The following is a 55595-nucleotide window of genomic DNA, read 5'->3' as shown; positions in this document are numbered from 1 at the left end:
ATGATCGTGGTGGAGGAAATGGGCCACAAGGCGGTGGTGGCGGCGCTGGACGATCCAGAAGCTTTCACCGACGACGATGCAGGTCAAAAAGACGCCGAGCTGCTGCCACGCGCTCCGGTGGTTACCGTCATGGGCCACGTGGACCACGGCAAGACCTCGCTGCTGGACTACATCCGCCGCGCCAAGGTGGCTGCAGGTGAAGCCGGCGGCATCACGCAGCACATTGGTGCCTACCACGTGGAAACGCCACGCGGCATGGTGTCGTTCCTCGATACCCCTGGTCACGAGGCCTTCACGGCCATGCGTGCCCGTGGTGCCCAGGCTACCGACATCGTGATTCTGGTGGTGGCTGCCGACGACGGTGTCATGCCCCAGACCAAGGAAGCCATCAAGCACGCCAAGGCTGCCAAGGTGCCAATCGTGGTGGCCATCACCAAGGCGGACAAGCCCGATGCCAACCCCGACCGTGTCAAGCAAGAGCTGGTGGTGGAAGAGGTGGTGCCTGAAGAGTACGGCGGCGATTCGCCCTTTGTGGCCGTGTCGTCCAAGACCGGCATGGGCATCGACGACCTGCTGGAGCAGGTCCTGCTGCAGGCCGAAGTGCTGGAACTGAAGGCGCCGGTCGAAGCCATGGCCAAGGGCCTGGTGATCGAAGCCCAGCTGGACAAGGGCCGCGGCCCGGTGGCCACGGTCCTGGTGCAGTCCGGTACGCTGAAGGTGGGCGATGTGGTGCTGGCTGGCCAGACCTCCGGCCGCGTGCGTGCCATGCTGGACGAAAACGGCAAGCCCGCCAAGACGGCTGGTCCGTCGATCCCGGTGGAAATCCAGGGTCTGTCGGATGTCCCGCAGGCCGGTGACGAGTTCATGGTGCTGTCCGACGAGCGCCGTGCGCGCGAAATCGCGACCTATCGTGCTGGCAAGTTCCGCAACACCAAGCTGGCCAAGCAACAGGCCGCCAAGCTGGAGAACGTGTTCAACGAGATGACTGCGGGCGAGGTTCAGACCCTGCCCATCATCATCAAGGCGGACGTGCAGGGCTCGCAGGAAGCGCTGGCAGCCTCGCTGCTCAAGCTGTCCACCGACGAGATCCGCGTACAGCTGGTCTACGCCGGCGTGGGCGGTATCAGCGAGTCCGACGTGAACCTGGCGATTGCTTCCAAGGCCATCGTGATCGGCTTCAACGTGCGTGCCGATGCCGGCGCGCGCAAGCTGGCCGAGTCGAGCGATGTGAACCTGCACTACTACAACATCATTTACGACGCCGTGGATGAGTTGAAGGCAGCCATGTCCGGCATGCTGGCCCCCGAGCAGCGCGAAGAAGCCCTGGGTACCGCCGAGATCCGTACGGTGTTCGTGGCTTCCAAGATCGGTACGGTGGCGGGTTCGTACGTCACCTCCGGCCAGGTCACGCGCAATTGCAAGTTTCGCCTGCTGCGCGACAACGTGGTTATTTACACCGGCGAAGTCGAGTCTGTGCGCCGCCTCAAGGACGATGTCAAGGAAGTCAAGGAAGGCTTCGAGTGCGGTATCAAGCTGCGCAACTACAACGACATCAAAGAGGGCGACCAGCTGGAGTTCTTCGAGATCAAGGAAATCGCGCGGACGCTGTAAGGCGAACGGGATACCAGCGACAACATGGCTGCGAAGAAATCATCCGCCCCCAACCGCGCCTTCAAGGTGGCCGATCAGATCCAGCGCGATCTGACGGAGCTGATCGCGCGCGAGTTGAAAGACCCGCGCGTGGGCATGGTGACGCTACAGGGCGTGGAAGTCACTCCCGACTACGCCCACGCCAAGGTGTTCTTCAGCCTGTTGACGGGTGACCCGGTGGAAACCCAGGCAGCCCTCAACCAGGCTGCCGGGTTCCTGCGCAACGGCTTGTTCAAGCGTTTGCACATCCACACCGTGCCTACGCTGCATTTTGTGTTCGACCGCACCTCCGAGCGTGCGGCCGACATGAATGCCTTGATTGCCAAGGCGGTGTCTTCGCGCGCGAAAGAGGACTAGTCCATGCACGCGCCACGCACCAGGGTGCAGCGGCGCCCTGTGCATGGGGTGTTGCTGCTCGACAAACCGCTCGGCCTTTCGAGCAATGACGCCTTGCAAAAGGCGAAATGGCTGCTGCGCGCCGAGAAAGCGGGCCATACCGGCACGCTCGATCCCCTCGCGACGGGCGTATTGCCGCTGTGCTTTGGCGCGGCCACCAAGTTCAGCCAGCTGCAGCTCGATGCTCCCAAGACCTATGAAGCGATTGCGCTGCTGGGGGCCACCACGACCACCGGCGATGCCGAGGGCGATGTGGTCGAGCGGCGTGAAGTTCTGCCCGAGCAGGTGACGCCAGAGCGCCTGGCTGCCGTCCAGCAGCAGTTCACCGGCCCCATTCGCCAGGTGCCGCCGATGCACAGCGCGCTCAAGAAAGACGGCAAGGCGCTGTACGAATACGCACGCGCCGGTGTCACGGTGGAGCGTGAAGCGCGCGATGTGGTGATCCACGCACTCAAGCTCACGCTGGTGCAGACAGATCAAGCGCAGCCAGCTATCAAAATAATAGTGACCTGCAGCAAGGGCACCTACATCCGCACGCTGGGTGAAGACATCGGCGCCGCACTGGGTTGCGGTGCGCACCTCACCTTTCTGCGCCGCATCGACACCGGCGGGCTGGGGGTGGAGCGCTGCGTCACGCTGGCGCAGCTGGAGGCCATGCCCGAGGCTGAGCGCCTGGCCGCCCTGGAGGCGCCCGAGTCGTTGCTGGCACAACACATGCGTGTCACGCTGGACGGTGAGAATGCAGCCCGATTCCTGTCGGGTGTGCGTCGCCGTGGCAACTGGCCCGATGCCAGTGCCGTGGCGGTGTTTGGCGAGAATCCTCCGGCGCTGCTGGGGGTGGGCCACATCGTGGGCGGGGAGCTGGTGCCGGACAGGCTCCTGAGTCCGCTGGAAATTCAACAAATTTTGGAAGGCATGCCGCACCCTCAAGCCAGCGGCGCATTGGAAAAACTATGACGACGAAACAAATCCGCAACATCGCGATCATCGCCCACGTTGACCACGGCAAAACCACCATGGTCGACCAGCTGCTGCGCCAGTCCGGCACCTTCGCCGACCACGAAAAGGTCGTCGACACCGTGATGGACAACAACGCGATCGAAAAAGAGCGCGGCATCACCATCCTGGCCAAGAACTGCGCCGTGAGCTGGAAGGGTACGCACATCAACATCGTGGACACTCCCGGCCACGCGGACTTCGGCGGCGAAGTGGAACGTGCCCTGTCCATGGTCGACAGCGTGGTGCTGCTGATCGACGCGCAAGAAGGCCCCATGCCCCAGACGCGTTTCGTGACCAAGAAGGCCCTGGCCCTGGGCCTGCGCCCCATCCTGGTGGTGAACAAGGTGGACAAGCCCGGTGCCAACCCCGACAAGGTCGTGAACGCTGCGTTTGACCTGTTCGACAAGCTGGGTGCTACCGACGAGCAGCTCGACTTCCCTGTCGTGTACGCCTCGGGCATCAATGGCTGGTCGTCGCTGGAAGAAGGCGCCCCGGGCGAGCAGTGGGGCCCCGACATGTCGGCCCTGTTCGACACCATCCTCAAGCACGTGCCACCGAACTCCGGCAACCCTGACGCCCCCCTGCAGCTGCAGATCTCGGCACTGGACTTCTCCAGCTTCGTGGGCCGCATCGGTGTGGGCCGCATCAGCCAAGGCACGCTCAAGCCCGCACAGGACGTGCTGGTCATGGAAGGCCCCGATGGCAAGACCACGAAGGGCCGCGTGAACCAGGTGCTGACCTTCCAGGGTCTGGACCGCATGCAGACTCCCCTGGCAGGCCCGGGCGACATCGTGCTGATCAACGGCATTGAAGACATCGGCATCGGCGTGACCGTGACCGACCCTGCCAACCCCGCGCCGCTGCCCATGCTGAAGGTGGACGAGCCTACGTTGACCATGAACTTCTGCGTGAACACCTCGCCCCTGGCCGGCCGTGAAGGCAAGTTCGTGACCAGCCGCCAGATCTGGGACCGCCTGCAAAAGGAACTGCAGCACAACGTGGCACTGCGCGTGAAGGAAACCGACGAAGAAGGCGTGTTCGAAGTGATGGGCCGCGGCGAACTGCACCTGACCATCCTGCTGGAAAACATGCGCCGTGAAGGCTACGAACTGGCCGTGTCCAAGCCCCGCGTGGTGTTCAAGGACATCGACGGCGTCAAGCACGAGCCCATCGAGCTGGTAACGGCCGACATCGAAGAAGGCCACCAGGGCGGTGTGATGCAAGCCCTGGGCGAGCGCAAGGGCGAGCTGGTGAACATGGAGTCCGACGGCCGTGGCCGCGTGCGCCTGGAATACCGCATCCCGGCCCGTGGCCTGATCGGTTTCACCAACGAATTCCTGAACCTGACGCGCGGTTCGGGCCTCATCAGCAACATCTTCGACAGCTACGAGCCGCACAAGGGCGACATCGGCGGCCGCAAGAACGGCGTGCTGATCTCCATGGACGACGGTGAAATCTTCACCTACGCCCTGGGCAAGCTGGACGACCGTGGCCGCATGTTCGTGAAGGCCAACGACCCCGTGTACGAAGGCATGATCGTCGGTATCCACAGCCGTGACAACGACCTGGTGGTGAACGCCACGCGCACCAAGCAGCTGACCAACTTCCGCGTGTCCGGCAAGGAAGACGCGATCAAGATCACGCCCCCGATTGACCTGACGCTGGAATACGGTGTGGAGTTCATCGAGGACGACGAACTGGTCGAGATCACGCCCAAGTCCGTGCGCCTGCGCAAGCGCCACCTGACGGAAAACGAGCGCAAGCGCGCTGCCCGTTCCTGATGGATCGGCGGGGCGGTCCATCGATGGATCGATAGACTGACCGTTTCCGACAAGGGCCACTGCAGCGCAGTGGCCTTTTTTCCGTCTGCAAGTTGGAACCCATGTTGAAACTCACACATTCCCGTGCCGTGGTGCTGATGGTGGCCGTGACCCTGATGTGGTCCATCGCCGGTGTGGTCACACGCCACCTGGAGCATGCAGCGAGCTTTGAGGTGACCTTCTGGCGCAGCTTCTTCACGCTGTTGGCACTTCTGGTCATCCTGCCCGTGCTGCAGGGCAGGGCGGTGTTTGCCTCGATGCGCCATGGCGGGCGGGCGTTGTGGATCTCCGGCGTGTGCTGGAGCGTGATGTTCACGGCCTTCATGGTGGCGCTGGTGCTGATGCCGGTAGCCAATGTGCTGGTGACCATGTCGGTGGGCCCCTTGCTCACGGCGCTGTTTGCACGGGTGTTCATTGGCCACCACATCGCTCTCCGCACCTGGGCAGCCATTGCGGTGGCAGGGCTGGGCATTGGCTGGATGTACGGTTCGCAAATGGCGGGCCTGCCGCTGCTGGGCACCCTGGTGGCCTTGTGTGTACCGGTGGCGGCGGCGGTGAATTGGACGGTGGTGCAGCACTCGCAGCGCCATGGCCATGCGGTGGACCTGGTGCCCGCAGTGCTGGTGGGAGCAGTGATCTCGGTGGTGGCGACCCTGCCGCTGGCGTTGCCGTTTCAGGCATCTTTTTACGACCTGGGGCTGCTGGCCCTGCTGGGCGTGGTGCAATTGGCGATTCCCTGCGTGCTGGCGGTGCGCTGCGGCAGGGTGCTCAAGGCGCCTGAAATGGCGCTGCTGGGTTTGCTGGAGGTGATTTTCGGCATCCTGCTGGCATGGCTGGGTGCGGGCGAGAAGCCTGCGCCTGCCGTGCTGACCGGAGGCGCACTGGTCATCGGTGCGCTGGTTTTCAATGAACTGTTGGGTTGGAAGGAACAAAAATGACCGAGACGGTTGTGTCTGAAGTGTTGAGCGAAGTGCGTGGCCAGGTGGGCTTCATCACTCTGAATCGCCCACGGGCGCTCAATGCCCTGTCGCTGGGCATGGTGCGTGACCTGATGGGCATCCTGCTGGCATGGCAGAACGATGCGCGGGTGCTGGCGGTGGCCATTCGTGGCAGCAACAAGGAAGGCCCGTTTGGGGCTTTCTGCGCGGGCGGCGATATCCGCTTTCTGCACCAGGCAGGCAGCCAGGGCAACCCGCTGATCGAGGATTTTTTCACCGAGGAATACGCGCTCAACCACCTGATCCACAACTACGCCAAGCCCTACATCGCGTTCATGGACGGCATCGTGATGGGGGGTGGCATGGGCATCAGCCAGGGCGCTGCGCTGCGTGTGGTGACCGAACGCACCAAGATGGCCATGCCCGAAACCGCGATTGGCCTGTTCCCGGACGTGGGTGGTGGGTACTTTCTGAGCCGCTGCCCCGGCCGGGTGGGCGAGTGGCTGGCCCTGACGGGCGACACCATCGGCGCAGGCGATGCCATTGCCTACCAGCTGGCCGATGGCTGCATGCCGTCAGACCGGCAGGCGGCGGTGTGGGACGCCCTGGCCACACAAAGCTTTGCAGATGGTGCGGCTATCAAGGCCTATGTTGCTTCTCAATTTGTAGCGGCTCAGGCAAGTGGTTCTAGCGCTCAGGCCGATATTGACCAATATTTTTCGCTGCCAACCGTTGGCGAGATCGTGCGGGGTCTTGAAGCGGCTGACAGCGACTGGGCACGTGCCACGGCCGCCACGCTGCGCAAGCGTTCGCCACTGATGCTGCATGTGGTGCTGGAACAAATCCGCCGCGCCCGCACTATGGGCCTGGCCGACGACCTGCGCATGGAGCGCGACATGGTGCGCCACTGCTTCTTCCTGCGCCCGGGGCAAAGCGAGACCGTCGAAGGCATCCGCGCGTTGGCTGTGGACAAGGACCATGCGCCCCGCTGGAATCCAGGCCGCATTGAAGACGTGACGCCGGACACGGTCAGTCCGTTCTTTGCCAGCCCCTGGCCTGCACACGCCCATCCGCTGGCCCATCTGGCCTGACCGGCGAAGGCTGTCGCCCGTGGGGCGAAGGCGCCTCAGGAGCCTGTTCGGGCTCTCGGGGCCCACGCATCGGTGATCGCGGGCCGGGAGGCATGCGATCTGTCTGCCATGACGGCTGCGATGTTCCCGCTTTTATGGGTTCAATTGCTGGTACACGGCAGTGGCCAGGGCCAGCAGATCGGGCCGCGAGAGCTGCCCGCTCAGCGCATAGCCAAAGCCCCCATCTGTCCAGTAAAAGCCGGGTACAGGGCCTTCCTGCGTGAACTGGAACGCGGTAGCGGGGGCCGCCGCCAGCGTCGATTCCCTGCTTTGTGTTGCGCCGGCTTTGTTTTCGCCCGCAGGGCGGGGCGAGGACGGCGCCAGTGCGCCCAGGTACAGCGTGATGCGCTGGCCGGCGCCATTCTGGTACATGAACTGCGCGCGCACACCTGTGTCGCCCGGCAGCAAGCGGCCACCCACCAGTTCATAGCCTTGCGCACTGAGCGCAGGGACTTTGAGGGGGCGGTCCAGACGCTTGGACAGCCATTGCACCAGGTGGTCTTGCTGGGCGGCAGTGACCTCTACCGGGTGGCGCACCTCGGGCTGGTACACCGCGTGGGCCACCGAGGCCTGGTGCGCAAAGCGCTGTGCCGGTTCGGCGGCCACCAGCGTGGTGCCCTGGCCCGCAGCGATGGTTTGACCGGGCATCCCGGCGGGCCAATGGCTGCGTCCCGTCCAGCCCAGCACAAAGGCCAGCACCACGGATGCCGCCATTCCACCCCAGCGCCACCATTGCGCGTATTGCTCGCGTCGGTCAGTGGCACGCTGCGCCGCGGCCTGCAGGGCGTCGGGCACGGGGGCGTGGAGCAGGTCCTGGTGGAGGGCCTGCAGCCGCTGCCGCTGCGTCTGCCAGTGGGCCAGCGTGGCCTGGGCCTCCTCATCGTCCCGCAGTTGCTCGCGCAGCGCCTGGGCCTGCGCAGGAGTCAACTGGCCGTCCACAAGGGCGTGCCAGGCGCTGGTTTCTTCAGCGCGCGGTGGAGGGGCAGGGTGCTTGGGGGCCATGGCGGGGAATCGGGTCTGGGGGCTATTTGAGGCGACGCAGCACCGGCGCGGTACTGCCTGCGGCCGTCACGGTGCCAGACTGGGTGGCAGCTGTAGGGCCTGACGCGGGTTCGCGGTCCATGAGCGCCCGCAGGCGCGTGCGGGCCCGCGACAGGCGTGACATGACGGTGCCTACCGGAATGCCCAGGATGCGTGCCGTGTCTTCGTAGCCCATGTCCTCCATCGCCACCAGCAGCAGCACGGCCCGCTGGTCGGCGGGCAGGCGCTGGAGACAGCGCTCCAGGTCCAGCGCCTCGTCTGACCGGGACGGGGTGCCGGGCAGCTGGTCTTGAACTTCGTCGATGTCCAGGGCTTGCACCGTGGGCAATGCGCGGCGCTGGTTGAGGTACAGGTTGTGCATCAGGGTGAACAACCATGCGCGCAGGTCGCTTCCGGTGCGCCACAGCAGCCATTTGCTGCAGGCCCTCTCCAGCGTGTCCTGCACCAGGTCATCGGCCGCCCAGGCATCGCCTGTTAGCACCCGCGCGTAGCGGCGCAGGGCGGGCAGCTGTTCGATGACCTGGGAGCGGTTCATTCCGCGCGAAGCCTGTGGTGCGCTGACCGGTTTGTTACGGCCGCGCAGTGCGCCAGACCTGGTTCACGCCGTCGCCCGTCTTGTCCCCGGGCTTGGCGTCCTTGGCCCAGTAATACAGCGGTTTGCCCTTGTAGGCCAGCTGGGTCTTGCCATCGTCGCGGGTGATCACGCTGTAATCACCGCCCGGGGCCTTGCTGGCCATCAGTGGCGGCCAGTTGATGGCGCAGGGGCCGTTGCACACCGATTTGCCGCTGCCGGCCACATCGCGGTCAAACGTGTAAAGGGTCATGCCGTTTGCGCCGACCAGCACGTCGTCCATGGTCTTCACGGGCGAGTTGTCCATGGTGGCGCAGCCAGCCAGAGCAACGGCTGCGACGAGGGTGGTCATCGAGATCAGTTTCTTCATGGGTTTCTCCAGAGGGTGGTGCAGGCAAAGGCGAATGCTGCCTTGCACCGGGACAAACACATGGACGCAGCGGTTTATTCCACGGCGTCGCAAAAAAAATCTCAAGGTCCGGTCTGGGGACGCACAGACCCCATCGTGCAGCAGACTCAGCGGCTGCGGCTCTTCATGGCGCGTTCCACTTCGCGCTTGCCTTCACGGTCCTTGATGGTGTCGCGCTTGTCGTGCTCGGCCTTGCCCTTGGCCAGTGCGATTTCGCACTTCACGAAGCCGTTCTTCCAGTGCAGATTGATGGGCACCAGGGTGTAGCCCTTTTGCTCGACCTTGCCAATCAGCCGTTTGATGTCATCCTTCTTGAGCAGCAGCTTTTTGGTGCGCGCCGATTCCGGGTTGACGTGGGTGGACGCTGTCTTGAGCGGGTGGATCAGGCAGCCGAGCAGAAACAGTTCGCCATCGCGGATCAGCACATAGCCATCGGTCAGCTGCACCTTCCCCTCGCGCAGCGCCTTGACCTCCCAGCCGTGCAGCACCATGCCCGCCTCGTGGCGCTCCTCAAAGAAGTAGTTGTAGGCCGCTTTCTTGTTGTCGGCAATGCGGGATGTGGGATCGGGTTTTTTGGCCATGTAGTTCAGATGCGGCGCCCTGCGGGAGATAAAAGGCCTCCCTACATACAATTGTGGCCGTTCAGAGACCCGTGATTCTAGTTTCCCTGGCCGCCTTTCCCTTCTGAAAGCCGCGCGCCCATTGCCTGCATGAAAACCGTCCACAAGTCCGTCCTCATTTGGTACAGCCCCGAAGAGATGTTTTCCCTGGTCACCGGGGTGGAGCACTACCCGCAGTTCCTGCCTTGGTGCGACCACGCTGCGGTGCTGGAGCAGACCAGCGAGGGCATGACCGCTGAGGTGGGCATTGCGTTCAGCGGCATTCGCCAGACCTTCGTCACGCGCAACACGCACGAGGCGGGCAAGCGTGTGCAGATGCATCTGGTGAAAGGGCCGTTTTCACGGCTGGACGGGGACTGGCACTTTCATCCCGTGGGAGACGGCACGCAGCGTGCGTGCAAGGTGGAGCTGCTGCTGAACTACGGGTTTGACAGCGCCGCATTGGCCGCGCTGGTGGGGCCGGTGTTCGACCGCATCGCGGGCAGCATGGTGGATGCCTTCGTCAAGCGCGCGGAACAGGTCTATGGCTGAGAAAGGGCCCGGCGCCCCGGCGACCCTCGCCATCACCGTGGTTGCCTGCTTGGCGCCGCGCGAGGTGCGCGAATGGGTGCTGGATTTACCGGTGGGCGCTACCGTGGCAGATGCCTTGCGCGCCAGCTGTGGGGTGGAGGCGGGTGATGAGCCGTCGGTTGGCATCTGGGGCCGTGCCGCCAAGCTGGATGCAGTGCTGCAGCCCCTGGACCGTGTGGAAATCTACAGCCCCTTGAAGGTGGACCCCAAGGTGGCGCGCCGGGAGCGTTTTGCCCGCCAAGGCGCTCGCACCACCGGGCTGTTTGCGCGGCGCAGGCCCGGGGGCAAGTCGGGCTACTGAATCTCAACTGCTGGTCGGCGGGGGAGGCCGAAGCAGCACGTCACTCAGAACTCAGCGTACGCAGTCGCTTGCGACGATCTCGTCGATGCGCTTGGCCTCTGCCGCGCGGGCGGGGCCGTCCAGGAAGATTTTTTCGCCCTGGGCATTGGCTTGGGTGATGGGCTTGCCTGCGTCGAACGCTGCTTTTGCCGCACGGGCGCGGGTGCAGTTTTCGGCTTTGGCCTTGGCGATCTTTTCGTCCTCGGCCTTTTTCTTGGCGGCTTCTGCGGCCTCAGCCTGGGCCTTCTTTTCTTCCAGCTCCTTGTCCTTGCCCGCGCCTGCAGCGCTGGCTGCGGCCTTGGGCGCTGCTGCCACGGCAGGGGCTGCATCGGAGGCTGCGGGTGCGGCAGGGGTGGCTGCACGTGCAGGACGGTTGCCGCCCGGCTGCTTCAGGATGCTTTTTTCAGGGATGTCGGGTGGCGGGGGGCGGTCGCTGAAGACCTTGCGTCCGTCTTTGTCTGTCCACTGCCATTGCGCCGTCGCGCCCATGGCCCAGGTGCAGGCCACGGCCAGCAGGAGAAGCTTGTGCATTTTCATGCGGACAAGTTTATCCATGTGATTCCCCCCCCGCCAGTGCGTTGCAGATGGGTGGGCGCGTTTTCGCCACATGCGGCGCGGGTACAATCCACTTTTTGGAGCTTTCTCATGCGCCTTCTTGGAAAAGCGCTCACCTTCGACGATGTGTTGCTGGTGCCAGCGTACTCCCAGGTCCTGCCCAAGGACACGTCCCTCGCGACGAAACTCTCCCGCAATATCCAACTGAACCTGCCTCTCGTGTCCGCCGCCATGGACACCGTGACCGAGGCACGCCTGGCCATTGCCATTGCCCAGGAGGGCGGCATCGGCATCGTGCACAAGAACCTCACGGCGCAAGAGCAGGCTGCCCATGTGGCCAAGGTCAAGCGTTACGAGTCCGGCGTGCTGCGCGACCCGGTGGTCATCACCCCCGAGCACACGGTGCTGCAAGTGCTGCAGCTGTCCGAGCAACTGGGCATCTCGGGCTTCCCCGTGTGCGACGGTGGCAAGGTGGTCGGTATCGTCACGGGCCGCGACCTGCGGTTTGAGACCCGCTACGACGTCAAGGTCCACCAGATCATGACCCCGCGCGAGAAGCTCATCACGGTCAATGAAAAGGAGGGCACCACGCCTGCACAGGCCAAGGCGCTGCTCAACAAGCACAAACTCGAACGCATCCTGGTCGTGAACGACGCCTTTGAACTCAAGGGCCTGATCACGGTGAAGGACATCACAAAGCAGACCAGCTTCCCCAACGCGGCGCGCGACGCCGCTGGTCGCCTGCGTGTGGGCGCTGCGGTGGGCGTGGGCGAGGGCACCGAAGAACGCGTCGAAGCGCTGGTCAAGGCCGGTGTGGACGCCATCGTGGTGGACACGGCCCACGGTCACAGCAAGGGCGTGATCGACCGCGTGCGCTGGGTCAAGCAGAACTACCCGCAAGTGGATGTGATCGGCGGGAACATCGCCACCGGCGCTGCTGCGCTGGCACTGGTTGAGGCCGGTGCGGATGCCGTCAAGGTCGGCATCGGCCCTGGCTCCATCTGCACCACCCGCATCGTGGCCGGTGTGGGCGTGCCCCAGATCATGGCCATCGACAATGTGGCCACGGCGCTCAAGGGCACCGGCGTGCCGCTGATTGCCGACGGCGGCATCCGCTACAGCGGCGACATCGCCAAGGCCCTGGCTGCTGGCGCAGGCACGGTGATGATGGGCGGCATGTTTGCGGGCACTGAAGAAGCACCTGGCGAGGTAATCCTGTTCCAGGGCCGCAGCTATAAGAGCTACCGCGGCATGGGCTCCATCGGCGCCATGCAGCAGGGCAGCGCTGACCGCTACTTCCAGGAATCGAGCACGGGCAACCCCAATGCCGACAAGCTGGTGCCCGAGGGCATCGAAGGCCGTGTGCCCTACAAGGGCTCGATGGTCAGCATCGTCTACCAGATGGCGGGCGGCGTGCGTGCATCCATGGGCTACTGCGGCTGCGCCACCATCGAAGAGATGAACAACAAGGCCGAGTTCGTCGAGATCACGACCGCCGGTATCCGCGAAAGCCATGTGCACGATGTGCAGATCACCAAGGAAGCGCCTAACTACCGCGCTGACTAAGTGACAACCCCCTGAGTCGCTTCGCGCCTTCCCCCTTCTCTCGAATGGCCGCGCCATTCGGGAAGGGGGACGCAGCCAGTGCTGCGGGGCGGCCCTTGCACGGCTGCCCTGGCTTGTGCTGTCGATGTTTGCAAGCCATGGGTTTGCTCGACCCTCGGAGATTCGGAGTCTGGCCTGATTGAAAAAATCTGGTCAGACTGATATAGTCTGATCTGAATTCATTGTTCAGGCCAGACTTTTCTTTTTTTGGGTCCGCGTTTCCATGCAGTCCGTCGGTATCTACGAAGCCAAAAGCAGGTTCTCCGCCCTGATCGAGTTGGTCGAGCAGGGCGAGGAAGTGCGCATCACCCGCCACGGCAAAGAGGTGGTGCGCATGCTGCCCGTGCGCCGTCGCCCCGTCATCACCGACGAGCAGATCGCCCGCGAGCTGGGCCAGATCGATGCGCTGCATGCCAGCATCCGCTCCGTGGCCGAAGCCGCGAATCCCGATACGTTGCGCCGCCAGGGCAGGGCTACTACATGACCGCGTTCATCCTCGACGCGTCCGTCACCGCCGCCTGGCTGCTGCCCGACACGGCCAGCGAACACACCCGCCGTCTCTACACCCTGATCCGCCGTGACGAGGTTGAACCCCAGGCACCCAACCTCTGGCAGTGGGAATGCAGCAACCTCATCAGCAGCGGCGTGCACAGCGGCCGCATCCCCGCGGCCTCGGTCGAAGGTTTGTGGAGTGTGCTGGAGGCGATCCGCCACCGCGTAGAGCTGCACGATCTCGCCCCGGCCCAGCACAAGGCCGTGATGGACGTGGCGCTTGACACCGGCCTGCCCACCTTTGATGCCGCCTACCTGTGGCTGGCGCGCTCGCTGCGCCTGCCGCTGGCCACTTTCGACCCCCACCAGATCGCTGCCGCCCAGCGCAGCGGCGTCCCGCTTCTTGATCTCTCCAGCCTCTGACGGACCACCACCATGCAACACCAGAAAATCCTCATCCTCGATTTCGGCTCGCAAGTCACCCAGCTCATCGCCCGCCGCGTGCGCGAGGCCCATGTGTACTGCGAGGTGCACCCCTGCGACGTGACCGACGAGTGGATCCGCGACTACGCCAAGGACGGCTCGCTCAAGGGCGTGATCCTGTCGGGCAGCCACGCCAGCGTGTACGAGGTGGATGACAAGGCGCCGGATGCGGTGTTTGAACTCGGCATCCCCGTGCTGGGCATCTGCTACGGCATGCAGACCATGGCCCAGCAGTTGGGCGGCAAGGTCGAGGGTTCCAACACCCGCGAATTTGGCTACGCCGAAGTGCGCGCCCATGGCCACACCAAACTGCTCAAGGGCATCGAAGACTTCGCCACGCCCGAAGGCCACGGCATGCTCAAGGTGTGGATGAGCCACGGCGACAAGGTCACGGCGCTGCCGCCGGGCTTCAAGGTGATGTGCTCCACACCGTCGTGCCCCATTGCCGGCATGGCCGACGAAAGCCGCCACTACTACGCCGTACAGTTCCACCCCGAAGTCACACACACCGTGCAGGGGCGCGCCTTGCTGGAGCGTTTTGTGCTGGGCATCTGCGGCACTCGGGCTGACTGGGTCATGGGGGATTACATCGAAGAAGCCGTGCAGAAGATCCGCGAACAGGTGGGCGATGAGGAAGTGATCCTCGGCCTGTCTGGTGGCGTGGATTCGTCCGTGGCGGCAGCGCTCATCCACCGCGCCATCGGCGACCAGCTCACCTGCGTGTTTGTGGACCACGGCCTGCTGCGTCTGAACGAAGGCGACATGGTCATGGACATGTTCGAGGGCAAGCTCCATGCCAAGGTCATCCGCGTGGACGCCAGCGATTTGTTCCTGGGCAAGCTGGCCGGGGTGAGCGAACCTGAGCAAAAGCGCAAGATCATCGGCGGTCTGTTTGTGGATGTGTTCAAGGCCGAAGCAGCCAAGCTCAAGGCCGGCACCGGCGGCCACAAGGGTGCCACCTTCCTGGCCCAGGGCACTATCTACCCTGACGTCATCGAATCCGGCGGCGCGAAGAGCAAGAAGGCCGTCACCATCAAGAGCCACCACAACGTGGGTGGTCTGCCAGAGCAGCTCGGCCTGAAGCTGCTGGAACCCCTGCGCGATTTGTTCAAGGACGAAGTGCGCGAACTGGGCGTGGCCCTGGGCCTGCCGCCCGACATGGTCTACCGCCACCCGTTCCCCGGCCCCGGCCTGGGCGTGCGCATCCTGGGCGAGGTGAAGAAGGAATACGCCGACCTGCTGCGCCGTGCCGACGCGATCTTCATCGAAGAGCTGCGCAATTTTGTGGACGAAGCCTCGGGCAAGACCTGGTACGACCTGACCAGCCAGGCCTTCACCGTGTTCCTGCCCGTCAAGAGCGTGGGCGTGATGGGCGATGGTCGCACGTACGACTACGTGGTGGCCCTGCGCGCCGTGCAGACCAGCGACTTCATGACCGCCGACTGGGCCGAACTGCCCTACGCGCTGCTCAAGAAGGTGTCCGGCCGCATCATCAACGAAGTGCGTGGCATCAACCGCGTGACGTATGACGTGAGCAGCAAGCCGCCAGCGACGATTGAGTGGGAATAAGACGTTGAGGAGCGACAAAATACTGTCTTTTTAAACAGTATTTTGTCGCAAAATGTGGTTCTCACTCCTGGGGATCGCATGTTGCAACGACACGATCTGTATTTTTTCGTTTGCCCGCCGCGCCAACTGGCCGAGCGGGCATTTTGCTTCCTGAATGGGCTGGAGCTTGCGCATTGTCCATGGCGTGCCGCGCCCATGCCCGCGGAGCGACTGCATATAACCCTGTAAAAACTGGGGCAGTTTTGGGGGGCGATTCCCCTTGACACTGTGGACAAGGCCCTGACAGCTGCGAACTACGTTGCCTTTGAACCGTTTGATGTTGTTTTCGATCGGGTGGAATACAGCGGTGGGGTGGACGGCCGTGGCATGGCAAGGTTGGCCGGCCGCAGCTGGGGGTTACGTGGGATCCGTGGACTGGAGCACACGCTGGCGCATGCCATGCTGCGGGCGGGATTCCCCGAAAGCCAGATTCGCACGCGTTTTCATCCCCATGTCACCCTTAACTATCGGCACGAGCCGTTCGATCGGCGTGCTATTGCGCCACTGGGTTGGCGAGTCAACCAGTTCACGCTGGTTGATAGCTGGTACGGATTGGGCAGACACGATGTACTTGGATGCTGGCAACTGTCGTCACGCCAGCTTCAATTGCCTTGGTAGGCGCCGCATGGCGCGGCAGTGGTTTGCCTGCTCTGGTAGGCTTGGGGCAGCTAGGCAGGTGGGTGTCTCGAGCCTGCCCGCTGCTATGCCTTCACCTCGCCCGTCAGCGGGTCAAAAACGCGACCATCGTAGTTGATGATGTTGCCGGTGGCCGCGTCGAATCGGCTCAGCTTGTAGGTTCCAGCCCCCTTGCCATCCAGTCCGATGTAGTCGGCATTGGCATATGCGACGCGATTATTCTGGGCCACGATGCCGTCTTTGGTCCACTTGCTGCTCATGAGCCACTCGGACGCATCAGTTCCAGTGGGTGGATTGATTTCCCCACTCATGCGCATTTTGGCCAATGTGGGGTCCATGTTGAAACCCTCGGCTGCCAGCAAGGCGTTGGGGTTCTTGCGGTAGTAGGCCGCCGTTTCCTCGGACATCTTGGATAGATCGCTTTTCACGAGCGTGGAACCATCCGTTGGAAATTTGGACAGATTGCCATTTCGAATGGACGCGTAATCGGCCGCGAACTCCGGATGGTTCTTGAAGAACATGTAGCGGCCAACGACCGTGTCGTCACCGCCGCCAAGCATCATGGCATGAAGCCTGACATAGTCTGGTGGCTCATAGTCCTCTGCAAAGGTGCTCCCGAGCCCTTTTTCCCATTGTTTGAACTCCTCCAGGCTCTTGAAAGGAACCGTGGCGGCTGCCTTTTCGGCAGCAGCCGAGGCGCTTGCAGCGTTGGTGGCAGCCGATGCCGCAGTGTTCTTGGTGTACAGGTCCGTGGTGGATGTATAGGCAGCCTTTTCGGACGAGGTTGTGCCTGCCGCTGTGCTGGGAGGCGTTTCTTTCGAGAGCTCCTCCAAGGTGGCTCGCAACTCCTTGAGAAAGGTGAGTGGGTCCGCGCCAGAATGGTTTTGTGCCGTGCGCTCGGCAGCGCGAGTCGCCAGGGCGTTGGATACGCCCATGGAGGTGAGGAGATTGGCGGCTTGAGAAATATCGAGCATGTGTGGGACTCCAGTCGGTTGGTTGCTCGGTCAGACTGTGGACGCAGTCAGTAGAGCTGGGAGCTTGGCCGATGATCCTTCAACCACTGGCGTTCAATCTCCGAGAAAGAAGCATGAATCCTGGGCATTTCGCACGGATAGAGCCGTGCGTCTGGTCTGCAGCCGGCCCATGGTGGGGCGCCCGTTCGGAATGCTAGGCAAAGTGCGAGCCCGTGCTCTGACTTTTGCATTTGCTGCATTGGCTTTCTAAACGCGCAGCGCGAGTCCGCAGGCTCAGGGGGTGCCAGGACCGAATCTTGGATTTCCCCAGTGCAGCCCCTGTCCAACTTTGTCGAACCCTGCCAGATAAGATTGGGTGATATTACGACCGGTTCTTGCATGAGACGGACAACACGCATGATTTTTCCGCCGCATCCCGTCTCGTGATTCCCTGTCTCTGTCTTGTTTTTCATTTGAACTGGTTCGTCAATCGCCATGTCCACCCTTGTTCCTGACTTCTGGCCCCACAGCGGGTTGACACATTTGGCTCGCGATGGGCGAGGGTGGCTTTCTCTGACTGATGCATATGTACGGCACCTACTGCGCCGCCCAGAGCTGGCGCTGGTGCCAGAGTCGTGCACTGCTGAGATCGCACTGCATGAATCGCTCAAGGTGTCACCCGCGCGGGCGGTCGCCTCTGCGGAGCTGGTTGCATTGCAGGACGACGACGCCCGCGAAAACTACACCGTGTTCCTGCGCTTCCGCGATGGCCTGCTGGCCGCCGGCACGCTGGAGGCTTATTACCTGCAACTCATGCGCAGTGGCGCGGTGAACGTGCCCGCCGTGTTCATCGACGCCGTGGTGCAGGCCCTGTTGCGCAATGTGCTGGATGACTGCAACGATGCCTTTGAAGCCCGCGCCGCCGAGATGCTGTTTCGGCCCCAGCGCATCACATTGCAAGACGGGCAAATGCTGGCAGGCGACCGGGATACGCTCGACATGCTCAACGAGACGGCGGGCCTGGGCGAGGTGGGGCGCTTGCTGCTGCAGAGCGGCGCACTGCAGCCCACGGCGCAGGTCAAGGTGCTGTCGGCCGACAATGCGGGGCAATATTGGCAGGAGAGCGACCGCCATCACTTTCTGCTCGACCTGACCCACGAGCTGACGCAGGACCTGAGCCATGGCCTGACCTTCAAGATGACCCGTGCACGATCTGGCCTGAAAGCCCTGGCACGTGTGCTGGAGCGCTGGGTGGCGCATTTGCTGGGCCTGCAGGTGCAGATCGAGCCTGTGCACCAGGTCACCGACAGGGCGTGGCGCTGGCATGTGGGGCTGGATGTGGAGTCCACCGCCATCCTGAACGACCTGTACCAGGACCGCCCGGTGGAGGCCGAGCGCATGCAGCGCCTGGTGAGCCTGTTCACGCTGACCTTCGCCAACCCGGCCGAGATGCGGGCCGACGTGGCGGGCAAGCCGGTGTACTTGGGGCTGGCGACCAACGCCGAGGGCGTGGTACGCATCAAGCCGCAGAACCTGTTGCTCAATCTGCCGTTGGCATCGGCATCTTGATTGCTATTGAATCGATAGCTGCTAGCGCATGATTAACAGGCGCTAGCAGCCCATTTGATTCAAAAATGCTTTCCTCGGTTGGTAGCCTGGCAACTGGCCCTCATCCAATCGTCATAAGGCTTGCGTTTCCGCCAGCTGCTGCTGTGTTCACGCTCAGCGCACGTTCGATCAGCAGGCGCTCCAATGGGATATCGGTGGCGCCGGGCTGCAGCGCAGTCACGCCCACGATAGGCCCGGGGCGGCGGGCGAGGGCGGCGCACACCGTCTGCAGGGATTCGGCGTCGCCATGGTGCAGCACGGCGTCCAGTGCCACGGTGTCATCGCTCAGTGCGTTGTCTTGCAGCATGACCTGGGCCTGCACATGCGTGGGCAGCTTCGCGCGCAGCCCTGCATGGGCGCTGGGCCACAGGGCGGTGCCCCCGCTGGCGAGCACGGCTGCCGTCTGCACCAGGAGGTCGTCCGCGCTTCGCGCCATGCACAGCACGCGGGCGCGGGGGGCCAGGGTGTAGACATTGCGCTCGCCGGTGGGGCCGGGCAGGGTGCGGGCGGTGCCGCTCTGCGTTTCTTGCGCAAAACGCTGGCAATGGCCTGCCAGGGCCAGGTTGCCCTGGTTGTGCGCCCATTGCTGCAAGGTGCCCAGCGGGGCCAGCTGACGCTCGCGCCGCTCGGTATCGGGCGGGCTGGTGCGGTCGCCCTCGGCAAAGGTGCGCGCCAGTGCATTGGCCGGGCGCTGCGACAGCAGGCGCAACAGGTACAGCGGCCCGCCGGCCTTGGGGCCCGTGCCCGACAGGCCTTCGCCACCAAAGGGCTGCACGCCCACGACGGCGCCGACCATGTTGCGGTTCACGTACACGTTGCCGGCATGGGCGCGGTTGACCACGCGGGCAATGGTTTCGTCGATACGGGTGTGCACGCCTTGTGTGAGGCCGTAGCCGGTGGCGTTGATCTGGTCGAGCAACTGGTCCAGGTCGTTGCGCGCGTAGCGCACCAGGTGCAGCACGGGGCCGAAGACTTCTCGCTGCAACTCGCCGATGTGGTTCAGTTCGATTAGGGTAGGGGGTACAAAAGTGCCCGGTGCGCTGACGGCAGAAACGTGATTCGGGTGCTGGAACACACGGTGGCCTTGGGCCTTGAATTTTTCGATGTGCTGGGTGATGCCTGCTTGCGCCTCGGCATCAATGACGGGGCCCACGTCCACGCGCAACTCGGCGGGGTTGCCCACGCGCAGTTCGCCCATGGCGCCCTGCAGCATCTCGACCACGCGGTCGGCAGCTTCTTCTTGCACGCACAGCACGCGCAGGGCGGAGCAGCGCTGGCCAGCGCTGTCAAAGGCGGACGACACCGCATCGCCCACCACCTGTTCCACCAGGGCGGATGAGTCCACGATCATCGCATTCTGCCCACCCGTTTCGGCAATCAGCGGGATGGGGCGGTCTGCGGCATCCAGGCGCCCGGCCACCGTGCGCTGCAGGATGCGCGCGACTTCGGTGGAGCCGGTGAACATCACGCCCATCACGCGCTCATCGCCAATCAAACGTGCGCCCACGGTTTCGCCCTGGCCGGGCAGCAACTGCACGGCGGCGCGGGGCACACCGGCCTGCCACAGCAGGCGCACGGCCTCGGCGGCGATCAGCGGGGTTTGCTCTGCGGGCTTGGCCAGCACGGGGTTGCCTGCGGCCAGGGCGGCGGCGACCTGGCCCATGAAGATGGCGAGCGGGAAGTTCCAGGGGCTGATGCAGGCCACGGGGCCCAGCGGGATGTGGGTGGCGTTGTCGAAGGTGCTCTGCACCTGCGCGGCGTAGTAGCGCAAGAAGTCCACGGCTTCGCGCACTTCGGCCACGGCGTTACTGGCGCTCTTGCCCGCTTCGCGCATCAGCAGGCCCAGCAGGGGCAGCATGCGCTCTTCCAGCAGGTCGGCGGTACGCAGCAGGGCTGCGGCGCGCTCGGCGGGTGGCGTGGCGGCCCAGGGGGCTGCAGCGGCCTGGGCGTGGGTCAGGGCCTGGTGTACGTCGGCGGTGGTGGCTTCTTGCACCTGGCCCACCACGTCGTGGTGGTCAGCCGGGTTGCGCACCGGTTGGGTGGTGCCTGCGGGCACCTCGGCGGCCAACAGAGGGGCTGCCGTCCAGGTGTGGCTTGCCGTGCCTTGCAGCGTGGCGGCCAGCTCGGTCAGCGTGTTTTCGTTCGACAAATCCAGCCCGTGGGAGTTGCTGCGGTGGGCGCCGTACAGCGCTACCGGCAGGGGGATGCGCGGGTGGGGCAGGCCTGCAGCGCCTTCGGTGGCGGCTTGATGGTCCACTACCTGCACGGGGCTTTTCACCAGCTCATCCAGCGCAATGGTTTCGTCGGCAATGCGGTTCACAAACGAGGTGTTGGCGCCGTTCTCCAGCAGGCGGCGCACTAGGTAGGCCAGCAGCGTCTCATGTGTGCCCACGGGGGCGTAGATGCGGCACGGGCGGCCCAATTTACCGGCGGCGATTGCGCCCACCACTTGCTCGTACAGCGGCTCGCCCATGCCGTGAAGGCACTGGAACTCATACTGCCCCGCGTAGTAGTTGCTGCCTGCCAGTTGGTAGATGGTGGCCAGCGTTTCGGCGTTGTGCGTGGCGAACTGGGGGTACACGGCCTCGGGTGCTGCCAGCAGTTTCTTGGCGCAGGCGATGTAAGAAATGTCGGTGTGCACCTTGCGGGTGTAGACGGGGTAGTCCGTGAGGCCATCAACTTGGGCGCGCTTGATTTCGCTGTCCCAGTACGCGCCTTTGACCAGGCGCACCATCAGGCGGCGCTGGGTGCGGCGGGCGAGGTCCACCACGTAGTCGATGACGAAGGGGCAGCGCTTTTGGTAGGCCTGGATGACGAAGCCAATGCCGTTCCAGCCCGCCAGCGTGGGCTCGTGGCACAGGCGCTCCAGCAGGTCCAGCGACAACTCCAACCGGTCGGTCTCTTCCGCGTCGATGTTCAGGCCAATGTCGTACTGCTTGGCCAGCATCGTCAGGCGCAACACCAGCGGGTACAGCTCGTCCATCACCCGGCCAAACTGCGCGCGGCTGTAGCGCGGGTGCAGGGCCGAGAGTTTGATGGAGATGCCCGGGCCTTCGTAAATGCCGCGCCCGGCCGAGGCCTTGCCAATCGCGTGGATGGCCTGCTCGTACGACGCGTAGTAGCGCTTGGCATCTTCGCTGGTCAGCGCTGCCTCGCCCAGCATGTCGTACGAGTAGCGAAAGCCCTCGGCCTCCATCGTGCGGGCGTTGCGCAGGGCTTCGTCAATGGTCTCGCCGGTCACAAACTGCTCGCCCATCATGCGCATGGCCATGTCCACGCCCTTGCGGATCAGGGGTTCGCCGCCCTTGCCGATCAGGCGGCTGAGTGAGTTGCCCAGGCTGCTTTCGCTGTGCGTGGCCACCAGCTTGCCGGTAATCAGCAGGCCCCAGGTGGCGGCGTTGACGAAGAGCGAGGGGCTCTTGCCCAGGTGGGCATCCCACTGGCCGTTGCTGATCTTGTCGCGGATGAGCGCGTCGCGCGTGGCCTTGTCGGGAATGCGCAGTAGCGCCTCGGCCAGGCACATCAGCGCCACGCCTTCTTGCGACGACAGCGAAAACTCTTGCAGCAAGCCCTGCACGATGCCCGCGCGCCCGGCGCTGGCCTTGCGTTCACGCAGCGCCTTGGCGATTCGCAGGGCCAGTTGCTCGGCCGCTGCGGCTTGATCGGCAGGCAGGCGGGCCTGGGCCAGCAGCGGGGCCAAGGCCTCGGGCTCGGGGCGGCGATAGGCGGCAGTGATCGCGGCGCGCAGCGGGTTGCTCAGCGGCGTGCGGGGCGCGAAGTCTGCAAACAGGGCGGAGGGCTGCGTCATGGCGTTGTCTTTCGGTGGTTTGGAGGGCCAAACAAGGGGTTGGGCGCGTTACTGGCGATGATCCTTGGGTTGTTGGTGAATAAATGTTCGAAAATAATGGGTAAAGACGAATAAATAGCTAGTGAATATGCAAGCAGAACCCGATCTGGACCGCATTGACCGCAAGATCCTGTCAATCCTGCAGGAGGACGGCCGCATTGCCAACCTTAAGCTGGCCGAGGCCGTGGCCTTGTCGCCCACGGCGGTGCTGGCGCGGGTGCAGCGCCTCACGCGCGATGGCTTCATCCTGGGCTACGAGGCGCGGCTCAACCCGCTCAAGCTGGGCGCGGGCATGCTGGTGTTTGTGGAGGTGCTGCTGGACCGCACCACGCCCAACGTGTTCGACCAGTTCAAGGCGGCGGTGCAGGTGCACCCCGAAATCATGGAATGCCACATGGTGGCGGGCGGGTTCGACTACCTGCTGAAAACCCGGTCCGCCGACATGAACGCCTACCGCGTGTTTGCGGGCAATGTGCTGTGGCAGCTGCCAGGAGTGCGCGAGACGCGGACCTATGCGGTGATGGAAGAGGTCAAGCACACCAACCACCTGTACCTGCGCTGACCGCGCACGGTGCGCGTACACCCACCGGATTGGCGGTGCTGGCAGAAGCCCGCATAATTCCCTGCAGATTTGCTTGCATGAGGAGCCACACCATGACGACCGCTTTTCCCTATGCCGCCGCAGCCCTGGTGGTTGCTCTGTTCAGCCAGACGGCCGCTGCATCCTGCTACGTCGTCTATGGCCCTGACAAGGACATCGTGTACCGCGCGCCGGAGCCGCCGGTGGACATGTCGCGGCAGATCCACGAAACCCTGCCGCTGGTGGCGCCAGGCTCGACCTTGGTGTTTTCTCCCGACAACTTTGGCTGCGAGCTCACCATCAACAAGCTGCCACTGACGGCTGTGTCCGCGCCCGGTGGCATGCGGCCTGCGCGCGCTGACCGGGGCTGACCGGGCCTGACATGGGCAGTTCGCCCGGGTGCGGCCAGCGGGCATGCCGCGCCTGAGACAATCGGGGGATGAGCGCACCGAAAGAACTATCCCCCTCGTTTGAACCCACCGAGCAGAACGCTCAAGACAACCTGCCCGAAGGCTGGCTGCATGTGCAGTCCATGGACCTCGACGCCCAGGGCGTGGCCCGCAAGCCCGACGGCAAGGTGGTCTTCATCGATGGCGCCCTGCCATTCGAGCTGGTCACCGCCAACACCCATCGCAAAAAGAACAACTGGGAGCAGGCCAGCCTGGTGGCGATCCACCGCGAATCGTCCCAGCGCGTGCGGCCGGATTGCCCGCACTTTGGCCTGCACGCAGGCGCCTGCGGCGGCTGCAAGATGCAGCATCTGCACGTCGGTGCCCAGGTGGCCGTCAAGCAGCGGGTGCTGGAGGACAACCTCTGGCACCTGGGCAAGGTGAAGGCCGAGACCATGCTGCGTCCCATTGAAGGGCCCGCCTGGGGCTACCGCTACCGTGCCCGCCTGGCCGTGCGCCACGTGATCAAGAAGGGCCAGGTGCTGGTGGGCTTTCATGAGCGCAAGAGCCGGTACATCGCCGACATGCAGACCTGCAAGATCTTGCCCCCGCATGTCGATGCGATGCTGATGCCCCTGCGCGCCCTGATTGCCAGCCTGGACGCTCGCGACACCTGCCCGCAGATCGAACTGGCCTGTGGCGACACCGTGACCGCGCTGGTATTGCGCCACTTGGAGCCGCTCTCCGCCGAGGACATCGCCCGGCTGCGCGCCTTTGGCGCAGAGCACCACGTGCAATGGTGGTTGCAGCCCAAGGGCCCGGACACGGTGAAGCTGCTGGACGAGGGCGGCGAGCCGCTGTCGTACGCACTGCCGGACTTTGGCATCACCATGCCTTTCAAGCCCACGGACTTCACCCAGGTGAACCCGCACATCAACCGGGTGCTGGTGAGCCGCGCGCTGCGCCTGCTGGACGTGCAACCGCACGAGCGCGTGATCGACTGGTTCTGCGGCCTGGGCAACTTCACGCTGCCGCTGGCCACGCAGGCGCGCGAGGTGCTGGGCATTGAAGGCAGTGAGGCCCTGGTGGCCCGCTCGCGTGAGAACTATGCCTTGAATCAGGCCCAGGCGCCCGACCATAAAGCGCTGGCAGCTACTGATTTTGTAGCGCGTAACCTGTTCGAGATGACGCCGGAGATGCTGGTGGCCGACGGCGCCGCTGACAAGTGGCTGGTGGACCCACCTCGCGAAGGGGCGTTTGCGCTGGCCAAGGCGTTGGCGGACATCGAGCAGGCCCGCATTGGCGCCGAGGGCGCTGGCCCGTTGCCCGCAGGGGCCGAAGGCTGGACGCCCCCGAAGCGCATTGTGTACGTGAGCTGCAACCCGGCCACCTTGGCGCGGGATGCGGGGCTGTTGGTGCATCTGGCCGGCTACCGGTGCACGGCGGCGGGCATGGTCAACATGTTTCCGCACACGGCCCATGTGGAAAGCATGGCGGTGTTCGAGCGGGTCTGAGAGTCCGTGAAAAAGAGGGTGCGCGGAGGGTTCAGCCCTCCGTCCCGTGCCATCGCCCCCCGGGCGTCACGTCAGCTGCGGTTGCGGCTGGCGGCAGGGTCGCGGGGTTCGGTTTCGATGTCGGGTGCGCGTTCGCTGCGTTCGGGCTTTTCCACCTTGCCCAGCACCGAGGGCGTGCCCTCGATCTTGTTCTCCCGCATGTAGGCGTCCATGTCCTTCCAGCCTGCAAACACCGAGGCCTTGGACGCCTTGGGGTTGAGGGTGTAGCAGTCTTCCAGCCCCCGCAGCGCGTGGCGGCAGGCACCGCCAATGGCCTTGGCCTCGGCATCGCGTTGCGCCACGCGCGGATCAGGGCCCAGGCCCGGGATCTTGTCGCAGCCGGCAAGCAGCAACAGGCCCGCCAGAACCATCAGGCGCAATGCGGTGGAGGGGCTTTGTGGACACATGTACTTGCATTATCGGCACACTGGCCGCGCTATTGAGGCTTGATCTTGGTGCTTGGCCCACAAAAAAGGCTCCCGAGGGAGCCTTTTGATGGAGGTCAGGGACGACTGGCAGGGCTCAGTCGCGCTCGCCACCCATGATGCCCAGCAGGGCCAGCAGGCTCTGGAACACGTTGAAGATGTCCAGGTACAGGGCCAGCGTGGCGCTGATGTAGTTGGTTTCGCCGCCGTCCAGGATCTGCTTCAGGTCATACAGCATGTAGGCGCTGAAGATGCCGATGGCCAGCATCGAGATCACCATCATCCCCAAGCCCGAGCCGACGAACACATTGATGATGCCGCCCACCATGAGCACCAGGGCGCCCACCATCAGCCACTTGCCCATGCCCGACAGGTCACGCTTGATGACGCTGGCCAGGCTGGCCATCACGAAGAACACACCGGCCGTGCCGGCAAAGGCCGTCATGATGAGGTCGGTGCCGTTCTTGAAGCCCAGCACCATGCCGATCATGCGCGACAGCATCAGGCCCATGAAGAACGTGAAGGCCAGCAGCACCGGCACGCCAGCGGCCGAGCGCTTGGTCTTTTCGATGGCGAACATGAAGCCGAACGCGCCGCCCAGGAACACGATCAGGCCCAGGCCGCCGGTCAGCGAACGGGTGATGCCGGTGGCCACGCCAATCCAGGCGCCCAGCACCGTGGGGATCATGCTCAGGGCAAGCAGCCAATAGGTATTGCGAAGCACCTTGTGGCGCTCTTCCTGCGAGATGCCATAGCCCGCAGAGTGGCCCAGGGTGGTGACTTGGTCATTCATCTTGTGTCTCTCCTTGTTGGCCTGCACGACGCAGACGAGAGAAATTCTAGGGTGAGAGCGTTTTTTGCCCCCCAAAAACCGCACCCGGTCACCTACTTTTGGTAAGGATACTTTCACCCTGGCTGGGTGCAACGGCGCGGGGGATGCCGGTATGCTCGGCTCTCTTTGTGTGTCGGGCGGCCTGTGGCGCCTGGCTTCCTCCCCATCTTTCGGATATCTCCATGAAAACCAAGCACGAACTCGAACTGGCCGACGTCAAGGCCGTGGCCGCCGCCGCTGAAGCCGAAGCCCTCAAGAACAACTGGGCCGTGACCATTGCCATCGTGGACGATGGCGGCCACCTGCTGTGGCTGCAGCGCCTGGACGGTGCAGCGGCCGTGTCGTCGCACATCGCCCCATCCAAGGCCCGCACGGCCGCGCTGGGCCGCCGCGAAAGCAAGGTGTATGAGGACGTGATCAACGGCGGCCGTACCTCGTTCCTGAGCGCGCCCACCATTGACGGCCTGCTCGAAGGCGGCGTGCCGATCATGAAGGACGGCCAGTGCCTGGGTGCCGTGGGCGTGAGCGGCGTGAAGTCCACCGAAGATGCGCAGATCGCCCGCGCGGGCATCGCAGCCCTGGGGCTGTGATTCGGGTGCTCTCTCAGCAGGGGTTGCAGTTGCTCTTATTTTGATAGCTGCTGGCGCATATTCCACTAGCGCATGGTGCCAAAAAGGCTTCAAAACCTGTGGGAGCATAAAAAAACCGGCCTGTGGGCCGGTTTTTTTGTTGGCGGGGCCGGGGGCAGCAAAAAAAGCCTGGCTACGCGGGCGCAAACCCGTTGGCTGGCAAAAATGACCCTTTCGAGCTTGTTGCAAGCCCGGGAGTCGCCCCACGATGAAACTATTTGGTCAGGATGAGCTTGCCCAGCTTGGTGGCCTGCAGGCGGTAGACCGAGCCGTTGTGGCTGATGGCGACGGTCTTGTGGCCTTGCAGCAGCACGCTGCTGTCCAGTGCGGCGGTGGCGCCCTGCGCGCCGGACGACGATGCCTCGCCAGATACCGGGGCGCCCGTCGGGTCGGCAGACGCAGTGCGGCGGAGCGGGGCGGAGGTCAGGGAGGCTTGCATGGAGGTTTCCTGGGTCATTGCAGTGCGTTTTGCTAATGATAACGATTCGCAATTACAAGTCAAGCGAACTGTGTGTTTCTTTTTGTTCCTGCGCCCGACCTGCATCAGGCGCAAGGCTGGGGGCTTTGTGCGCTGCGGGCGCCGGGTAAGCAGGCCATGAGCCCGCTGCAAAAGCCCAACCTCTTTGCCGCCCGTCAGCGTGTCCCCCGTGGGTAGGCTGGCAGGATGTGCGGGGGCTGCAGGTAGCTGTCGCCGTGCCGTTACTGCCCCTGTGGGTCCGTCACAAACCCGATCTTGCGCACGCCAGCGCGTTGCGCAGCCGCCATGGCCTGGGCCACGAATTCATAGCGCACGTTCTTGTCGCCACGGATGTGGAGGTCTGGCTGGGGCTCCTTGGCGGCCTCGGCCTGCAGGCGGGGGAAGAGTTCTTCTTCCGACACCTGGGACTCGTTCCAGAAGAACTTGCCATCGGCCGACACCGACAGGCGCACGGTCTCGGGCTTGACGTTCTCGGGCTGGTTGGTGGCTCGGGGCAGGTCCACGTTCACCGCGTGTTTCATCACCGGCACGGTGATGATGAAGATGATGAGCAGCACCAGCATGACGTCCACCAGGGGCGTCATGTTGATCTCGTTCATCACGTCATCGGTGTCGTCTTGGGTTCCAAAGGCCATGGCTTAGCTGCCTTTCTTCATGGGCAGCACCTTGCCGGGCTCGCCAGCGTTCACGCGGGCGCCGGTCACAAAGTAGGCGTGCAGGTCGTGCGCAAAGCTGTTCAGGCCGTTCAGGATGGACTTGTTGCCGCGCACCAGCGCGTTGTAGCCCAGCACCGCCGGGATGGCCACGGCCAGGCCCAGGGCGGTCATGATCAGCGCCTCGCCGATGGGGCCGGCCACCTTGTCGATGGTGGACTGGCCCGATGTGCCGATGGCCAGCAGCGCATGGTAGATGCCCCACACGGTGCCGAACAGGCCGATGAACGGGGCAGTGGAGCCCACCGACGCCAGGATGGCCAGGCCCGAGGACAAGCGGGCGGTGAACTCGTCGATGCAGTTGCGCAGGCAGCGTGTCACCCAGTCGCTCACGTCCAGGCTGTCGTGCAGATGGGCCTTGGTGTTGCGGTGGTGGGCGGTGGCTTCACGGCCTTCCAGCGCCAGGTGGCGGAAGGGGTTGGTCGGGTCGGCGCCCAGCTTGGTCAGGCCAGCGGCAAAGTCTTCGCTGTGCCAGAAGTCCTGGGCGGCGCGGGCGTGCTTCTTGAACTTGATGATGTCCAGCGCCTTGATGAGGATGACGATCCACGAGGCCAGCGACATGGCCAGCAGCAGGATGGCGACGGCGCGGGTGACAAAGTCACCCTGGATCCAGACGTTGGCGATGCCGAATTGCGATTCCATGAAAACTCCCTGAGCGGTGATTGGTTTATTCGAGAACAAAGTTGACGGGGACGAGGTTCCACATGGCCTCGGGCACGCCGTTGCGTTTGCCGGGCACAAAGCGCCAGCGCATCACGGCGTCCTGGGCCTGGCGGTCCAGCCGGTCAAAGCCGCTGGACTTGTTGACCTCGACCTTCTGCGGCACGCCGTCGGTGCCGATGAGCACCCTGAGCACCACCTTGCCTTGCTCGCCCATGCGTTTGCTGATGGCGGGGTAGCTGGGCTTGGGGTTGTTGAGGTAGGCCGCGTCGCTGGACGGCAGCTCGATCTTGGGCGGTGCAGGGGGTGCCGGTGGCGCAGGCGCGGGGGCCGGGGGCGCCACGGGGGCCTCGATGGGCGGCGCGGGTGGCTGGGGTGTGGTGATGCCCGTGGGGGCATTGGGCGCCGGCGTAGGGTCAGCAATCGCCACCGGCATCGGGGCCGGGCGGGGCGCGGCCTTGGGGGCGGGCTTGGGCGGTGGAGGAGGGGCCGGTGGCGGTGGGGTGACCTTGGGCGGGGCGGGCGGTGCGATGAATTCGCTGAGCAGCTCGGCCGGCACGATCACTTCGGCTGCCTTGCGTACCAGGCCGGACTGCAGGGCCCAGATGCCGGCCACGTGCAGCGCCAAAACGGACCCGACGATCACGGTGTTGCGGCTCACACCACCGGGGGAGGCAAAACGATCAGGGTGAGACATAAAAAGAAAGGAAGGGCAGCGCCGCCCCTAGCATAGGGCGGACGCTGCCGGGTAAACCCGGATTATTTGCGAAAGATCCACCAGGCCGATCCTGCGACCAGGATCAGGCTGCCTGCGAGGGTTGAGAGGAGTTCCATGACTTGCTTTCCAGAATGGAGCTGGCAAGCTGGATCGCCTGTGGCGCCGCGTCGTTGCGCAAGGCGGCTACCGGTTGCGAAGCACTGCACTGCGCCACCACGTCGCGGGCGCAGCTTTCGCAGCATCCGCATTGGGTAGCCACGCCCAGCTCGAACTGGATCTCATCGAAGCTCATGCCGGCACGGGCATGGCGGGCAATCTCACGGTCCGAAACCCGGCGGCAAACACAGACGATCATGGCGGCAGGCAGTGTGGCTGGCTGTTGAAAGGATGATTGAGATTATAAATACGAATCTATCGCATTTGCAATAAATCATTCCTGCCGACAGGGGGAAGGTGACACCTGCCTCTGGCAGGTTGCTGATACCCCGGGCTCAGTCTCTGCCCGATGGGGCTCCGTCCTGCCCCTCCAGCAGTGCAGGCGTGGCCTCTGCCAGGGTGGCGCAGCCGGTCAGTGCCATGGCGACCTCCAGCTCGTCGCGCAACAGGCGCAGCACATGGGCCACGCCCGCCGCCCCCGCATTGGCCAGGCCCCACACGGCAGGGCGGCCCACCAGCACGGCCGATGCGCCCAGTGCCATGGCCTTGAGCACGTCGGTGCCGCGCCGGATGCCGCCGTCCACCAGCACCGGCACCGCGCCGCCCACGGCCTGCACCACACGGGGCAGGGCAGTGGCGGTGGCGGGGGCCGTGTCGAGCGTGCGCCCGCCGTGGTTGGACACGATGAGGCCCGCCGCGCCCACCGACACGGCCTGGCGCGCGTCGGCGGGGTGCAGCACGCCCTTGAGCAGTACGGGCAGCCGTGTGATGGACTGCAGCCACGCGATGTCGTCCCAGGTGGGGGCATGGTGCAGCAGTCCGTCGAACAAGGCGCTCTGGCCGGGGCTCAACGGCGGGGAGGCAGGTGTCTGCAAACCTGCCAGGTTGACGGGACCCACGCCGGACGGCAGCCGAAAGCCCGCGCGCCGCTCCCGGTCGCGCACGCCGCTGGTGGGGGCGTCCACCGTGAGCACCAGGGCTTCGTAGCCGGCGGCTTCGGCACGCTGCACCAGCGCCTGGGTGAAGCCCCGGTCCGGCTGCAGGTACAGCTGAAACCACAGCGGGCCGCGCCCCGGGTCGGGCAGCACGGCCTGGGCCACGCTCTCCACCGACACGCTGGCCTGGGTGCTGAGCACCACGCCCGCGCCCAGCGCTGCTGCGGCGTAGGCCAGGGCCAGTTCGCCATCGGGGTGCGCCATGCGCTGGAAGGCCACGGGTGCGAGCAGGATGGGGTGCGCCAGCGTGCGGCCCAGCAGAGGCACGCGGGTGTGCCCACCCGCCAGCGGCCGCAGCACGCGGGGCCACAGGGACAGGGCGTCCCAGGCCGTGCGGTTGGCGCGCAGGCTGATCTCGTCGGCCGCACCGCCGCTGAAGTAGGCCCAAGCGTTGTCGTCCAGCTGCGTGCGCGCGTGCAGCTCGTGGTCGGCCAGGGTGACCAGGCCCGAGGGGATGGTGTGCCGTGCAGGAATTTGGGTCATACAAACAAAAATAGCACCAAGCGCTAGTGGATCATGCGCTGGGTGCTATCAAAATAGTAGTTTTTGGGGTATCTCATACCCCCGGTCGCTGCCGTGGGGTTGGGCGCTTGCGGTGTCTCACACATCGGCCCACATGCGCAGCAGGTTGTGGTACGTGCCCGACAGCGCGATGGCCGACGGGTCGGTGTCGCCGTGGGTCTGGCGCAGCTTGAGCAGGGCCATGTCCATGTCGAACAGCAACTGGCGTTGCTCCAGCCCGCGCACCATGCTCTCCACCCAGAAGAAGCTGCTCACGCGGTGGCCCCGCGTGACCGGTGCGACCTGGTGCACGGTGCTGCTGGGGTACAGGATCATGTCGCCCGCAGGCAGCTTGATGCGCTTCTCGCCCAGGGCTTCTGCAATCACCAGCTCGCCGCCCTCATAGTCCTCGGGCGGGGTGAGGAACAGCGTGCACGACAGGTCGCTGCGCACCCAGCAGTTGTCGGCGCGGGAGTGCATGACGGCGCTGTCCACGTGGTTGCCATAGAAGTTGGCGCCATCACCGTATTTGTTGAACAGCGGGTTGTAGATGCGGCGCGGCAGAGCCGCCGAAAAGAAGAGGGCGTTGCGATTCAACGCGGCCTTGACCAGGCCCTGGAGCTGCGCGGACAGCTCGCTGGCTTGTGCCAGCTGCAGGTTGTTTTTCTGGTGCACCGCCTGGCCGCCCGCGCTGCGGGCGCCGTCCACCCAGGGGGCGTCGGCCGCCCAAAGCTTTTGCCGGAAGAACGCGACCTCGTCGGCGGTGAGAACGTCTTGGATGTGCAGGAACATGGAGCCATTGTGAACCGGCCCCGGGCTGTGCCGGGGCCGGTTCATTCGATGGACTTCAGAGGTGCGTCAGAAGCGTGTCTTCAGCGTCAGCTGCACGGCGCGCGGGGCGCCGGGCGTGTAGAAGCCGCGGTACAGGCCTTCGGCATACGTGCGGTCGAACAGGTTGCTCACGTTCAGCTTCAGCGAGGTCTTGTCGTCAAACGCGTACTCGGCCATGGCGTCCACCACCGCAAAGCCGCTGGCGTACACGGCGCGTGAGCCCTCGGGGTTCTGCTTGGCGCGGTACGTCAGGCCTGCGCCCACACGCAGCTTGGACGTAACGGCGTAGGTGCTCCACACGCTGCCGCTGTGCTTGGGCGTGAGGCCGGGGCGGTCGCCCTGCACCTGTGCGCCGCCGCCGTTGGAGGCCAGCACCACGTTGCTCTTGTCGATCTTGGCCGACGGGATCCAGGTGTGGTTGAAGAACAGTTCCCACTTCGGCGTCAGGCGGCCCGCCAGGTTGAACTCCATGCCGGTGGCGTGGCGCTTGCCCGAGAGCAGTTCCTGCGCGGCAGCGGTGTCAGGGTCGGTGTTGCGCTCGTTGTACTTCTGGCTGTAGAAGGCGGCCACACCCAGCAGGGCGCGGCGCTCGAACAGCTCGAACTTGCCGCCGACTTCGATGTTGCGGCTCTTTTCCGGGTCGGTGTTGGCCGTGCGCGCCGTGGTGGCACCGGGGTTGCCAAACTGGTAGGTGTCGCCCGAGGTGTTGTACGAAGTGCCGTACGACACGTAGTACGAGGTCAGCTCGTCAGGCTGGAAGATCAGGCCCATGCGGGGGCTGAACAGGCTGTCGGAGCGGGAATTGCTCAGGCTGCCTGCGGCATTGCGGTACGAGGCGCGGAAGTTGTCGTAGCGCAGACCGCCGACGAGCTTGAGCGTGTCGGTCAGCGACACGGTGTCCTGGAAGTACAGGCCCAGGTTGCGCGATGTGAAGGTGTTCCACTGCACCGGCGCACGGCCGTCGGCCACCCAGGCGCCATCGTTGGGTGTGCCCACGGTGGTGGTGGGGCGGGGGGTGGTGTTGGCGTAGTTCTGGTTGCGCTTGGCGTCGTCGTCGTAATAGTCCACGCCGGTGAGCACCGCGTGCTTCTTGCCACCCCAGGTGTAGGTGTTGTTGTAGTCGCTTTGCACTTGCAGCACGTTGCTTTCGCCCACGCGGCCCTTGGAGCCACGGGTCAGCACGGTGCTGCTGTTGATCTGGTCGAGCGTGATGGCGCTGTTCTGGAAGCCGATGGTGCTGGCCAGCAGGTCGCGCTCGTACTTGCCGTAGCGCAGGCGCGTGGTCAGCTCGCCGTTGTCGTCAAAGCGGTGGATGTGGCCCAGCGTGACGTATTGCGAGGTGGTGTCGTTGTGGTCGCTGGCCAGACCATAGTACTTGCCCGCTTCCAGCGGCATGTTGATCTTGCCGTCGGCCGAGAGGCGCCAGGGGTGGTTGTAGAGCGGGCGGCCCTTGGATTCGAGGTAGTACAGGCCGATGGAGAACTCATCGCGCGTGCCGATGCCCCAGGCAAACGTGGGCGCAATGCCGCGCTTGTCCTGCTTGGCGCCGTAGTTGTCGTACTCCTGCACCATGGCGTTCAGGCGGAAGGCTGCGTTCTCGCCCGTCACCCAGTTGAAGTCGCCCGTGGCGCGGTGGTACTTGCCGGTGCCCAGCGTGTAGCCGGCTTCGTGCTGGTCGATCAGCAGCGGGTACTTGTTGACCTGGTTGACCACACCGCCGGTCGAGCCCTTGCCAAACAGCATGGAGGCCGAGCCCTTGAGCACTTCGATGCGGTCGTTGTTGAAGGTGTCGCGCTCGATCAGCGGAGCGTCCTTCATGCCGTCCACGTAGATGTCGCCTGCCAGACCCAGCGAAAAGCCGCGCAGGCGCACATCTTCTTCACCGGTCTCTCCGGACTGGAAGGTCACGCCCGCGGTGGTGCGCAGCACTTCGCGGAAGTCGTCCTGGTTGCGGTCGTTCATCAGCTTTTCGGTGAACACCGTCACGGACTGTGGGATGTCCTTGATGTCCTGCTTGCCCTTGCCCACGGTGGTCTTCTTGATGAGCAGGGTGTCCTTGCCCTGGACTTCGGCGGTTTCCTTCACCGTCACGGTGGACAAGGTGGTTTCTGGCGTGCTGGTCTGCGCCATGGCGCCCATCGAGGCGGCCAGCATCAGCGCGCCCAGCGGCAGCAGGGCCTTGTCGGACGATGCGGCTTGCGAGGGCACAGCAGCGGGAGAAACAACAAATGCGGGAGAAGAACGCAGCATGCCGCTGCGGCGCTGGGCGCGAGATTTAGCCAAGAGGGCCTCCGTCAATAGGGGTGTGCAGGTGGCGCGCAGGGGCACCAAGAGCAGGCGAGAGGCAGTGGCTAGATCAACATGGCTGTGCGTCGTCGTGCAGCTTTATGTTACATCAAATGCGGGTCATTCTCATTTGCATTGATGCGAGCGCGCCACACTTCGACAGGGTAGGGACGTAAAAAAACCGGCAGAGCCGGTTCTTTTACGGGTGCGACACAGGTCGCAAAGCGCCAGGGCTTACTTGACGTGCTTGCCGATCAGGCCAGCCAGTTCAAACATGGAGACTTGGGGCTTGCCGAACAGCTCCTTGAGCTTGGCGTCGGCGTTGATGTTGCGCTTGTTGGTGGCGTCCTGCAGGTTGTTGGCCTTGATGTAGACCCACAGCTTGCTGATGATCTCCGTGCGCGGCAGAGGTGCCGAGCCCACCACAGCGGCCAGCGCGGGGCTGGGCGTGAGCGCCTTCATGAATGCGGCGTTAGGGGTCCGCTTCTTGGCGGGTGCAGCGGCCTTCTTGGCTGCTGGGGCTGTGGTTGCCGGAGCTTTTTTTGCAGTTGCCATGTTGGGTTGTCCTTGTTGGGAATAAATTTTTACCAGCGAAAACGACGCTTTCCCACTGGCAGGCCGATGCTAATGGGAAAAAAACGCGTTTCCAAGGGAGAAGCGGCTTTTTTTGCCTCGATTTGTAGCGGTGGCGCCGCGCAGCGTGCAGCAATTCGCCGCAGGGCCGCGCCAGCCTTGACAAAAGCCCATGGCTGGGTGGCCTGGCCTGGGCCTGCGTGGAGCCGTGGCTGTCAGGGCTTGTATTGCGCAGACAATCTTGGCTTGGCCCGTTTCACTGACCCACTCTTTGAAAGATTTTGTCCCTATGTCCGCAGCTTTTAACCCTCCCTTCTCCACCTGCGATTTCTGCGATGTGCACAAGGCCGATGTGAGCGGTGCGTTCCGCGTCTTGCCGCCTGTTTTCCAGAGCTATGGCGGCAAGCCGGTGTTTGCGGGCCCGGTCACCACGGTCAAATGCCACGAAGACAACTCCCTGGTCAAAGCCGCCGTGGAGTCGCCGGGCGAGGGCCGCGTGCTGGTGGTGGATGGCGGGGGCTCGCTGCGCCGCGCGCTGGTGGGTGGCAACTTGGCGGCCGCTGCGGCGCGCAATGGCTGGGCGGGCCTGGTGGTGGACGGCTGCGTGCGCGACGTGGCCGAACTGAACGCCGCTGCCGTGGGCATCCGGGCGCTGGCGCTGATGCCGCTGCCCACCGAGCGCCGGGGCGAGGGCCAGCGCGATGTGGCGGTGCTGATCCAGGGCGTGTGGGTGCGGCCCGGCGACTGGCTGTATGCCGATGCCGACGGCATCGTGGTCAGCGCGCAGGCGTTGACTACTTGACGGTTGGTGTGCAGGTCAGGATCGGTCGGGGCGGTCGCCCCGACCCACGCGCAGTGCTGCGCGCGAGGGCAGGGTGGCCAGCAACACGCTGGCCAGGGCGATGGCAAAGGCAACCAGTTGCATGCCTGTCAATGCCTCGCCCAAAAACAGCACGCCCACCAGCGCCGCACTCACCGGCAGCATGACCGAGAAGACGCCGCCCTGCGCAGCGGGCACGGCCTTGAGCCCGGTCATCCACAGCCACACCGTCCACATGCAGGCGGCCAGCGCGTAAAACAGCAGCAATACCCAGGTGCCCCGGCCTACCGAAGCAAACGGAAAGTCCAGCGCCAGGTACAGGCCAAACGGCGTCGTCAGCACAAAGCCCCAAAGGTTGATGAGCGAGGTGATGCGCTTGGGCCCCAGGCTGCCGGTGAGCTTCTTGCCGATCACGGTGTAGGCGGCCTCGCAAACCACGGCCCCCAGCAGCAGCATTTGGCCCCACCAGGCATGGTTTGTAGTGTTTTTGGCTCCAAGCGCTAGTTTCATATGCGCTGAGTGCTCTGGTTTTGATAGTGAAAACAGGGCAATGCCCACCACTGCGCAAAGCACGGCCATCCAGGTGCGGGGCGCCACCCGCTCGCCCAAAAATGCCCAGCCCATTAACGCCACAGCCGCAGGAATGGCCGCCATGGTGACGCCTGCCGAAACCGCATCGGTTAGGCTCACGCCGTAGATCATGCAGATGGTGAACAGAAAGTTGCCCAGAAAGGACTCCAGGAACAGCAGCCGTTTCGTCTCTGGTGTCAGTGGCGGCTCGTTGGCGGGCTTCTTGAGCCAGTGCAGCATGGCGATGCCCCCGATGCCAAAGCGCATCCAGGCCAGCAAGAGCACGGGCAGCACGGCCGCGAGCGGTTTGGAGAGCGCCACATAACTGCCCACCAGCGACATGCTTAGGGCCAGGCACAGATAGGCGAAAGGGCGGCTGGGCGGGGGCGTATTCACTAGACTGGGACGCTGTTCAAACAAAAAAGACTGCGCATCATGCCCGAGCCTTCTTCGCCAATTGCAGCCCCACGCCATGTGTTTGTGTACGGCACCTTGCGCCGCGGCGGGTCGAACGACATCACGCGCTTGTTGCCTGCGCCGCGCTGGGTGGGGTTTGCGCAAGTTACAGGAATGCTGTTCCACCTGGGGGCTTACCCCGGCATGACCCTGGGCGGCGACCGGCCGGTGCATGGCGAGGTGTACGCCATCGAGCCTGCGCTGGAGACAGTTCTCGATGCCATCGAAGGACTGGGCGAGGATCATCCGACCGATGAGTACCGCAAGCGCGAAATTGCGGTGACGGTGGAGGGCCAAGCGCTGTCTTGTCTGGTGTACGAGATCCATCCCCGATATGCGCAGGGCGCACGCCAGATCGAGCATGGTGACTGGCTCAGGGCAGTTGGCGCTACACCCATCTGAATTCTCACAATACGAAAGTTGAATTTCTTGATGTGGGATGCGATAGATGTTGCATTGCCGCAATTTTTCTCGATATGAGAAATCAATTTCCGTATTGAGAAATCACGTGTTTAAGTGGTTGTTTTGAAAGAAGAAAATTTATCTCTTCTATAAGACATAAGAGCTTGCGCAAGTCTTATAGAAGACTTAAAGTTGTCTTCAAGGGCGGCACACAGCAGCCCGGCGTTTTCAACCAACCCCTGGAGTGATCTCATGCCCCAATCCCTCAACGAACAACTGAGCCGCGAACAGCAAATTGCCGCCCTGGAAAAAGACTGGGCGACCAACCCCCGCTGGAAGGGCGTGAAGCGTGGTTACTCCGCAGCCGACGTGGTGCGCCTGCGTGGCTCGCTGCCTATCGAGCACACGCTGGCCAAGCGCGGCGCTGAAAAGCTCTGGGACAAGATCAACGGCGGCGCCAAGAAGGGCTACGTGAACGCTTTCGGCGCCATTTCTGCCGGTCAAGCCATGCAGCAAGCCAAGGCCGGCCTCGAAGCCGTGTACCTGTCGGGCTGGCAAGTGGCTGCCGACGGCAACACCAGCGAAACCATGTACCCCGACCAGTCGCTGTACGCGTATGACTCGGTGCCCACCATGGTTCGCCGCATCAACAACACCTTCAAGCGCGCTGACGAAATCCAGTGGGGCCGTGGCATCAACCCCGGCGACAAGGAATTCATCGACTACTTCCTGCCCATCGTGGCCGACGCTGAAGCTGGCTTTGGCGGCGTGCTGAACGCCTTCGAGCTGATGAAGAACATGATCGCTGCAGGCGCAGCCGGCGTGCACTTTGAAGACCAACTGGCTGCCGTGAAGAAGTGCGGCCACATGGGTGGCAAGGTGCTGGTGCCCACACAAGAAGCCTGCGAAAAGCTGATCGCTGCACGCTTTGCCGCTGACGTGATGGGCGTGTCCACCATCGTGCTGGCTCGTACCGACGCCGAAGCCGCCAACCTGATCACTTCCGACCACGACGCCAACGACAAGCCTTTCCTGACCGGCGAGCGCACGCAAGAAGGCTTCTACCGCGTGAAGAACGGTCTGGAACAAGCCATCAGCCGTGGCGTGGCCTATGCCCCTTATGCGGACCTGGTGTGGTGCGAAACCGGCGTGCCAGACATCGGCTTTGCCCGTGAGTTTGCGCAAGCCGTGCACGCTGCCTGCCCCGGCAAGCTGCTGTCGTACAACTGCTCGCCATCGTTCAACTGGAAGAAGAACCTCAACGACAAGCAGATCGCTTCGTTCCAGGAAGACCTGTCGGCTCTGGGCTACAAGTACCAGTTCATCACCCTGGCTGGTATCCACATCAACTGGTTCAACACCTTCCAGTTCGCCCATGCATACGCCCAAGGCGAAGGCATGAAGCACTACACCGAAATGGTGCAAGAGCCAGAATTCGCAGCACGCGAAAAGGGCTACACCTTCGTGTCGCACCAACAAGAAGTGGGCGCAGGTTACTTCGACGACGTGACCACCGTGATCCAGGGCGGCTCGTCCTCCGTGAAGGCCCTGACGGGTTCGACCGAAGAAGAGCAGTTCCACTGATCTGCGAGGCTTGGCGCCACTTTGTTGTGGCGCCAAATGCACTCGACAAAAGCCCGAAGCATCTGCTTCGGGCTTTTTTCTGGGTGCTGGGGTTAAAATCCGTAGAAGTTCACTGCACAAGAGCGAGAAAGGCAATCTGGTTATGACACCGCGAACTACATCGGAGATGTTGACCGGCCTTTGAGGCTGGCTGTTCGCGCCTGCACGAGATTGCACACACCTCCAAAAAGCGCGGACCTGTTCCGCGCTTTTTTGTTTTACGGGCCTGGCGCGTGCCCGCATCCATTGCACTGATCACAGAGAAAGAGTTGCTCCCATGATTCACATTACGCTTCCTGACGGTTCGCAGCGCGAGTTTCCAGGCCCCGTCACGGTGGCCGAGGTGGCCGCCTCCATTGGCGCTGGTCTGGCCAAAGCCGCTTTGGCGGGCAAGATCGGCGACAAGGTGGTGGACACCAGCTACCAGATCACGGCTGATAGCCCGCTGTCCATCGTGACGGCCAAGGATGCGGATGGCCTGGAGGTGATCCGCCACTCCACCGCCCACTTGCTGGCCTACGCGGTCAAGGAGCTGTTTCCTGATGCCCAGGTCACCATCGGTCCGGTGATCGAAAACGGCTTCTATTACGACTTTGCCTACAAGCGCCCCTTCACGCCCGAGGACTTGGTGGCCATCGAAAAGCGCATGGCCGAGCTGGCAGCCAAAGATGAGCCCGTGGTACGCCGCGTGTTGCCGCGCGACGAGGCCGTGGCGTATTTCAAGGGCTTGGGGGAGCACTACAAGGCCGAAATCATTGCCAGCATCCCCAGCAACGAAGACGTCAGTTTGTACCGCGAAGGCAATTTTGAAGACCTGTGCCGAGGCCCGCACGTGCCCAGCACCGGCAAGCTCAAGTTCTTCAAGCTGATGAAGGTGGCGGGTGCCTACTGGCGCGGTGACCACCGCAACGAAATGCTGCAGCGTGTCTACGGCACGGCCTGGGCCACCAAAGACGAGTTGCAGCAGTATTTGACGATGCTGGAGGAGGCTGAGAAGCGTGACCACCGCAAGCTCGGCCGTGAGCTGGACCTGTTCCATATCGACGAGCACTCGCCTGGTACGGTGTTCTGGCACCCCAAGGGCTGGACGGTGTGGCAGGAGGTCGAGCAGTACATGCGCCGCGTGTACCGCGAGAACGGCTACCAAGAGGTGAAGGGGCCACAAATCCTGGACCAGGGTCTGTGGGAGAAAACGGGCCACTGGGACAAATACCGCGAGAACATGTTTGTGACGGAGTCGGAAAAGCGCGACTATGCGCTCAAGCCGATGAACTGTCCTGGGCACATCATCATCTTCAAGCAAGGTATCAAGAGCTACCGCGACCTGCCGCTGCGGTTTGGCGAATTCGGCCAGTGCCACCGCAATGAGCCGACTGGAGGCCTGCACGGCATCATGCGCGTGCGTGCGTTCACGCAGGATGACGGCCATATCTTCTGTACCGAAGACCAGATCCAGTCAGAGGTGGTGGCGTTCACCACGTTGCTGCAAAAAGTCTACAAGGACTTTGGTTTCACGGACATCATCTACAAGCTGTCCACACGCCCCGAAAAGCGCATCGGCAGTGAGGAAAGTTGGGACCGCGCTGAAAATGCTCTGGCCGAGGGCTTGCGCGCGTCCGGTTGCGAGTTTGAGTACCTACCTGGCGAAGGCGCGTTCTACGGCCCTAAGATCGAGTACACGCTCAAGGACGCGCTGGGGCGACCATGGCAATGCGGCACGATTCAGGTCGATCCCAACATGCCCGAGCGCCTGGACGCTGAGTTTGTGGGCGAGGATGGTGGCCGCCATCGGCCCATCATGCTGCACCGTGCCATCGTGGGAAGCCTGGAGCGCTTCATCGGCATTCTGATCGAGCAGCATGCAGGCGCCTTGCCCACCTGGCTCGCTCCCGTGCAGGTTTCGGTGCTCAACATCACGGATGCGCAGTCCGATTACTGTCGTGAAATCGCAGCAAAACTGCAAAAAGCGCTGCCCAATCAAGGCCTTAGGGTGGCCCTGGATCTGCGTAACGAGAAGATTACGTATAAAATACGGGAGCATTCGATGCAAAAGCTGCCCTACATCCTCGTCGCAGGCGACAAGGAAAAGGCGGCGGGAGCCGTTGCAGTGCGAGCCCGAGGTAATCGTGATCTCGGCGTGATGTCGGTCGATGCGTTCATTGAATTGATCGCCAACGACATTGCTACCAAAGCCTGATTTTGTACAAAAAACTGCTTTGCCGCTCGTGGACTGTGCGGAAGTAGCTACTTTATTTGTAGTATTTTGATTCAAGGAAGATAGCCATCGCTACTGAATTTCGTGATCGTCGCCAGCGGGAAGAGCGCAAGCACCGCCTGAACCGTGAAATCATGGCCCCGGAAGTTCGTCTGTCCGGGCCTGACAACGAGCCCTTGGGTGTTGTCAGTCTCATGGAGGCCTTGCGGATGGCCGGTGAGCTGGACGTGGATCTGGTGGAAATCGCTGCCACGGCGAACCCACCGGTGTGCCGTCTCATGGACTACGGCAAGTTCAAGTACCAAGAGCAAAAGCGTGCGGCAGAAGCCAAAGCCAAGCAGACGGTCATTGAGATCAAGGAAGTCAAGTTCCGTCCCGGTACGGACGATGGCGACTACAACATCAAGATGCGCAACATTCGCCGCTTTTTGGCGGATGGTGATAAATGCAAAATCACGCTGCGGTTCCGCGGTCGCGAAATCACGCACCAGGAACTCGGTCTGGCTTTGCTGAACCGGATTCGTGACGAGCTGGCGGACAGCATCATCATCGAGCAGTTTCCCAAGCTGGAAGGCCGCCAGATGATCATGATGATTGCCCCCGGCAAGAAAAAGCCTGCGGCCAAGCCAGCGTCTGAAGGCGCTGCGCCAGCGGCAGGCCAGGCGGCATAAAGCTGCGGATCGGTATGAAGTTTTGAGCACTGCGCCCCTCAACAGGCGGAGTGCTTGAAAAGGTGGTGCCTTCGGGCATTGCCGAGCGGAAGGCGAAAGCCTTTCGATAAAAGTGGCTCGGGGCCAACAAGTTTGCAGATCGGTTTGCAAACGCCTCACGAGCACAATGAAAAAGGAGCATTCACATGCCCAAAATGAAGACCAAGAGCAGCGCGAAAAAACGTTTCCGCGTTCGTCCCGGTGGCACCGTCAAGCGCGGTCAAGCCTTCAAGCGTCACATCTTGACCAAGAAGACCACCAAGAACAAGCGCCACCTGCGTGGTGCAGTGAATGTGCATGAGACCAACATGGGCTCGATCGCACAAATGCTGCCCAGCGCTGGCCTTTAATAACTGACGAACAAGGAGTACATACATGCCTCGCGTCAAACGTGGTGTAACGGCCCGTGCCCGTCACAAGAAAGTTCTCGCCCTTGCCAAGGGTTTCCGTGGTCGCCGCGGTAATGTCTTCCGTATCGCCAAACAGGCGGTAATGAAGGCTGGGCAATATGCCTACCGTGACCGCCGCACCAAGAAGCGCGTGTTCCGCCAGTTGTGGATTGCCCGTATCAATGCCGCTGCCCGTGAACTGGGCCTGACCTACAGCCAGTTCGCCAACGGTCTGAAGAAGGCTTCCATCGAGATCGACCGCAAGATGCTGGCCGACCTCGCAGTGCACGACAAGGCTGCCTTTGGCAGCATCGTGGAGCAAGTCAAGGCCAAGCTGGCTGCTTGAGTTCACGATGAGTGGCTATCTTTTTGATAGCTGCTTGCGCAATAACAGCAAGGGCTAGGGCTTGTAAAGGCACTAGCCCTTGTTCATTTTCACGGGTCGATAAAAAACGACTTACGCAAAACAGGCTGCTGAGGCAAGACGCTTGCCACATGGCATATGCCAATGGCACTTGTGCATCCTTGTTTGCGTAAGTCATGAAAGAGTCGTTATGAACGAGTTGGATTCACTGGTTGAGAGCGCGACGCAACTGTTTGCTCAAAGCGCCACCCCTGCTGACCTCGAAAACGCCAAGGCGCAGTTTTTGGGCAAGTCGGGTCGCGTGACGGAGCTCATGAAGGGCATGGTTCAGCTGTCCGTCGAGGAAAAGAAATCCCGCGGTGCAGCCATCAACGTCGCCAAGCAGGCCATCGAAGCGGCGCTCACTGCGCGCCGCCAGGCGTTGGCCGATGCGGAACTGCAACTGCAGCTCAAGGCCGAAGCGCTGGACGTGAGTCTGCCAGGTCGCCAGCGAGGGCAAGGTGGGCTCCACCCCGTTTCGCTCACCCTCGAACGCATCCAGGGCATCTTCGGTTCCATGGGTTTTGATGTGGCCGAAGGCCCCGAGATCGAAACAGACTGGTTCAATTTCACCGCATTGAACACGCCGGAAGACCACCCTGCGCGGTCCATGCACGACACGTTCTACGTGGAAGGCGGCACCGCCACCGCACCCAACCTGCTGCGCACCCACACCAGCCCCATGCAGATCCGCCATGCGGTGCAGCACGTGAAGAAGCACCGCGCCGCGCTGGATGCCGGTCAGGCTATGCCCGAAATCCGCGTGATCGCTCCCGGCCGCACCTACCGCGTGGACAGCGACGCCACGCACTCGCCCATGTTCCACCAGTGCGAAGGCCTCTGGATCGGCGAGAACGTGAGCTTCAAGGACCTGAAGGTCATCTTCACGGATTTCTGCCGCGCGTTCTTCGAAAGCGATGACCTCGTGTTGCGCTTCCGTCCCAGCTTCTTCCCGTTCACGGAGCCCAGCGCCGAGATCGATATCCAGTTCCAGACGGGCCCGCTGGCGGGTCGTTGGCTGGAGGTGGCGGGTTCTGGCCAGGTGCACCCCAACGTGGTGCGCAACATGGGTCTCGATCCCGAGAAGTACATCGGCTTTGCGTTCGGCATGGGGCCAGACCGACTGACCATGCTGCGCTACGGCGTCAATGATCTGCGCCTGTTCTTTGACGGCGACATCCGTTTCCTGTCGCAGTTCCAGTAAAGCCCGCCGACTTCACGCAGCGCGCAGGGCCTGCCCTGCGCCGCGCACCTTCCGTACAAGAGTGTCCGACTATGCAATTTCCTGAATCCTGGTTGCGCGAGTTCTGCAACCCTCCCTTGACGACGGCCGAGCTGGCTGAAACGCTGACCATGGCGGGCCTCGAAGTAGAGGAGCTGCGTCCCGTAGCCCCACCGTTCACCAAGATCGTTGTGGGCGAGATCAAAGAAGCCGTCCAGCACCCTGATGCTGACCGCCTGCGTGTGTGCCAGGTGGACGTGGGGCGGGGCGCACTGCTCAACATCGTGTGCGGTGCGCCTAATGCCCGCGTGGGCATCAAGGTGCCATGCGCCCTGGTGGGCGCTGAATTGCCTCCGGGTGATGACGGCAAGCCGTTTCTCATCAAGGTGGGCAAGCTGCGCGGCGTGGAAAGCCAGGGCATGTTGTGCTCGGCGCGTGAGCTCAAGCTGTCAGAAGACCACGGCGGCCTCCTGGAGCTGGATGCTGGAGCGCCGGTGGGCCAAGACATCCGCGCGTACCTGAATCTGGACGACACGCTGTTCACGCTCAAGCTCACGCCCAATCTGGCGCATTGCCTGAGCGTCTATGGCATTGCACGCGAGGTGTCTGCACTGACGGGTGCACCGCTGCAAAGTCCCGCGTTCCCTGCGGTGGCTGCCAAGCTGGCAGACACGCTGCCGGTGAAGGTGAGCGCTCCCGATCTGTGCGGCCGCTTCTCGGGCCGTATCGTGCGCAACGTGAACACGCGCGCTGCCACGCCCCAGTGGATGCTGGATCGCCTAGCGCGCTGCGGCCAGCGTGGTGTGTCTCCGCTGGTGGATATCTCCAACTACGTGATGTTCGAGCTGGGGCGTCCGTCGCACATTTTTGATCTGGACAAGATCCATGGCGGGCTGGATGTGCGCTGGGGCAAGCCGGGCGAGCAGCTCAAGCTGCTCAATGGCAACACCATCACCGTGGACGACAAGGTGGGGGTGATCGCGGATGACAGCCAGGTGGAGTCCCTGGCAGGCATCATGGGCGGTGACGCCACGGCTGTGTCGGATGACACCAGGCACATCTACATCGAGGCCGCTTTTTGGTGGCCCAAGGCGGTGGCGGGCCGCTCGCGCCGGTTCAACTTTTCGACAGATGCCGGTCACCGGTTTGAGCGTGGCGTGGACCCGAGCCTCACGGTGGAGCACATCGAGCGCATCACCCAGCTGGTCATCGACATCTGCGGCACGCCCGACACCGCCTGCGGTCCCATGGATGATCAGGCCGTGAACCTGCCTGCGCCCCAGCCCGTCACGCTGCGCGTGGCGCGCGCCGCCAAGGTCATCGGCATGCCGCTGACCCAGGCGCAGTGCGCAGACGCCTTGCAGCGCCTGGGCCTGCCAGTGGTGCAGGGCGATGGCACGCTGACGGTCACGCCCCCATCGTTCCGTTTCGACATCACCATCGAGGAAGACCTGATCGAAGAGGTCGCCCGCATGGTGGGTTACAACAACCTGCCGACCACTCCGCCTTTGGCCCCCATCACGCCCAAGCTGGCGCTAGAGGCTACCCGCAGCCCGTTTGCGGTGCGCCGATCGCTGGCAGCGCTGGGCTATCAGGAAACGATCAATTTCAGCTTTGTGGAAGAGCGGTGGGAGCATGAGCTGGCTGCCAATCGCCAGCCCATCAAGCTGCTGAACCCGATTGCCAGCCAGATGAGCGTGATGCGATCGACTTTATTGGGTTCTTTGCTACAAGTTTTGAAGTTCAACCTCGATCGCAAGGCCGAGCGGGTGCGTGTTTTTGAACTGGGCCGCGTGTTCCTGCGGGACGGCAGTGTGCGCAATACCGACACCACGGTGGAAGGTTTCCACCAGCCCATGCGTGTGTCCGGTCTCGCCTATGGTCCGAACGACATGCTGCAGTGGGGGCGCAAAGAGCAGGCCATCGATTTCTTCGATGTGAAGGGCGACGTGGAGGCCCTGCTGGCCCCTCTGCGCGCAACGTTCGAACCCGGCAACCACCCAGCGATGCACCCCGGCCGCTGCGCGCGCGTTCTGGTCGCTGGTCGCGCGATTGGTTTTGTGGGCGAACTGCATCCGCAATGGCGTCAGTCGTGGGACCTGCCCCAGGCGCCTGTGATGTTCGAGCTGGAGCTGGACGCTGTACTGCAACGTGTGGTGCCACAGTTCAAGCCCGTGACCAAACACCAGGCGGTCGAGCGCGATCTGGCCGTGGTGGTGGCCGAGCGTGTGACCCACGCCGACATCATGGGCGCGGTCGAGCAGGCTGTTCCCGGCGGCATGCTGCGCTCTGCGGTGCTGTTCGATGTGTACCGGCCCAAGGCGCTGCGTGCTGGCGAAGAGGCACCTGCAGGGGGCTTGGCACCCGGTGAAAAAAGCCTGGCTGTGCGCCTCACCCTCGGCCGCGACGAAGCCACGCTCACCGAGGCGGAAATCGACGCCGCAGTGCAGTCCGTGATAACGCAGCTGACGCAGCGCACAGGCGCTCGTCTGCGGGTGTGACGATGTCCAAGGGGAGTGACCAACCATGATCGAATTTGCAGTCGAAAGCCTGGAGACACCGGCACTGACCAAGGCGCAGTTGGCAGATCTGTTGTTCGATCAGATCGGCCTGAACAAGCGCGAATCCAAGGACATGATTGACGCCTTTTTCGACCTGATCGCCCAGAGCCTGGTCGAGGGCAAGGACGTCAAGCTCTCGGGCTTTGGCAACTTTCAGATTCGGACCAAGGCACCCCGTCCCGGGCGCAATCCGCGCACGGGAGAGGCCATTCCCATCAAGGCGCGCCGTGTGGTGACCTTCCACGCCAGCAGCAAGCTCAAGGAGCAGATCCAGACGGCGGCTGCTGCGTGAATTTGTGCTGTTTTTGTTGCCAAGATGTTCTTGGTGGCTGGCGGTGCAGGCTGGTCTGCAGTACGCTTGAAAGCTTTCCCGTTTGAACCTGCATCTCATGGGCACCACCCTCCCTTCCATTCCCGCCAAGCGATACTTCACGATTGGTGAGGTCGCGGAGCTGTGCGGCGTCAAGCCGCATGTGTTGCGCTACTGGGAGCAGGAGTTCACGCAGTTGCGCCCGATGAAGCGGCGCGGCAACCGCCGCTACTACCAGCACCATGAGGTGCTGATGATTCGCCGGATTCGTGATCTGCTGTACGACCAAGGCTTCACCATCAGTGGGGCGCGCAATCGCCTGCAAGAGCTTGCCCATCCGGTGCGGGATGGAGGGGGGGGCGACGAGGTTTCCGTGGCGCAAGATACCGAGCTGCCCAGCATGCTGGTGGACAGCACGCGCGACCTTTCCATCGTTGCTGCAGGCTTTTCTCTGGACTCCAACGCAGTGCGCCAAGAATTATTTGAAATTCGTGCGCTACTTTCTCTGAACTGAGCTTTTTTCTGCATATAATCTAAGTCTTGTCGGCGTGTAGCGCAGCCTGGTAGCGCACTTGCATGGGGTGCAAGGGGTCGCGAGTTCGAATCCCGCCACGCCGACCATTGTTAGCAAAAGCCCAGAACCGAAAGGTTCTGGGCTTTTTTGCTTTTGTCGCTTCGGGCTTTCTTTGCATCACCGCTGGCGCTGGAAGGTCGGCCCTCCGGATTCACACTGGCGCCTCTGTGTTCTGAAGGCGGCGAAATCAAGAGCCCGTGGTGGCTATGCCAGCCGGACGGCGGCGAAGGATGGCTACTAAGGCATAACAGCCCAGCGCCCCGTGATGGGCAAGGAGACCTCATGATTGATGGCTTGGTAGCCGGACGGCTATATGGTGAGGCGGAGCGCCGCACGGACAAGGCGGGCAAGGCTTACAGCCTGGCGAAGGTCAGGGCCAGTACTGCAGAAGGCGAAGTGCTGTTCGTCAACGTCATCGCCTTTGATGACGATCTGTGCGCGTCCCTGCATCGATTGCGCGATGGTGATTCCGTGGCGCTTTCTGGCAGCTTGAATCCCCGTGTGTGGACAGACAAGCAGGGCAATGCAAGGCCCGCACTGGATATGGTGGCGCACCGCCTGATCAGCATGCCGATCTCAGACGCTGAACAATAGGGGCGCCGCGCTCCGCCGGCGACGTGTGGTGACTTATAGGCGGGATGAATGCCTGCGTAGGCGGCAGGCTTGAGGCCTAGCTGGCCTTTCGGGCATTGCCCGAAGGATTGGGGGCAAAACCCAAGGCTTTGAGCTCATCCTCGCTCATGTGCAGTTCGGTCAATTCGGGCTGACGCGCCTCAATGGCTCGCCTCCGTTCGAAATTGGTGGGTGGACCTTTTTCTTCCTGGCGGCGATCCTTGCCGCTGCGGCGGTCCATGCTGCCTCTGCGTTCGACACTCATGATGATGCTGCTGGTGGTAGTTGGAGTGAGGGGATTGCGTACGCAGCCGGCCGCCAACGGATGGGCCATCTTTGGGCGCCGACTGAGGCGCACAGTCTGCATCAGTTGCTGGCGTTTGCAAACATCCAAGGTGCCATCCTCGCTCTGCATCTGGCGCAAGAAACGATTGTTGACGAAGGCGGGTGCCTGTCGTGGGGGGGGCTTGTTGCTGGCCGATGCCTTGCCGCCGCAATGGCCGTTTTGGAGGGCATCGGCCACCATCCCATGGTCTCGGCTATGGTCGGGGAGCCTGCGATGCAGTGGGTCGATTTCTTGACCTTTCGAGGCCGCCAAGAAAAAAGCCCTGACTCTTGGGAATCAGGGCTTTTTATTTGGTGCCGGAGAGATGAATCGAACACCCGACCTTCTCATTACGAATGAGCTGCTCTACCGACTGAGCTACACCGGCTTAGCCTTGAATTATAGCGTGGAATGGTAGCTGGTCACGCGTTCGACTTCATTTTTTGAGCCGAGGATCACGCTGACACGCTCGTGCAACTGCGTGGGCTGGATGTCGAGGATGCGTTGCTTGCCGTTGGTGGCAGCGCCACCGGCTTGTTCGACCAGCCAGCCCATGGGGTTGGCCTCGTACATCAGGCGCAGCTTGCCGGGCTTGTTGGGTTCGCGCTTGTCCCAGGGGTACATGAAGACACCACCACGGGTCAGGATGCGGTGCACGTCTGCCACCATGCTGGCAATCCACCGCATGTTGAAGTCCTTGCCGCGCGGGCCTTCCTTGCCCTGCAGGCATTCGTCGATGTAGCGCTTCACGGGCTCGTCCCAGTGGCGCATGTTGCTCATGTTGATCGCGAATTCCTTGGTGTCTTCGGGAATGCGGATGTTCTCTTCGGTCAGCACGAAGGAGCCTTGTTCGCGGTCCAGCGTGAACATCGCCACGCCGTCGCCCACAGTGAGCACCAGCGTGGTTTGCGGGCCGTAGATGCAGTAGCCTGCGGCCACTTGCTGCGTGCCGGGCTGGAGGAAGTCGCCTTCCTCCACGCCCCGATCACCGTCGGGCTTCTTCAGCACGCTGAAGATGGTGCCGATGCTCACGTTCACATCGATGTTGCTGGAGCCGTCCAGGGGGTCGAACAGCAGCAGGTATTCACCTTGCGGGTAGCGGTTGGGCACCAGATAGATGCCGTCCATTTCTTCGGACGCCATGGCCGCCAGGTGGCCGCCCCATTCGTTGGCTTCGATCAGCACCTCGTTGGCGATGATGTCGAGCTTTTTCTGGATCTCGCCCTGCACGTTTTCGCTGCTGGCCGTACCCAGCACGCCGCCCAGCGCACCTTTGTTCACGGCGTGGCTGATGCTTTTGCAAGCGCGGGCCACCACTTCGAGCAGCAGGCGCAATTGCGAGGGGATGAGGCCGTCCACCCGTTGCTGCTCAACGAGGTAGCGGGTCAGGCTGATGCTTTTTGCCATGTCAGTCTCTTCTCGGTCGTGGTTTATTCGGCGAGCGCGCGGGTCACCACCTCGCGCACATCGTTGGACAGGTCGGGCTTGGCGGCGACGCGGGCGATGGCCTCGCGGGCGGCGCTGCGCCACGGGTCTGCCAGCTTCTTCCAGCGGTCGAGCGCACGCGCAAGGCGCGCGGCAACCTGTGGGTTGATGGCGTCCAGCTCGATGACGCGGTCGCTCCAGAACACGTAGCCCGCTGCGTCCGACCGGTGGAACGCGCCGGGGTTGGCACTGCAGTAGCTGAAGATCACACTGCGTGCGCGGTTCGGGTTCTTGAGGCTGAAGTCCGGGTGCGACATGAGTTGGCGCACGGCGGGCAATACGTTGCCGCCACGGTCCGGGGCGCCAGCTTGCAATGCAAACCACTTGTCGATGACCAGCGGCTCGTCCTTGAACATGGCGTGAAAGCGTGCCAGGGCAGGGGCGGCCAGCTCGCTGCCGCTGGCTACCAGGGCGGTCAGGGCGTTGAAGCGGTCCGTCATGTTGCCGGCCACCTTGAAGCGCTGGTATGCCTTGCCGGGCCACACCACATCGCCGGTCTTCTGCGCGGCAATGCACAGCATGTGGAGCGCCAGGCCGCTGAGCGCGCGGCGGCCGGAGGAGACGGGGTCGGGGCGGTAGCCGCCGGTGTCCTGGTTCTGCTCCCAGGCAGTTTCCCAGTCGGCCTGCAGTGCTAGCGCCAGCTCTTCGCGCATGGCTTCGCGTACCGCGTGGATGCGCTGAGGGTCCACTACCTCCAGCTGCTCGGCGATGTAGGTTTCGGAGGGCAGCGTGAGCACCAGCTCCTTGAATGCGGCATCCAGGGCCGGGTTGCGCAGCACGCTGCGCATGGCTTCCACAAACTCTGCAGACAGGATGGCTTGGTCAAATCGGCCGTTAGCGCTGGTTTTATATGTCTCGTCAGCTATTGTATTGATAGCAATCCGCAGTGCCAGGCGCTGTCCTGCTTCCCAGCGGTTGAAGGCGTCGGCATCGTGCGCCAGCAGGGTGAGCAACTGCGCGTCGGTGTAGTCGATGTCCAGCACCACGGGCGCGCTGAAGCCGCGCAGCAGCGAGGGCACGGGTTCGGCATCCAGGTTGGTGAAGGTCAGGGTCTGCGATGCTTCGGTGAGCACCACCACGCGCGAGGTGGCGTGGGTAGCACCTTCTGCAGCGCCTTCGCCCGCAAGGTGCAAGGGCAGGGCGGCACCGGTGGTGGCGTCGATCAGGCCTAGCTCCACTGGGATGACGAAGGGCAGCTTCTCACTTTGGCCGGGCGTAGCCGCGCAGCTTTGCGACAGCGTGAGCGCATAGCAGCGTGTGGCGGCGTCGTAGCGGCCCGTGGCGCGCACGCGGGGTGTGCCGGCCTGGCTGTACCAGCGCTTGAACTGGGGCAGGTGCTGCGCCAGCGGGCTGCCCGGGTTGGCATTGGCAATGGCCTGCACAAAGTCATCGCAGGTCACGGCCTGGCCGTCGTGGCGTTCGAAGTACAGCTTCATGCCCTTGGCAAAGCCTTCGCGGCCCACCAGGTTGTGCTGCATGCGCACCACCTCGGCACCCTTTTCGTAGATGGTGACGGTGTAGAAGTTATTGATCTCGACGTAGCTGTCGGGCCGCACCGGGTGGGCCATGGGGCCCGCGTCTTCGGGGAACTGGGCGGTGCGCAGCACGCGCACATCCTCGATGCGCTTGACGGCGCGGGCCGAGGGGCTGCCCGCGAGGTCCATGCTGAACTCCTGGTCGCGGAAGACGGTAAGGCCCTCCTTCAGGCTCAGCTGAAACCAGTCACGGCAGGTGACGCGGTTGCCGGTCCAGTTGTGGAAGTACTCGTGGCCGACCACGCTTTCAATGTTGGCAAAGTCGGTGTCGGTGGCGGTGGATTCGCTGGCCAGAACGTACTTCGTGTTGAAGATGTTCAGGCCCTTGTTCTCCATGGCGCCCATGTTGAAGTCGCTGGTGGCGACGATCATGAAGCGCTCCAGGTCCAGCGGCAGGCCGAAGCGGGCTTCGTCCCAGGCCACGCTGTACATCAGCGAGTTCATGGCATGTTCGGTCTTGCCCAAGTCGCCCGGACGCACGTAGACCTGGAGCAGGTGGTCGGTGCCCGAGCGGCTCTTGATCTTCTGCTCGCGGGCCACCAGCTTGCCCGCAACCAGAGCGAACAGGTAGCAGGGCTTCTTGTGCGGGTCGACCCACTTCGCAAAGTGGCGGCCGTCTTCCAGGTCGCCACTGTCCACCAGATTGCCGTTGCTCAGCAGCACCGGGTACTGGGCCTTGTCGGCGCGCAGTGTGACGGTGTAGCTGGCCATCACATCGGGCCGGTCCAGGAAGTAGGTGATGCGGCGGAAGCCCTCGGCCTCGCACTGCGTGAAGAAGGTGCCTTGGCTCACGTACAGGCCCATGAGCTGCGTGTTCTTGGCGGGGCAGCAGGTGGTGAAGATCTCCAGCGCGAAGGGCTCGGAGCCTTCGGGCAGGTTCTCCAGCACCAGGCGGGTGCCTTCCATCTTGAACGATGTGCCCTGGCCGTTGACCAGCACGCGCGCCAGGTTCAGGTCGTCACCGTCGAGCTTGAGCGGCTGCGCGGCCACGTCGGGATTGCGACGCAGCGTCATGCGGTTGAGCACGCGCGTCTTGGCCGGGTCCAGGTCGAAGGTCAGCTCGACGCTGTCGATCCAGTAGGCGGGGGCGGTGTAGTCCTCGCGGCGGATGGCGATGGCCGGGGCCGCGCCGTCTCCGCTTCCGTCGGCTTTATGCAGTTGCAACATGGATGCTCTCCAGAAAGTCGGTGTTCATGAGTTCGGTGTAGTCGCGCACGGCGGCCAGCACATGGGGCCCGGCCAGTTGTTCGGGCGTGTGGGTGCTGCAGATGGCCACGGCGCGCATGCCTGCGCGGCGTGCGGCCTCGATGCCAAAGGGTGCATCTTCAAAAACGATGCAGTGCGCCGGGTCGGCTGCAATGCGGCGCGCGGCTTCGAGAAAAATGGCGGGCTGGGGCTTGCCAGGCAGGCCCTCGTCGCCGCGCACGATGGCCTGCGGCGCGGGCTCCAGGCCGAGGTGGCCCAGGGCGAATTCCACGTTGCCAATGTCGCCCGCCGTGCCCACGGCCACCTTGAGGCCACGGGCACGCACCTGCGCCGCGAACTGGCGAAACCCGGCCACTTCGGAGAAGCGTGGGGCGAATAGCTCGCGGTAGATGGTTTCTTTTTCGTGCGTGAGCGCGTCGGCCTCGTCCTGCGACACAGGGCGGCCCAGCAGTTCCACGATGCACTCGGTGCCATTGCGGCCCGTGGTGCGCGCCATGAGGTCGGGCACGTCGATGTCCATGCCCCGGCGGCGAGCAAACTCGACCCATGCCTGGGCGTGCCAGGGCATCGAGTCGATCATGGTGCCGTCCATGTCGAAGATGATGGCGTCGGTGCGCATCCGCATCGCTCAGACGCCTTGCTTCAACGAAGCTTCGATGAAGGCGTCCAGGTCGCCGTCCAGCACCTTTTGCGTGGCCGAGATTTCGACGTTGGTGCGCAGGTCCTTGATGCGGCTGTTGTCCAGCACGTAGCTGCGGATCTGGTGGCCCCAGCCCACATCGGTCTTGGTGTCTTCCAGCTTTTGCTGCTCTTCCATGCGCTTGCGCATTTCGAAGTCATACAGGCGGCTGCGCAGGCGCTGCCACGCCACGTCGCGGTTGCTGTGCTGGCTGCGGCCGTCCTGGCACTGCACCACGATGCCGGTGGGAATGTGCGTCAGGCGCACGGCCGAGTCGGTCTTGTTGATGTGCTGGCCGCCCGCGCCCGATGCGCGGAAGGTGTCGGTGCGCACGTCGGCCGGGTTGATGTTGATCTCGATGGAGTCGTCGATCTCGGGGTAGACGAACAGCGACGCAAACGAAGTGTGGCGGCCGCCGGAGCTGTCGAACGGGCTCTTGCGCACCAGGCGGTGCACTCCGGTTTCGGTGCGCAGCAGGCCGAAGGCGTATTCACCCTCGATCTTGATCGTGGCGCTCTTGATGCCGGCCACGTCGCCCGGGGTTTCTTCTTCGACCGTGGCCTTGAAGCCCTTGCGCTCGGCGTACTTGAGGTACTGGCGCAGCAGCATGCTGGCCCAGTCGCAGGCCTCGGTGCCACCGGCGCCGGCCTGGATGTCCACAAAGCAGTTGAGCGGGTCGGCCTCATTGCGGAACATGCGGCGGAACTCCAGCTCCTCGATCAGCGGCTTGAGCTTGGCGGCCTCGGCCTCGATGGTGATGAGGCCGGCCTCGTCGCCTTCCTCCTTGCTCATCTCGTACAGCTCGGCGTTGTCGGCCAGCTCACGGGTGAGCTTGTCGAGCGTCACCACCACGCTGGAGAGCGACTTCTGTTCCTTGCCCAGCTCCTGGGCCTTCTTGGGGTCGTTCCAGACCGCGGGGTCTTCCAGCGATGCGTTTACCGTGCGCAGGCGTTCGAACTTGGCATCGAAGTCAAAGATACCTCCGTAACTCAGCGGTGCGCTGAGCCAGGTCTTCGAGGGTGGTGCCGATGAGGTTGATGCGTTCTGCGTCCATGATTCTTGTCCTGCGTGTTCTGTGGAATAACCCGCGATTTTCTCATGGGAAGGATAAGAGCCTGTTCAAAGTCTTTTTGGAGTCTCACAAGTCCCTTGCCGGGATGGGATGCAAGGCGCGGTGCGCCGTGGATAGCTCGGCTATCCACAAGCGCCGCAACGCAGCAAACCGCCCGGCAAGGCACTTGCCCGAAGGGTTGGAGCGAAATCGGGCCGATGAACTTGGAGTGTTGGCGCCCCGGCTGCTTGCATGGGCATGAGCCCATGCGGCGCATCCGAAGCATCCACTCATCCCGATTGCGCTCCAATGCGATCTCCAAAAGACTTTGAACAGGCTCTAAGTGCCCCGGCAATGCCCTTTGCGCGGGGCGGTCGCTGCAGCGGCGCGTGGAGCCCGGCGGGCAATCTGCCGGGTGAATATCAAAAATGATAGCTGCTCAGGCAATATCCACTAGCGCTTGGAGGCGCTAGGGCGTCAAATTGCCTCAGGCAGCATCCAAAAACGCTTCGATCAGCTGCGCCACCTGCTCGGGCTGATCGTGGTGCAGCATGTGGCCTGCGTCTTGCACAACGGCCGTGCTGCAGGTGCGCACATGGGTCAGGCGCTGGTGGTATTCGTCCAGGGTGTACCGGCCGTTCCACCACTGGCCCAGGCTGTCGCCGCTGGCCTCGATGGCCAGCACGGGTGCGGTTATGCGTTCGTAGATGGCCAGCGCCTCGTCCGCGCGGTACAGCTGCGCGCTGGTGATCTTGTGGGCGGGGTCGCCCAGGATTTCCCACTGTCCCTGAGCGTTGGGCCGCGCCCAGTGCTGGGCCAGCCATTGGGCCTTGTCTTCGGACAGGCGGGGGTTGGTCTTCATCAGGCGGTGGGCCACACCGTCGGCGCTGTCATAGGTCTTGAGTTCCTTGGTGCCCTGGTGCAGCTGCTTGATTTCGTCGATCCATTGCGCGTAGCGCGTGGGCGCCTGCGCGGGGCGTGTGGCGGGCAGGCCAAAGCCTTCGAGGTTGACAAGCTTGCGCACCCGCTCGGGCCGCACGCCGCCATACATCATGGCCACGTTGCCGCCCATGCTGTGGCCCACCAGGTCGATGGCTTCGCCGGGCGCGTAGTGGTCCAGCAGCAGGTCCAGGTCGGCCAGGTAGTCGGCAAACACATAGTGGTCCACCGGTGCCCCGGTGGTCAGGCCGAAGCCGCGCCAGTCCGGCGCGATGATGCGGCGCGGCTGGCGCAGCGCATCCACCGTGAACTGGTAGGAGGCACTGACGTCCATCCAGCCGTGCAGGAGCACCAGCGTGGGCAGGTCGCTGTGCTCTGGGCCCCAGTGGCGGACGTGGTAGTTGAGGTGCCGCAGCGCCAGTGTGCTGCTGCGCGAAGGGGTGAGAACTTGGTACATGCTGTGCCAATGTTACGTTGCCGCCGCGCTGGCGGGGCGCCCTGCGGTGTCACCAAGGAGTCCGGCGCCCGGCAGGTTTTGGCGATCGCTTGTACCATCGTCAGCCGGGGTCGCAGTAGGCCCTGTTTCCTTTTCCACCATCTGGAGCCTTCACCGCATGAACACCGTCCGCTTGGGTCAGAGTGACCTGCTTGTCACCCCCATTTGCCTGGGCACCATGACCTTCGGCGAGCAGGTCAATGAGGCCGACTCGCATGCCATCCTGAGCCAGTCGCTTGCGCGCGGCGTGAACTTCATCGACACGGCCGAGATGTACGCTGTGCCCGCCCGGGCCGAGACCTTTGGCGCGACTGAAACCATCATCGGCAACTGGTTTGCCAAGAACCCCGGCGCGCGCCAGAAGCTGGTGGTGGCCACCAAGGTGGCGGGCCCATCGCGCGGCATGCCCTGGGTGCGCGAGG

General features: G+C 63.5%; 56 protein-coding genes and 2 tRNA genes (2 of these 58 running past the window's edge). 32 read left to right on the top strand and 26 right to left on the bottom strand.

Features of this window, described 5'->3' with window-relative positions; all coding sequences use genetic code 11:
• The 6 genes from infB to ACT531_RS06940 all read left to right on the top strand — a co-directional run.
• Positions 1-1611, top strand: the 3' portion of a protein-coding gene (gene infB, locus ACT531_RS06965) for a translation initiation factor IF-2 (RefSeq protein WP_110961249.1). 1257 nt of this gene lie to the left of the window's left edge; only the last 1611 of its 2868 coding nucleotides appear in the window; its start codon lies off the left edge, out of view; it ends in the stop codon at positions 1609-1611.
• A 24-nt stretch (positions 1612-1635) separates the two neighbouring features.
• Positions 1636-2007 carry a 30S ribosome-binding factor RbfA gene (gene rbfA / locus ACT531_RS06960; RefSeq protein WP_044400872.1) on the top strand — a complete coding sequence of 124 codons (372 nt, stop codon included), beginning with the start codon at positions 1636-1638 and terminating at the stop codon, positions 2005-2007.
• A 3-nt stretch (positions 2008-2010) separates the two neighbouring features.
• Positions 2011-3003, top strand: coding sequence for a tRNA pseudouridine(55) synthase TruB (gene truB / locus ACT531_RS06955; RefSeq protein ID WP_476016924.1), 993 nt, complete (start codon positions 2011-2013; stop codon positions 3001-3003).
• Positions 3000-4826, top strand: a complete 1827-nt coding sequence (typA, locus tag ACT531_RS06950) for a translational GTPase TypA (RefSeq protein WP_015014649.1) — start codon at positions 3000-3002, stop codon at positions 4824-4826. Before truB ends, typA begins: the two co-directional genes overlap by 4 nt.
• 101 nt (positions 4827-4927) lie before the next feature.
• Positions 4928-5803 (top strand): DMT family transporter, encoded by an 876-nt coding sequence (locus ACT531_RS06945; protein WP_476016923.1) that lies wholly within the window; start codon positions 4928-4930, stop codon positions 5801-5803.
• Positions 5800-6894 carry an enoyl-CoA hydratase/isomerase family protein gene (locus ACT531_RS06940; RefSeq protein ID WP_476016922.1) on the top strand — a complete coding sequence of 365 codons (1095 nt, stop codon included), beginning with the start codon at positions 5800-5802 and terminating at the stop codon, positions 6892-6894. The genes ACT531_RS06945 and ACT531_RS06940 overlap by 4 nt, the downstream gene beginning before the upstream one ends.
• A 132-nt stretch (positions 6895-7026) precedes the next feature.
• Here ACT531_RS06940 and ACT531_RS06935 read toward each other — a convergent pair whose 3' ends face one another.
• The 4 genes from ACT531_RS06935 to smpB form a co-directional block, all read right to left on the bottom strand.
• Positions 7027-7935, bottom strand: a complete 909-nt coding sequence (locus ACT531_RS06935; protein WP_476016921.1) for an anti-sigma factor family protein — start codon at positions 7933-7935, stop codon at positions 7027-7029.
• Between the two features lie 22 nt (positions 7936-7957).
• Complete coding sequence (locus tag ACT531_RS06930; RefSeq protein WP_476016920.1) at positions 7958-8509, bottom strand: RNA polymerase sigma factor; 552 nt, start codon at positions 8507-8509, stop codon at positions 7958-7960.
• A 34-nt stretch (positions 8510-8543) separates the two neighbouring features.
• Positions 8544-8915, bottom strand: coding sequence for a COG4315 family predicted lipoprotein (locus ACT531_RS06925; RefSeq protein ID WP_476016919.1), 372 nt, complete (start codon positions 8913-8915; stop codon positions 8544-8546).
• A 146-nt stretch (positions 8916-9061) separates the two neighbouring features.
• Positions 9062-9535 carry an SsrA-binding protein SmpB gene (gene smpB / locus ACT531_RS06920; protein WP_015014643.1) on the bottom strand — a complete coding sequence of 158 codons (474 nt, stop codon included), beginning with the start codon at positions 9533-9535 and terminating at the stop codon, positions 9062-9064.
• A gap of 129 nt (positions 9536-9664) precedes the next feature.
• Here smpB and ACT531_RS06915 point away from each other — a divergent pair, with 129 nt between their 5' ends.
• Positions 9665-10105 (top strand): type II toxin-antitoxin system RatA family toxin, encoded by a 441-nt coding sequence (locus tag ACT531_RS06915; protein WP_015014642.1) that lies wholly within the window; start codon positions 9665-9667, stop codon positions 10103-10105.
• Positions 10098-10445, top strand: a complete 348-nt coding sequence (locus tag ACT531_RS06910) for an RnfH family protein (RefSeq protein ID WP_476016918.1) — start codon at positions 10098-10100, stop codon at positions 10443-10445. Before ACT531_RS06915 ends, ACT531_RS06910 begins: the two co-directional genes overlap by 8 nt.
• 51 nt (positions 10446-10496) lie before the next feature.
• Here the strand turns inward: ACT531_RS06910 and ACT531_RS06905 are convergent, their stop codons facing one another.
• Positions 10497-11021 (bottom strand): DUF4124 domain-containing protein, encoded by a 525-nt coding sequence (locus tag ACT531_RS06905; RefSeq protein WP_476016917.1) that lies wholly within the window; start codon positions 11019-11021, stop codon positions 10497-10499.
• A 108-nt stretch (positions 11022-11129) separates the two neighbouring features.
• Between ACT531_RS06905 and guaB the strand changes: the two genes are divergently transcribed.
• From guaB to ACT531_RS06880, 5 genes are all read left to right on the top strand, one after another.
• Entirely contained in the window at positions 11130-12605 is a 1476-nt protein-coding gene (gene guaB, locus ACT531_RS06900) for an IMP dehydrogenase (RefSeq protein ID WP_015014639.1), read from the top strand.
• A gap of 262 nt (positions 12606-12867) precedes the next feature.
• Complete coding sequence (locus tag ACT531_RS06895) at positions 12868-13128, top strand: type II toxin-antitoxin system Phd/YefM family antitoxin (RefSeq protein WP_015014638.1); 261 nt, start codon at positions 12868-12870, stop codon at positions 13126-13128.
• On the top strand, positions 13125-13559 hold the full coding sequence (locus ACT531_RS06890) for a type II toxin-antitoxin system VapC family toxin (RefSeq protein WP_476016916.1): 435 nt from the start codon (positions 13125-13127) through the stop codon (positions 13557-13559). Before ACT531_RS06895 ends, ACT531_RS06890 begins: the two co-directional genes overlap by 4 nt.
• Before the next feature lie 12 nt (positions 13560-13571).
• The gene (gene guaA, locus ACT531_RS06885) at positions 13572-15188 is read left to right on the top strand and encodes a glutamine-hydrolyzing GMP synthase (protein WP_476016915.1); all 1617 of its coding nucleotides are present in this window, start codon (positions 13572-13574) and stop codon (positions 15186-15188) included.
• Between the two features lie 267 nt (positions 15189-15455).
• Positions 15456-15845 (top strand): hypothetical protein, encoded by a 390-nt coding sequence (locus ACT531_RS06880; protein ID WP_476016914.1) that lies wholly within the window; start codon positions 15456-15458, stop codon positions 15843-15845.
• Positions 15846-15928: 83 nt separating this feature from the next.
• Here ACT531_RS06880 and ACT531_RS06875 read toward each other — a convergent pair whose 3' ends face one another.
• Complete coding sequence (locus ACT531_RS06875; protein ID WP_476016913.1) at positions 15929-16837, bottom strand: hypothetical protein; 909 nt, start codon at positions 16835-16837, stop codon at positions 15929-15931.
• Between the two features lie 474 nt (positions 16838-17311).
• Between ACT531_RS06875 and ACT531_RS06870 the strand changes: the two genes are divergently transcribed.
• Entirely contained in the window at positions 17312-18385 is a 1074-nt protein-coding gene (locus ACT531_RS06870) for a DUF6352 family protein (protein WP_476016912.1), read from the top strand.
• A 100-nt stretch (positions 18386-18485) separates the two neighbouring features.
• Here the strand turns inward: ACT531_RS06870 and putA are convergent, their stop codons facing one another.
• Positions 18486-22232, bottom strand: a complete 3747-nt coding sequence (gene putA, locus ACT531_RS06865) for a trifunctional transcriptional regulator/proline dehydrogenase/L-glutamate gamma-semialdehyde dehydrogenase (RefSeq protein WP_476016911.1) — start codon at positions 22230-22232, stop codon at positions 18486-18488.
• A 127-nt stretch (positions 22233-22359) separates the two neighbouring features.
• Here putA and ACT531_RS06860 point away from each other — a divergent pair, with 127 nt between their 5' ends.
• The 3 genes from ACT531_RS06860 (at position 22360) to rlmD (ending at position 24754) form a co-directional block, all read left to right on the top strand.
• Positions 22360-22833 (top strand): Lrp/AsnC ligand binding domain-containing protein, encoded by a 474-nt coding sequence (locus ACT531_RS06860; protein WP_060985213.1) that lies wholly within the window; start codon positions 22360-22362, stop codon positions 22831-22833.
• A 92-nt stretch (positions 22834-22925) separates the two neighbouring features.
• A complete protein-coding gene (locus ACT531_RS06855; RefSeq protein ID WP_476016910.1) occupies positions 22926-23222 on the top strand; it encodes a hypothetical protein in 297 nt (98 codons plus the stop codon).
• Positions 23223-23290: 68 nt separating this feature from the next.
• Positions 23291-24754 carry a 23S rRNA (uracil(1939)-C(5))-methyltransferase RlmD gene (gene rlmD / locus ACT531_RS06850; protein WP_060985214.1) on the top strand — a complete coding sequence of 488 codons (1464 nt, stop codon included), beginning with the start codon at positions 23291-23293 and terminating at the stop codon, positions 24752-24754.
• Between the two features lie 71 nt (positions 24755-24825).
• On the opposite strand, the gene ACT531_RS06845 is transcribed toward rlmD, so the two are convergent.
• Both ACT531_RS06845 and ACT531_RS06840 read right to left on the bottom strand, forming a co-directional pair.
• Positions 24826-25200, bottom strand: coding sequence for a hypothetical protein (locus tag ACT531_RS06845; protein ID WP_060985215.1), 375 nt, complete (start codon positions 25198-25200; stop codon positions 24826-24828).
• Between the two features lie 115 nt (positions 25201-25315).
• Positions 25316-26011 carry a Bax inhibitor-1/YccA family protein gene (locus ACT531_RS06840; RefSeq protein ID WP_476016909.1) on the bottom strand — a complete coding sequence of 232 codons (696 nt, stop codon included), beginning with the start codon at positions 26009-26011 and terminating at the stop codon, positions 25316-25318.
• Positions 26012-26232: 221 nt separating this feature from the next.
• Here ACT531_RS06840 and ACT531_RS06835 point away from each other — a divergent pair, with 221 nt between their 5' ends.
• Complete coding sequence (locus ACT531_RS06835) at positions 26233-26640, top strand: GlcG/HbpS family heme-binding protein (protein ID WP_015014564.1); 408 nt, start codon at positions 26233-26235, stop codon at positions 26638-26640.
• A gap of 253 nt (positions 26641-26893) precedes the next feature.
• Here ACT531_RS06835 and hemP read toward each other — a convergent pair whose 3' ends face one another.
• The 9 genes from hemP to ACT531_RS06790 form a co-directional block, all read right to left on the bottom strand.
• Entirely contained in the window at positions 26894-27118 is a 225-nt protein-coding gene (gene hemP, locus ACT531_RS06830; RefSeq protein WP_476016908.1) for a hemin uptake protein HemP, read from the bottom strand.
• Between the two features lie 260 nt (positions 27119-27378).
• Positions 27379-27792: an ExbD/TolR family protein gene (locus tag ACT531_RS06825; RefSeq protein ID WP_015014562.1), complete on the bottom strand. Its 414-nt coding sequence runs from the start codon at positions 27790-27792 to the stop codon at positions 27379-27381.
• A 3-nt stretch (positions 27793-27795) separates the two neighbouring features.
• Positions 27796-28512, bottom strand: a complete 717-nt coding sequence (locus tag ACT531_RS06820; RefSeq protein ID WP_015014561.1) for a MotA/TolQ/ExbB proton channel family protein — start codon at positions 28510-28512, stop codon at positions 27796-27798.
• A gap of 25 nt (positions 28513-28537) precedes the next feature.
• Positions 28538-29227 (bottom strand): energy transducer TonB, encoded by a 690-nt coding sequence (locus tag ACT531_RS06815; protein ID WP_110961265.1) that lies wholly within the window; start codon positions 29225-29227, stop codon positions 28538-28540.
• A gap of 103 nt (positions 29228-29330) precedes the next feature.
• The gene (locus tag ACT531_RS06810) at positions 29331-29603 is read right to left on the bottom strand and encodes a (2Fe-2S)-binding protein (protein WP_015014559.1); all 273 of its coding nucleotides are present in this window, start codon (positions 29601-29603) and stop codon (positions 29331-29333) included.
• Positions 29604-29739: 136 nt separating this feature from the next.
• Positions 29740-30882: an alpha-hydroxy acid oxidase gene (locus tag ACT531_RS06805; protein ID WP_476016907.1), complete on the bottom strand. Its 1143-nt coding sequence runs from the start codon at positions 30880-30882 to the stop codon at positions 29740-29742.
• Between the two features lie 117 nt (positions 30883-30999).
• A complete protein-coding gene (locus ACT531_RS06800; protein ID WP_060986085.1) occupies positions 31000-31692 on the bottom strand; it encodes a Fe2+-dependent dioxygenase in 693 nt (230 codons plus the stop codon).
• A gap of 66 nt (positions 31693-31758) precedes the next feature.
• A complete protein-coding gene (locus ACT531_RS06795) occupies positions 31759-33981 on the bottom strand; it encodes a TonB-dependent receptor (protein WP_476016999.1) in 2223 nt (740 codons plus the stop codon).
• A 270-nt stretch (positions 33982-34251) separates the two neighbouring features.
• A complete protein-coding gene (locus tag ACT531_RS06790) occupies positions 34252-34572 on the bottom strand; it encodes an SWIB/MDM2 domain-containing protein (RefSeq protein ID WP_015014555.1) in 321 nt (106 codons plus the stop codon).
• A gap of 307 nt (positions 34573-34879) precedes the next feature.
• On the opposite strand from ACT531_RS06790, the gene rraA reads away from it, so the two are divergent.
• A complete protein-coding gene (rraA, locus tag ACT531_RS06785) occupies positions 34880-35392 on the top strand; it encodes a ribonuclease E activity regulator RraA (RefSeq protein ID WP_060987579.1) in 513 nt (170 codons plus the stop codon).
• Between the two features lie 15 nt (positions 35393-35407).
• Here the strand turns inward: rraA and ACT531_RS06780 are convergent, their stop codons facing one another.
• Entirely contained in the window at positions 35408-36322 is a 915-nt protein-coding gene (locus ACT531_RS06780; RefSeq protein ID WP_476016906.1) for a DMT family transporter, read from the bottom strand.
• Between the two features lie 93 nt (positions 36323-36415).
• Between ACT531_RS06780 and ACT531_RS06775 the strand changes: the two genes are divergently transcribed.
• From ACT531_RS06775 to ACT531_RS06720, 12 genes are all read left to right on the top strand, one after another.
• Complete coding sequence (locus tag ACT531_RS06775) at positions 36416-36838, top strand: gamma-glutamylcyclotransferase family protein (RefSeq protein ID WP_209820206.1); 423 nt, start codon at positions 36416-36418, stop codon at positions 36836-36838.
• Between the two features lie 252 nt (positions 36839-37090).
• Positions 37091-38422, top strand: a complete 1332-nt coding sequence (gene aceA, locus ACT531_RS06770; RefSeq protein WP_015014551.1) for an isocitrate lyase — start codon at positions 37091-37093, stop codon at positions 38420-38422.
• A gap of 316 nt (positions 38423-38738) precedes the next feature.
• Entirely contained in the window at positions 38739-40658 is a 1920-nt protein-coding gene (gene thrS, locus ACT531_RS06765) for a threonine--tRNA ligase (RefSeq protein WP_476016905.1), read from the top strand.
• An 80-nt stretch (positions 40659-40738) separates the two neighbouring features.
• On the top strand, positions 40739-41347 hold the full coding sequence (gene infC / locus ACT531_RS06760) for a translation initiation factor IF-3 (protein WP_082753551.1): 609 nt from the start codon (positions 40739-40741) through the stop codon (positions 41345-41347).
• Positions 41348-41532: 185 nt separating this feature from the next.
• Positions 41533-41736: a 50S ribosomal protein L35 gene (gene rpmI, locus ACT531_RS06755; protein ID WP_005795135.1), complete on the top strand. Its 204-nt coding sequence runs from the start codon at positions 41533-41535 to the stop codon at positions 41734-41736.
• Between the two features lie 25 nt (positions 41737-41761).
• Entirely contained in the window at positions 41762-42121 is a 360-nt protein-coding gene (rplT, locus tag ACT531_RS06750) for a 50S ribosomal protein L20 (protein WP_005795139.1), read from the top strand.
• Positions 42122-42329: 208 nt separating this feature from the next.
• Complete coding sequence (pheS, locus tag ACT531_RS06745; protein ID WP_343734732.1) at positions 42330-43382, top strand: phenylalanine--tRNA ligase subunit alpha; 1053 nt, start codon at positions 42330-42332, stop codon at positions 43380-43382.
• A 71-nt stretch (positions 43383-43453) separates the two neighbouring features.
• Positions 43454-45901 carry a phenylalanine--tRNA ligase subunit beta gene (gene pheT / locus ACT531_RS06740; protein WP_476016904.1) on the top strand — a complete coding sequence of 816 codons (2448 nt, stop codon included), beginning with the start codon at positions 43454-43456 and terminating at the stop codon, positions 45899-45901.
• Positions 45902-45926: 25 nt separating this feature from the next.
• The gene (locus ACT531_RS06735; RefSeq protein WP_110961273.1) at positions 45927-46253 is read left to right on the top strand and encodes an integration host factor subunit alpha; all 327 of its coding nucleotides are present in this window, start codon (positions 45927-45929) and stop codon (positions 46251-46253) included.
• 97 nt (positions 46254-46350) lie between these two features.
• The gene (locus ACT531_RS06730; RefSeq protein ID WP_343734730.1) at positions 46351-46785 is read left to right on the top strand and encodes a MerR family transcriptional regulator; all 435 of its coding nucleotides are present in this window, start codon (positions 46351-46353) and stop codon (positions 46783-46785) included.
• A gap of 30 nt (positions 46786-46815) precedes the next feature.
• A tRNA-Pro gene (locus ACT531_RS06725) sits at positions 46816-46892 on the top strand.
• A gap of 235 nt (positions 46893-47127) precedes the next feature.
• Positions 47128-47439 carry a single-stranded DNA-binding protein gene (locus ACT531_RS06720; RefSeq protein WP_295942217.1) on the top strand — a complete coding sequence of 104 codons (312 nt, stop codon included), beginning with the start codon at positions 47128-47130 and terminating at the stop codon, positions 47437-47439.
• Between the two features lie 76 nt (positions 47440-47515).
• Here the strand turns inward: ACT531_RS06720 and ACT531_RS06715 are convergent, their stop codons facing one another.
• The 7 genes from ACT531_RS06715 to ACT531_RS06685 form a co-directional block, all read right to left on the bottom strand.
• Complete coding sequence (locus ACT531_RS06715) at positions 47516-47983, bottom strand: hypothetical protein (protein ID WP_476016903.1); 468 nt, start codon at positions 47981-47983, stop codon at positions 47516-47518.
• A 111-nt stretch (positions 47984-48094) separates the two neighbouring features.
• A tRNA-Thr gene (locus tag ACT531_RS06710) sits at positions 48095-48170 on the bottom strand.
• An 11-nt stretch (positions 48171-48181) separates the two neighbouring features.
• Positions 48182-49189 (bottom strand): class 1 fructose-bisphosphatase, encoded by a 1008-nt coding sequence (locus ACT531_RS06705; protein WP_063460605.1) that lies wholly within the window; start codon positions 49187-49189, stop codon positions 48182-48184.
• Positions 49190-49212: 23 nt separating this feature from the next.
• Positions 49213-51969, bottom strand: coding sequence for an aminopeptidase N (pepN, locus tag ACT531_RS06700; protein WP_476016902.1), 2757 nt, complete (start codon positions 51967-51969; stop codon positions 49213-49215).
• Positions 51953-52627, bottom strand: coding sequence for an HAD family hydrolase (locus ACT531_RS06695; RefSeq protein WP_043565428.1), 675 nt, complete (start codon positions 52625-52627; stop codon positions 51953-51955). The genes pepN and ACT531_RS06695 overlap by 17 nt, the downstream gene beginning before the upstream one ends.
• A 9-nt stretch (positions 52628-52636) precedes the next feature.
• Positions 52637-53741 (bottom strand): peptide chain release factor 2 gene (prfB, locus tag ACT531_RS06690; RefSeq protein WP_476016901.1). Its coding sequence is split into 2 segments (ribosomal slippage): positions 52637-53659 and positions 53661-53741, totalling 1104 coding nucleotides; the frame shifts between segments, so codons are not numbered across the junction.
• 484 nt (positions 53742-54225) lie between these two features.
• Entirely contained in the window at positions 54226-55134 is a 909-nt protein-coding gene (locus ACT531_RS06685) for an alpha/beta fold hydrolase (protein ID WP_476016900.1), read from the bottom strand.
• Positions 55135-55291: 157 nt separating this feature from the next.
• On the opposite strand from ACT531_RS06685, the gene ACT531_RS06680 reads away from it, so the two are divergent.
• Positions 55292-55595, top strand: the beginning of a protein-coding gene (locus ACT531_RS06680) for an aldo/keto reductase (protein WP_476016899.1). 758 nt of this gene lie beyond the right edge of the window; 304 of the gene's 1062 nt are visible here — the first part of the coding sequence; the start codon lies at positions 55292-55294; the stop codon falls past the right edge of the window.

The organism is Acidovorax sp. DMC1 (assembly GCF_056314325.1).
Note: the sequence above shows the minus strand (reverse complement) of the source record. Positions and strands in the feature narration are given on the sequence as shown.

Bases quoted from the DNA above. Each gene is read 5' to 3' on its own strand.
- ACT531_RS06715 (WP_476016903.1), bottom strand. From the start codon at position 47,983: ATGGTGGCCGATGCCCTCCAAAACGGCCATTGCGGCGGCAAGGCATCG.
- ACT531_RS06940 (WP_476016922.1), top strand. From the start codon at position 5,800: ATGACCGAGACGGTTGTGTCTGAAGTGTTGAGCGAAGTGCGTGGCCAG.
- ACT531_RS06925 (WP_476016919.1), bottom strand. From the start codon at position 8,915: ATGAAGAAACTGATCTCGATGACCACCCTCGTCGCAGCCGTTGCTCTG.
- ACT531_RS06845 (WP_060985215.1), bottom strand. From the start codon at position 25,200: ATGTGTCCACAAAGCCCCTCCACCGCATTGCGCCTGATGGTTCTGGCG.
- typA (WP_015014649.1), top strand. From the start codon at position 3,000: ATGACGACGAAACAAATCCGCAACATCGCGATCATCGCCCACGTTGAC.
- truB (WP_476016924.1), top strand. From the start codon at position 2,011: ATGCACGCGCCACGCACCAGGGTGCAGCGGCGCCCTGTGCATGGGGTG.
- ACT531_RS06805 (WP_476016907.1), bottom strand. From the start codon at position 30,882: ATGACCCAAATTCCTGCACGGCACACCATCCCCTCGGGCCTGGTCACC.
- ACT531_RS06775 (WP_209820206.1), top strand. From the start codon at position 36,416: ATGCCCGAGCCTTCTTCGCCAATTGCAGCCCCACGCCATGTGTTTGTG.
- ACT531_RS06800 (WP_060986085.1), bottom strand. From the start codon at position 31,692: ATGTTCCTGCACATCCAAGACGTTCTCACCGCCGACGAGGTCGCGTTC.
- ACT531_RS06810 (WP_015014559.1), bottom strand. From the start codon at position 29,603: ATGATCGTCTGTGTTTGCCGCCGGGTTTCGGACCGTGAGATTGCCCGC.
- ACT531_RS06855 (WP_476016910.1), top strand. From the start codon at position 22,926: ATGACGACCGCTTTTCCCTATGCCGCCGCAGCCCTGGTGGTTGCTCTG.
- pheT (WP_476016904.1), top strand. From the start codon at position 43,454: ATGCAATTTCCTGAATCCTGGTTGCGCGAGTTCTGCAACCCTCCCTTG.
- smpB (WP_015014643.1), bottom strand. From the start codon at position 9,535: ATGGCCAAAAAACCCGATCCCACATCCCGCATTGCCGACAACAAGAAA.
- rlmD (WP_060985214.1), top strand. From the start codon at position 23,291: ATGAGCGCACCGAAAGAACTATCCCCCTCGTTTGAACCCACCGAGCAG.
- ACT531_RS06945 (WP_476016923.1), top strand. From the start codon at position 4,928: ATGTTGAAACTCACACATTCCCGTGCCGTGGTGCTGATGGTGGCCGTG.
- ACT531_RS06730 (WP_343734730.1), top strand. From the start codon at position 46,351: ATGGGCACCACCCTCCCTTCCATTCCCGCCAAGCGATACTTCACGATT.
- aceA (WP_015014551.1), top strand. From the start codon at position 37,091: ATGCCCCAATCCCTCAACGAACAACTGAGCCGCGAACAGCAAATTGCC.
- ACT531_RS06890 (WP_476016916.1), top strand. From the start codon at position 13,125: ATGACCGCGTTCATCCTCGACGCGTCCGTCACCGCCGCCTGGCTGCTG.
- pheS (WP_343734732.1), top strand. From the start codon at position 42,330: ATGAACGAGTTGGATTCACTGGTTGAGAGCGCGACGCAACTGTTTGCT.
- ACT531_RS06780 (WP_476016906.1), bottom strand. From the start codon at position 36,322: ATGTCGCTGGTGGGCAGTTATGTGGCGCTCTCCAAACCGCTCGCGGCC.
- ACT531_RS06895 (WP_015014638.1), top strand. From the start codon at position 12,868: ATGCAGTCCGTCGGTATCTACGAAGCCAAAAGCAGGTTCTCCGCCCTG.
- hemP (WP_476016908.1), bottom strand. From the start codon at position 27,118: ATGCAAGCCTCCCTGACCTCCGCCCCGCTCCGCCGCACTGCGTCTGCC.
- guaB (WP_015014639.1), top strand. From the start codon at position 11,130: ATGCGCCTTCTTGGAAAAGCGCTCACCTTCGACGATGTGTTGCTGGTG.
- ACT531_RS06695 (WP_043565428.1), bottom strand. From the start codon at position 52,627: ATGCGCACCGACGCCATCATCTTCGACATGGACGGCACCATGATCGAC.
- pepN (WP_476016902.1), bottom strand. From the start codon at position 51,969: ATGTTGCAACTGCATAAAGCCGACGGAAGCGGAGACGGCGCGGCCCCG.
- ACT531_RS06815 (WP_110961265.1), bottom strand. From the start codon at position 29,227: ATGTCTCACCCTGATCGTTTTGCCTCCCCCGGTGGTGTGAGCCGCAAC.
- rplT (WP_005795139.1), top strand. From the start codon at position 41,762: ATGCCTCGCGTCAAACGTGGTGTAACGGCCCGTGCCCGTCACAAGAAA.
- ACT531_RS06840 (WP_476016909.1), bottom strand. From the start codon at position 26,011: ATGAATGACCAAGTCACCACCCTGGGCCACTCTGCGGGCTATGGCATC.
- ACT531_RS06870 (WP_476016912.1), top strand. From the start codon at position 17,312: ATGTCCACCCTTGTTCCTGACTTCTGGCCCCACAGCGGGTTGACACAT.
- ACT531_RS06875 (WP_476016913.1), bottom strand. From the start codon at position 16,837: ATGCTCGATATTTCTCAAGCCGCCAATCTCCTCACCTCCATGGGCGTA.
- ACT531_RS06915 (WP_015014642.1), top strand. From the start codon at position 9,665: ATGAAAACCGTCCACAAGTCCGTCCTCATTTGGTACAGCCCCGAAGAG.
- ACT531_RS06905 (WP_476016917.1), bottom strand. From the start codon at position 11,021: ATGAAAATGCACAAGCTTCTCCTGCTGGCCGTGGCCTGCACCTGGGCC.
- ACT531_RS06820 (WP_015014561.1), bottom strand. From the start codon at position 28,512: ATGGAATCGCAATTCGGCATCGCCAACGTCTGGATCCAGGGTGACTTT.
- ACT531_RS06720 (WP_295942217.1), top strand. From the start codon at position 47,128: ATGATTGATGGCTTGGTAGCCGGACGGCTATATGGTGAGGCGGAGCGC.
- ACT531_RS06930 (WP_476016920.1), bottom strand. From the start codon at position 8,509: ATGAACCGCTCCCAGGTCATCGAACAGCTGCCCGCCCTGCGCCGCTAC.
- guaA (WP_476016915.1), top strand. From the start codon at position 13,572: ATGCAACACCAGAAAATCCTCATCCTCGATTTCGGCTCGCAAGTCACC.
- putA (WP_476016911.1), bottom strand. From the start codon at position 22,232: ATGACGCAGCCCTCCGCCCTGTTTGCAGACTTCGCGCCCCGCACGCCG.
- ACT531_RS06835 (WP_015014564.1), top strand. From the start codon at position 26,233: ATGAAAACCAAGCACGAACTCGAACTGGCCGACGTCAAGGCCGTGGCC.
- ACT531_RS06935 (WP_476016921.1), bottom strand. From the start codon at position 7,935: ATGGCCCCCAAGCACCCTGCCCCTCCACCGCGCGCTGAAGAAACCAGC.
- ACT531_RS06685 (WP_476016900.1), bottom strand. From the start codon at position 55,134: ATGTACCAAGTTCTCACCCCTTCGCGCAGCAGCACACTGGCGCTGCGG.
- ACT531_RS06735 (WP_110961273.1), top strand. From the start codon at position 45,927: ATGATCGAATTTGCAGTCGAAAGCCTGGAGACACCGGCACTGACCAAG.
- ACT531_RS06705 (WP_063460605.1), bottom strand. From the start codon at position 49,189: ATGGCAAAAAGCATCAGCCTGACCCGCTACCTCGTTGAGCAGCAACGG.
- rpmI (WP_005795135.1), top strand. From the start codon at position 41,533: ATGCCCAAAATGAAGACCAAGAGCAGCGCGAAAAAACGTTTCCGCGTT.
- ACT531_RS06910 (WP_476016918.1), top strand. From the start codon at position 10,098: ATGGCTGAGAAAGGGCCCGGCGCCCCGGCGACCCTCGCCATCACCGTG.
- rraA (WP_060987579.1), top strand. From the start codon at position 34,880: ATGTCCGCAGCTTTTAACCCTCCCTTCTCCACCTGCGATTTCTGCGAT.
- ACT531_RS06790 (WP_015014555.1), bottom strand. From the start codon at position 34,572: ATGGCAACTGCAAAAAAAGCTCCGGCAACCACAGCCCCAGCAGCCAAG.
- thrS (WP_476016905.1), top strand. From the start codon at position 38,739: ATGATTCACATTACGCTTCCTGACGGTTCGCAGCGCGAGTTTCCAGGC.
- rbfA (WP_044400872.1), top strand. From the start codon at position 1,636: ATGGCTGCGAAGAAATCATCCGCCCCCAACCGCGCCTTCAAGGTGGCC.
- ACT531_RS06860 (WP_060985213.1), top strand. From the start codon at position 22,360: ATGCAAGCAGAACCCGATCTGGACCGCATTGACCGCAAGATCCTGTCA.
- ACT531_RS06795 (WP_476016999.1), bottom strand. From the start codon at position 33,981: ATGCTGCGTTCTTCTCCCGCATTTGTTGTTTCTCCCGCTGCTGTGCCC.
- ACT531_RS06825 (WP_015014562.1), bottom strand. From the start codon at position 27,792: ATGGCCTTTGGAACCCAAGACGACACCGATGACGTGATGAACGAGATC.